At 58.0% G+C, this 57,671-nt stretch carries 55 protein-coding genes (2 of these 55 only partly in view); 30 read left to right on the forward strand and 25 right to left on the reverse strand.

Going from position 1 to position 57,671, the window contains the following annotated elements; all coding sequences use genetic code 11:
- From greB to FTW19_RS22850, 5 genes are all read right to left on the reverse strand, one after another.
- Positions 1-128 carry the 5' end (the start) of a transcription elongation factor GreB gene (greB, locus tag FTW19_RS22830; protein ID WP_147649883.1) on the reverse strand. The gene continues 475 nt to the left of window position 1, outside the view, so only the first 128 of its 603 coding nucleotides appear in the window; it begins with the start codon at positions 126-128; its stop codon lies beyond the left edge, outside the window.
- Positions 129-194: 66 nt separating this feature from the next.
- Positions 195-659 (reverse strand): GlcG/HbpS family heme-binding protein, encoded by a 465-nt coding sequence (locus FTW19_RS22835; RefSeq protein WP_147649884.1) that lies wholly within the window; start codon positions 657-659, stop codon positions 195-197.
- A 331-nt stretch (positions 660-990) separates the two neighbouring features.
- Positions 991-3,087, reverse strand: a complete 2,097-nt coding sequence (locus tag FTW19_RS22840; RefSeq protein ID WP_246153456.1) for a VWA domain-containing protein — start codon at positions 3,085-3,087, stop codon at positions 991-993.
- A gap of 151 nt (positions 3,088-3,238) precedes the next feature.
- Entirely contained in the window at positions 3,239-6,268 is a 3,030-nt protein-coding gene (locus FTW19_RS22845) for a carboxypeptidase regulatory-like domain-containing protein (protein ID WP_147649886.1), read from the reverse strand.
- Positions 6,268-7,161: a TIGR03435 family protein gene (locus tag FTW19_RS22850; RefSeq protein WP_147649887.1), complete on the reverse strand. Its 894-nt coding sequence runs from the start codon at positions 7,159-7,161 to the stop codon at positions 6,268-6,270. Before FTW19_RS22850 ends, FTW19_RS22845 begins: the two co-directional genes overlap by 1 nt.
- Positions 7,162-7,290: 129 nt before the next feature.
- Here FTW19_RS22850 and FTW19_RS26325 point away from each other — a divergent pair, with 129 nt between their 5' ends.
- Positions 7,291-7,425, forward strand: a complete 135-nt coding sequence (locus FTW19_RS26325; protein WP_281292403.1) for a hypothetical protein — start codon at positions 7,291-7,293, stop codon at positions 7,423-7,425.
- Positions 7,426-7,520: 95 nt separating this feature from the next.
- On the opposite strand, the gene FTW19_RS22855 is transcribed toward FTW19_RS26325, so the two are convergent.
- The 4 genes from FTW19_RS22855 to FTW19_RS22870 all read right to left on the reverse strand — a co-directional run bounded on the left by FTW19_RS22855 (position 7,521) and on the right by FTW19_RS22870 (position 12,860).
- Positions 7,521-8,201 (reverse strand): response regulator transcription factor, encoded by a 681-nt coding sequence (locus tag FTW19_RS22855; RefSeq protein ID WP_147649888.1) that lies wholly within the window; start codon positions 8,199-8,201, stop codon positions 7,521-7,523.
- Entirely contained in the window at positions 8,198-9,859 is a 1,662-nt protein-coding gene (locus FTW19_RS22860; protein WP_147649889.1) for a sensor histidine kinase, read from the reverse strand. The genes FTW19_RS22855 and FTW19_RS22860 overlap by 4 nt, the downstream gene beginning before the upstream one ends.
- A gap of 381 nt (positions 9,860-10,240) precedes the next feature.
- A complete protein-coding gene (locus FTW19_RS22865) occupies positions 10,241-11,458 on the reverse strand; it encodes an amidohydrolase family protein (protein WP_147649890.1) in 1,218 nt (405 codons plus the stop codon).
- Between the two features lie 460 nt (positions 11,459-11,918).
- On the reverse strand, positions 11,919-12,860 hold the full coding sequence (locus tag FTW19_RS22870) for a VWA domain-containing protein (RefSeq protein WP_187143134.1): 942 nt from the start codon (positions 12,858-12,860) through the stop codon (positions 11,919-11,921).
- On the opposite strand from FTW19_RS22870, the gene FTW19_RS22875 reads away from it, so the two are divergent.
- Positions 12,860-13,438, forward strand: coding sequence for a hypothetical protein (locus FTW19_RS22875; RefSeq protein WP_147649892.1), 579 nt, complete (start codon positions 12,860-12,862; stop codon positions 13,436-13,438). The two genes, FTW19_RS22870 and FTW19_RS22875, sit on opposite strands and share 1 nt — an antisense overlap.
- Positions 13,439-13,570: 132 nt before the next feature.
- Complete coding sequence (locus FTW19_RS22880) at positions 13,571-14,458, forward strand: alpha/beta fold hydrolase (RefSeq protein WP_187143135.1); 888 nt, start codon at positions 13,571-13,573, stop codon at positions 14,456-14,458.
- A 228-nt stretch (positions 14,459-14,686) separates the two neighbouring features.
- Here FTW19_RS22880 and FTW19_RS22885 read toward each other — a convergent pair whose 3' ends face one another.
- Positions 14,687-15,520, reverse strand: coding sequence for a TIGR03435 family protein (locus tag FTW19_RS22885; RefSeq protein ID WP_187143136.1), 834 nt, complete (start codon positions 15,518-15,520; stop codon positions 14,687-14,689).
- A 194-nt stretch (positions 15,521-15,714) separates the two neighbouring features.
- Here FTW19_RS22885 and FTW19_RS22890 point away from each other — a divergent pair, with 194 nt between their 5' ends.
- The 4 genes from FTW19_RS22890 to FTW19_RS22905 all read left to right on the forward strand — a co-directional run bounded on the left by FTW19_RS22890 (position 15,715) and on the right by FTW19_RS22905 (position 19,429).
- Positions 15,715-16,137, forward strand: coding sequence for an ester cyclase (locus FTW19_RS22890; protein ID WP_147649895.1), 423 nt, complete (start codon positions 15,715-15,717; stop codon positions 16,135-16,137).
- Between the two features lie 140 nt (positions 16,138-16,277).
- On the forward strand, positions 16,278-17,105 hold the full coding sequence (locus FTW19_RS22895; RefSeq protein ID WP_187143137.1) for a pyrroline-5-carboxylate reductase: 828 nt from the start codon (positions 16,278-16,280) through the stop codon (positions 17,103-17,105).
- 266 nt (positions 17,106-17,371) lie between these two features.
- Positions 17,372-18,523: an IS481 family transposase gene (locus FTW19_RS22900; protein WP_147649897.1), complete on the forward strand. Its 1,152-nt coding sequence runs from the start codon at positions 17,372-17,374 to the stop codon at positions 18,521-18,523.
- Positions 18,524-18,688: 165 nt separating this feature from the next.
- Positions 18,689-19,429 carry a hypothetical protein gene (locus FTW19_RS22905; protein ID WP_147649898.1) on the forward strand — a complete coding sequence of 247 codons (741 nt, stop codon included), beginning with the start codon at positions 18,689-18,691 and terminating at the stop codon, positions 19,427-19,429.
- A gap of 19 nt (positions 19,430-19,448) precedes the next feature.
- Here the strand turns inward: FTW19_RS22905 and FTW19_RS22910 are convergent, their stop codons facing one another.
- Together FTW19_RS22910 and FTW19_RS22915 are read right to left on the reverse strand one after the other, a co-directional pair.
- A complete protein-coding gene (locus FTW19_RS22910; protein ID WP_147649899.1) occupies positions 19,449-20,639 on the reverse strand; it encodes a hypothetical protein in 1,191 nt (396 codons plus the stop codon).
- A gap of 72 nt (positions 20,640-20,711) precedes the next feature.
- A complete protein-coding gene (locus tag FTW19_RS22915; protein WP_147649900.1) occupies positions 20,712-21,161 on the reverse strand; it encodes a DUF1569 domain-containing protein in 450 nt (149 codons plus the stop codon).
- 108 nt (positions 21,162-21,269) lie between these two features.
- Between FTW19_RS22915 and FTW19_RS22920 the strand changes: the two genes are divergently transcribed.
- Positions 21,270-21,947, forward strand: a complete 678-nt coding sequence (locus tag FTW19_RS22920) for a TetR/AcrR family transcriptional regulator (protein WP_147649901.1) — start codon at positions 21,270-21,272, stop codon at positions 21,945-21,947.
- A 507-nt stretch (positions 21,948-22,454) separates the two neighbouring features.
- Here FTW19_RS22920 and FTW19_RS22925 read toward each other — a convergent pair.
- Complete coding sequence (locus FTW19_RS22925) at positions 22,455-23,531, reverse strand: IS5 family transposase (RefSeq protein WP_147645881.1); 1,077 nt, start codon at positions 23,529-23,531, stop codon at positions 22,455-22,457.
- Between the two features lie 382 nt (positions 23,532-23,913).
- Here FTW19_RS22925 and FTW19_RS22930 point away from each other — a divergent pair, with 382 nt between their 5' ends.
- From FTW19_RS22930 to ccsA, 7 genes are all read left to right on the forward strand, one after another.
- Complete coding sequence (locus tag FTW19_RS22930) at positions 23,914-24,564, forward strand: CerR family C-terminal domain-containing protein (RefSeq protein WP_187143138.1); 651 nt, start codon at positions 23,914-23,916, stop codon at positions 24,562-24,564.
- Positions 24,565-24,566: 2 nt separating this feature from the next.
- A complete protein-coding gene (locus FTW19_RS22935; RefSeq protein ID WP_147649903.1) occupies positions 24,567-25,691 on the forward strand; it encodes an ABC transporter permease in 1,125 nt (374 codons plus the stop codon).
- Positions 25,684-26,430, forward strand: coding sequence for an ABC transporter ATP-binding protein (locus FTW19_RS22940; RefSeq protein WP_222705502.1), 747 nt, complete (start codon positions 25,684-25,686; stop codon positions 26,428-26,430). The genes FTW19_RS22935 and FTW19_RS22940 overlap by 8 nt, the downstream gene beginning before the upstream one ends.
- Positions 26,431-26,543: 113 nt before the next feature.
- A complete protein-coding gene (locus FTW19_RS22945; protein ID WP_147649904.1) occupies positions 26,544-27,608 on the forward strand; it encodes an HlyD family secretion protein in 1,065 nt (354 codons plus the stop codon).
- Between the two features lie 404 nt (positions 27,609-28,012).
- Positions 28,013-28,681 carry an alpha/beta hydrolase family protein gene (locus FTW19_RS22950; protein WP_147649905.1) on the forward strand — a complete coding sequence of 223 codons (669 nt, stop codon included), beginning with the start codon at positions 28,013-28,015 and terminating at the stop codon, positions 28,679-28,681.
- A 217-nt stretch (positions 28,682-28,898) separates the two neighbouring features.
- Positions 28,899-29,966, forward strand: a complete 1,068-nt coding sequence (locus tag FTW19_RS22955) for a TIGR03118 family protein (protein WP_222705503.1) — start codon at positions 28,899-28,901, stop codon at positions 29,964-29,966.
- A gap of 413 nt (positions 29,967-30,379) precedes the next feature.
- Entirely contained in the window at positions 30,380-31,042 is a 663-nt protein-coding gene (ccsA, locus tag FTW19_RS22960; protein WP_246153457.1) for a cytochrome c biogenesis protein CcsA, read from the forward strand.
- A gap of 750 nt (positions 31,043-31,792) precedes the next feature.
- Here ccsA and FTW19_RS22965 read toward each other — a convergent pair.
- Positions 31,793-32,719 (reverse strand): LysR family transcriptional regulator, encoded by a 927-nt coding sequence (locus FTW19_RS22965; protein ID WP_147649908.1) that lies wholly within the window; start codon positions 32,717-32,719, stop codon positions 31,793-31,795.
- A gap of 132 nt (positions 32,720-32,851) precedes the next feature.
- Between FTW19_RS22965 and FTW19_RS22970 the strand changes: the two genes are divergently transcribed.
- The 4 genes from FTW19_RS22970 (at position 32,852) to FTW19_RS22985 (ending at position 36,091) form a co-directional block, all read left to right on the forward strand.
- Complete coding sequence (locus tag FTW19_RS22970; protein ID WP_147649909.1) at positions 32,852-33,556, forward strand: alpha/beta hydrolase; 705 nt, start codon at positions 32,852-32,854, stop codon at positions 33,554-33,556.
- A 173-nt stretch (positions 33,557-33,729) separates the two neighbouring features.
- Positions 33,730-34,992 (forward strand): RNA polymerase sigma factor, encoded by a 1,263-nt coding sequence (locus tag FTW19_RS22975; RefSeq protein WP_147649910.1) that lies wholly within the window; start codon positions 33,730-33,732, stop codon positions 34,990-34,992.
- Between the two features lie 125 nt (positions 34,993-35,117).
- On the forward strand, positions 35,118-35,471 hold the full coding sequence (locus FTW19_RS22980) for a YciI family protein (protein WP_147649911.1): 354 nt from the start codon (positions 35,118-35,120) through the stop codon (positions 35,469-35,471).
- Positions 35,472-35,671: 200 nt separating this feature from the next.
- Positions 35,672-36,091 (forward strand): YciI family protein, encoded by a 420-nt coding sequence (locus FTW19_RS22985; protein WP_147649912.1) that lies wholly within the window; start codon positions 35,672-35,674, stop codon positions 36,089-36,091.
- 21 nt (positions 36,092-36,112) lie between these two features.
- On the opposite strand, the gene FTW19_RS22990 is transcribed toward FTW19_RS22985, so the two are convergent.
- The 7 genes from FTW19_RS22990 to FTW19_RS23020 form a co-directional block, all read right to left on the reverse strand.
- Positions 36,113-36,631 (reverse strand): nuclear transport factor 2 family protein, encoded by a 519-nt coding sequence (locus tag FTW19_RS22990; RefSeq protein WP_147649913.1) that lies wholly within the window; start codon positions 36,629-36,631, stop codon positions 36,113-36,115.
- Between the two features lie 258 nt (positions 36,632-36,889).
- Positions 36,890-37,597: a hypothetical protein gene (locus FTW19_RS22995; RefSeq protein ID WP_147649914.1), complete on the reverse strand. Its 708-nt coding sequence runs from the start codon at positions 37,595-37,597 to the stop codon at positions 36,890-36,892.
- Positions 37,598-37,800: 203 nt separating this feature from the next.
- Positions 37,801-40,683, reverse strand: coding sequence for a glycosyl hydrolase-related protein (locus FTW19_RS23000; RefSeq protein ID WP_187143139.1), 2,883 nt, complete (start codon positions 40,681-40,683; stop codon positions 37,801-37,803).
- A gap of 464 nt (positions 40,684-41,147) precedes the next feature.
- Entirely contained in the window at positions 41,148-41,687 is a 540-nt protein-coding gene (locus FTW19_RS23005) for a DinB family protein (protein ID WP_147649916.1), read from the reverse strand.
- A gap of 149 nt (positions 41,688-41,836) precedes the next feature.
- On the reverse strand, positions 41,837-42,757 hold the full coding sequence (locus FTW19_RS23010) for a LysR family transcriptional regulator (protein ID WP_147649917.1): 921 nt from the start codon (positions 42,755-42,757) through the stop codon (positions 41,837-41,839).
- A 47-nt stretch (positions 42,758-42,804) separates the two neighbouring features.
- Positions 42,805-44,100, reverse strand: a complete 1,296-nt coding sequence (locus FTW19_RS23015; protein WP_147649918.1) for a chloride channel protein — start codon at positions 44,098-44,100, stop codon at positions 42,805-42,807.
- Positions 44,097-45,557, reverse strand: a complete 1,461-nt coding sequence (locus FTW19_RS23020) for an FAD/NAD(P)-binding protein (protein WP_147649919.1) — start codon at positions 45,555-45,557, stop codon at positions 44,097-44,099. Before FTW19_RS23020 ends, FTW19_RS23015 begins: the two co-directional genes overlap by 4 nt.
- An 831-nt stretch (positions 45,558-46,388) precedes the next feature.
- Between FTW19_RS23020 and FTW19_RS23025 the strand changes: the two genes are divergently transcribed.
- A complete protein-coding gene (locus tag FTW19_RS23025; protein ID WP_147649920.1) occupies positions 46,389-46,724 on the forward strand; it encodes a PadR family transcriptional regulator in 336 nt (111 codons plus the stop codon).
- A 48-nt stretch (positions 46,725-46,772) separates the two neighbouring features.
- Here FTW19_RS23025 and FTW19_RS23030 read toward each other — a convergent pair whose 3' ends face one another.
- Positions 46,773-47,297 (reverse strand): hypothetical protein, encoded by a 525-nt coding sequence (locus tag FTW19_RS23030; RefSeq protein WP_147649921.1) that lies wholly within the window; start codon positions 47,295-47,297, stop codon positions 46,773-46,775.
- Positions 47,298-47,628: 331 nt separating this feature from the next.
- Positions 47,629-48,339, reverse strand: coding sequence for an XRE family transcriptional regulator (locus tag FTW19_RS23035; protein ID WP_187143140.1), 711 nt, complete (start codon positions 48,337-48,339; stop codon positions 47,629-47,631).
- Positions 48,340-48,420: 81 nt separating this feature from the next.
- Between FTW19_RS23035 and FTW19_RS23040 the strand changes: the two genes are divergently transcribed.
- The 3 genes from FTW19_RS23040 to FTW19_RS23050 are packed head-to-tail and all read left to right on the forward strand — an operon-like array spanning position 48,421 to position 50,076.
- Entirely contained in the window at positions 48,421-48,600 is a 180-nt protein-coding gene (locus FTW19_RS23040) for a hypothetical protein (RefSeq protein ID WP_147649922.1), read from the forward strand.
- A 3-nt stretch (positions 48,601-48,603) separates the two neighbouring features.
- The gene (locus tag FTW19_RS23045) at positions 48,604-48,993 is read left to right on the forward strand and encodes a helix-turn-helix domain-containing protein (RefSeq protein ID WP_147649923.1); all 390 of its coding nucleotides are present in this window, start codon (positions 48,604-48,606) and stop codon (positions 48,991-48,993) included.
- Complete coding sequence (locus FTW19_RS23050; protein WP_147649924.1) at positions 48,994-50,076, forward strand: DnaA N-terminal domain-containing protein; 1,083 nt, start codon at positions 48,994-48,996, stop codon at positions 50,074-50,076.
- Positions 50,077-50,200: 124 nt separating this feature from the next.
- Here the strand turns inward: FTW19_RS23050 and FTW19_RS23055 are convergent, their stop codons facing one another.
- A complete protein-coding gene (locus FTW19_RS23055; RefSeq protein WP_187143141.1) occupies positions 50,201-50,791 on the reverse strand; it encodes a heme NO-binding domain-containing protein in 591 nt (196 codons plus the stop codon).
- Positions 50,792-51,343: 552 nt separating this feature from the next.
- Between FTW19_RS23055 and FTW19_RS23060 the strand changes: the two genes are divergently transcribed.
- From FTW19_RS23060 to FTW19_RS26510, 7 genes are all read left to right on the forward strand, one after another.
- On the forward strand, positions 51,344-52,402 hold the full coding sequence (locus tag FTW19_RS23060) for a type III polyketide synthase (protein WP_147649926.1): 1,059 nt from the start codon (positions 51,344-51,346) through the stop codon (positions 52,400-52,402).
- On the forward strand, positions 52,392-53,102 hold the full coding sequence (locus tag FTW19_RS23065; protein ID WP_147649927.1) for a methyltransferase domain-containing protein: 711 nt from the start codon (positions 52,392-52,394) through the stop codon (positions 53,100-53,102). Before FTW19_RS23060 ends, FTW19_RS23065 begins: the two co-directional genes overlap by 11 nt.
- The gene (locus FTW19_RS23070) at positions 53,099-54,265 is read left to right on the forward strand and encodes an NAD(P)/FAD-dependent oxidoreductase (protein WP_147649928.1); all 1,167 of its coding nucleotides are present in this window, start codon (positions 53,099-53,101) and stop codon (positions 54,263-54,265) included. The genes FTW19_RS23065 and FTW19_RS23070 overlap by 4 nt, the downstream gene beginning before the upstream one ends.
- Entirely contained in the window at positions 54,265-54,561 is a 297-nt protein-coding gene (locus tag FTW19_RS23075) for an acyl carrier protein (protein ID WP_246153458.1), read from the forward strand. Before FTW19_RS23070 ends, FTW19_RS23075 begins: the two co-directional genes overlap by 1 nt.
- Positions 54,558-55,772: a beta-ketoacyl-[acyl-carrier-protein] synthase family protein gene (locus FTW19_RS23080; RefSeq protein ID WP_147649929.1), complete on the forward strand. Its 1,215-nt coding sequence runs from the start codon at positions 54,558-54,560 to the stop codon at positions 55,770-55,772. The genes FTW19_RS23075 and FTW19_RS23080 overlap by 4 nt, the downstream gene beginning before the upstream one ends.
- A 7-nt stretch (positions 55,773-55,779) precedes the next feature.
- The gene (locus FTW19_RS23085; protein ID WP_147649930.1) at positions 55,780-56,211 is read left to right on the forward strand and encodes a DUF2147 domain-containing protein; all 432 of its coding nucleotides are present in this window, start codon (positions 55,780-55,782) and stop codon (positions 56,209-56,211) included.
- Between the two features lie 390 nt (positions 56,212-56,601).
- Positions 56,602-57,042, forward strand: a complete 441-nt coding sequence (locus FTW19_RS26510; RefSeq protein ID WP_187143142.1) for an REP-associated tyrosine transposase — start codon at positions 56,602-56,604, stop codon at positions 57,040-57,042.
- Positions 57,043-57,180: 138 nt separating this feature from the next.
- Here FTW19_RS26510 and FTW19_RS23095 read toward each other — a convergent pair whose 3' ends face one another.
- Positions 57,181-57,671: the 3' portion of an IS5 family transposase gene (locus tag FTW19_RS23095; RefSeq protein ID WP_147645881.1), read on the reverse strand. The gene runs 586 nt beyond the window's last position; 491 of the gene's 1,077 nt are visible here — the last part of the coding sequence; its start codon lies beyond the right edge, outside the window; its stop codon occupies positions 57,181-57,183.

Below are 57,671 nucleotides of genomic sequence, written 5' to 3' on the forward strand. Positions count from 1 at the left end.
GGGCGCTCCTTGGTGAGCAAAAAATGGCGCTCATGTTTAAGGCGCTCGAGCCCACTGGGAGTAATGTAGTTTTTGCCGTGCGCCGCGGGCGCGTCTGCCTGCGGTCTTCTAGTAAATCCTTTCCGCATCCTGTCCTCTCCAGCGCGAATTCGTGGGTGCCTCGATCTGCTGACGAATCAACGCGGGGAAAACCGTCATTGTTTGAGAAGCGCGTCAAGACCGGACTGCGCAATGGCTTCGTCGATCTCCGATTTGGAGCCACTCGCGGAGATTCCACCCAGAATCTTTCCATCGATTTTAATCGGCAATCCTCCCTGGTTGGGGAAAAATTCAGGGAAGGCCATCGCTTCCGTATTGCCCTTTTTGATCGTGTCGGCTCCATCTTTGGACGGCCTGCCGTAGAAGGCGGCATGGCGCGCCTTTCTTTGGGCGAATTGAATGGTGTTCAGTGAGGCTGTTTCACCCTTCTCCAGAAAAAGCAGATTGCCACTCTCATCCACAATACAGATGGTTACGGAAACATTGAGTTCCTTCGCCTTTGCCTCCGCCGCAGAAACCATGATTTTGATGTGGGGAAGGTCCAGATACTTCTTGTTTGGAAGATCGTTGGCAAAAGCCGTCGCCGCTGAAAGAAGGATTGCCGCCAAAACTCGATACACGAATACCCCCTCTAGAATTGCGCTCCCAAGGTATCAGAGCCATCGGTCTAAGGTTGTTATCAAAAATGTTGTCACCCTGAACGTTCGGGGTCCTTTATCCATTGCATTGCAATGGGTAAGACATTCGAGCGAAGCTCGGACTGGTGGGAGCCGAGGGCTTTTAGCCCTCGGTTTACGGATGCAAAAGAAGCCGGGCTTTAGCCTTGGGCCTTTTTCCTGACGGACAGAGAAGGCCCGGGGCTAAAGCCCATTTATCTTTACGCCTTTATCAGCGGGCTGAAGCCCGCTGCTCCCACCCATCTTAGCCCCATGCACCCGCAGGGAAAACACCCTACCGCACCGCCATCGTAGTTCGCCAGAAGTTGACCTTCCCGCCGGTTGGATCGATAACTGTCACCTGGCACTCGTATTCGCCAGGTGCTCGCTCACTTAACGGAATTGCGAACTCAAGAGGGATCGTATTGAGTTGCCCCGACCCTTTCGCAACTTCTGCAGGTGCGCTCTCGAATACTCTCTTCCCATCTCGATAGAGGCTTACCTGTGCAACGACCGGTGAAGCACTCTTCGTCCGCGGCTTGTATGCCTGGAGATAGACAAACATGGTCTGGCTCGTTTGAAAGACGCGTGTGACACTTGGAACGAGCGTCAAGCCGTTTTCGACGAGCGGATGTTGTTCCGCAGCCTTTGCACTCCGCTTCTGCGCGTTGTAGATCGCGTCCTTCAGGGCAGTTCGCTGGCTGCTGAGCACCACAGAGCTGATGGGCAACCGCTGGTCTTCCTTATCGAGGTTGGGAATCACGAATGCCGTCTGATAGCTGCCGATCCGGCCCGTCTCATCGTCGCGTGCCAGGAACTTGATCGTGTAGCGGCCGGGCAGCAGCGTGAAGCCGGTGCTGTACACGATGGGATGATGGGCGATCTCCGCCGCATCGGTGTCGCTCAGTTTCGCGCTCACCTTGTCCCTCACGTTTGCGACCGTAGTGCCTGCTTCGTCTTTGATCTCGCCAATGAAGTCGATGGTGGTTCGCTCTGCTCCAAAACGCTTTGCCAGAGCCAGTTCGCGCCCTGGAATCTTTACAGTCAATGGAATGAAGTATTCAGCATGATTGATCTGGAAGTAGTCCAGCTCCATCGCGATCGCCAGATCCGTGATCGGGTCGGGCAGCATCAGCGCATCTTCAAGCTGACGTTCCTTGTCAGCAACGTTGAACTGGTTGAACTCTTTGTTCGCGTAGTAGCCCTGGCGATAGTCGAGATCGGCTTCAAGGTCGGAGCGGTTGAGCGCCACCTTCACGCGGCGATACTTGCCATCCTTCGCGGTATTGGTGGTGTAGTAGCCAACGATGTAGTAGCTGGAGATGGAGCGCTCCGCGTTGTGGATGCCGCGGCCGAGATCATTGGTGTCCAGCAGCGCCTTACCGCCGGTATCGCCGGCAAGCGCGTACAGCGTGTCCTGCGACTGCTGCATCCGGTTGGTCATGGCCAACGCCGAGGCCCCCGTGTACATCTGCGATCCGCCGGCGGAGCCCTGTGTCGCATCCCCGAGCGGTGCACTGGCGACGAGCCCGCGGGCATCAATCGGCCAGAACGAGACTCCGGCGCGAATGGCCGAGTTGATCGTCGCATGAAGCTGTGCCTGATTGTCCATGCTGTTGAGCCGTAATCCGCTCGCGAAATACACCAGGCACTTCTTCTCGCTGAGACGGCCGAGCATGTTTGCCGCGGTCTGGAGCGCAGAGAGCTGGCGATCCGTATTGAAGATGTTGAACTCTGTATCGTCCTGGCCAAAGGCTGAGCCGGAATCGGACGCAGCGGCGTCGCCACTCGTGGAGTTGTCGTATCCACGGTCCTCTCCTACGGTGAGCGTCGCAAGGATGCTGAGGAGACGCGTACGGTCAGCGGTGAAGTCCTGCAAGACCTCCACTGCTGCGCCCGAGTACCGGAGGATGGCGAACATGTCCTGCGGCTGCATCTCAGTGCGGACGAATTTCTCTGCCGCCGACAGCGCGCGATACTGGTCACCGGGATCCATTCCGGTCATGTCGAAGTAAAGCGCAAGAAGCCGCTTATCGCGATACTTGCCGCTGCCCTTCAGCTCCGGCTCGATCTCGAAGTGCGACAACTTGTTATATGGCTTTACGTACGCGGGCGCCGGAGGCATAGCGACGGCGGTTGGCTCTGCCAGCGCCTGATATTCCGGCTCTGCCAGTGCTTGATATTCAAAGACGCGGATATTCTGCGGCGCACCATTTTCCGTAATGGCGAAGTCCTTCTGCGTAAGGCCGGAGACCGGATTGCCCTTCTTGTCCTTGACCGAGATGGTTTCGATGACAAGTTGCGACGACACCTTCAGAATGGGCGTGCCGTCGCTGGTAGTAGTCGACGCATTTTGCCCTACCTGTTGAGCGACGGCGACAGCAGTCCACAAGAACAGCAATGCAGTGGCGATAGAGCATTTTTCCTGTAGGTGTAGTGCAGGGCTTTTGCATCTATGGGCGTTTTCCACAATGAAAACGCCGCTGCACGCCCCTCCCGGGATACCCAGCAACAGGAAAAATGCTCTAGCGAGTCTCATGGAACTAGTACCTCAGTCGTGCGGTCATCTGCAGAGTGCGCATGCTGTTGGGCGAAGTCGGCAGACCGAATTGTGTGCTTTGGAGATTGGCAACATACGATCCGAAGGCAACGTGGTTGAGTACGTTGTTCGCCTTGATCTGCAGATCGAGGTTCCAATGGTCGCGGAGACGGAAGGTACGGCTCATGAAGAAGTCCATGCTCAACTGCGATGGCCCGGTGATGGAGTTCCGCCGCGCGTTGCCAAACTGCCCCGATACCGGAGCTGCAAAGGCGGCAGGATTAAGCGCGAGGCCTACGGGCGCAGCATAGATAGACGCGCCGGTGAGGTCAGGCCGCACCGAGCCATGCGCTCCGGTGCCTCCCAGCAATGCCGCGGTATACGGCGTGACTGGCAAACCGCTGCCGGCGGAGATCGTAACCAGAGCTGTCCACTCTTTGTAGAGCGAACCACGCCAGCCATCGAGCAGCGACCCGCCGCCGATACCCATGCCTGTGGTGTACTGCGCCGACGCGCTGAGCAGGTGACGTTGATCGTTGGTGGAGAGGCCGCGTTCCGCTGCGAGGTCACGCCAGTTCTGGGCAGCGGGCAATGTCGCGCTGCCGCCGTTCTGGCCGCCGAGCACCGCGTCATTATCGATGGACTTCGCGAAGGTATACGCGACGCTTGCCGCAAAACCGCTACGCAGGCGGCGCCGGAGCTGGAACTTCCCTGCTTCACGCGTCGAGTTACCGCCGGAGCTGATATACGCAAATCCGACCGGACATGAAGGGCACGGATTGCCGGCGCCTGGAGCAAACGAGTTCGGGTAGGACTTCTGCATCCCATGCGTGCCCTTGTTCCCGAGATAGCTCGCGTTCCATTGCAGCGACCACGGCAGATCACGCTGCACCTCGAGTGTCCATGTCTGGATGCTGCCGATCTTCAGATTCGGATCAACGGCGAAAGTGTTCTGCGTTGTTGTGGCGCAGGGATTGAAGGCCGAAGCCAGCGTCAGCGGGCAGACGGTACTGTTCTGAACGTTGAGGCTTTTGGAGAGAGGCGACTGTTGTGCAAGCTGCAGATAGAGCGATGGATAAACAGAGGTGTCGTAGTTAATGCCATAACCACCGCGCACCACCAGCGAGCCGCCAGTGTTCGGATGCCAGGCAAAGCCGATTCTCGGCTCCAGACCAAGACGGTACGGGCGCAAGAGCGAATCGGGATAGTGCTGGCCCGTTACCGTTCCCAAAGGCGCACTTGCGAGAACGGGTGCGGCAGCGGAGAAACCATTTGAGAGATCAAGGTTGACGAGGCGATTTTTCAGCTCCGTCATGGGTGCACCGAACTCCCAGCGGATGCCGGCATTGACACTGAATTCCGGACTCAGCCGCCAGTCATCATTCACATAGGCGTTGTAAACCGATTGGCGCAGATACTTGTCGGCATTGCCAAACGAGATCGCGCTGGCGTCAGGAACACCAACCAGAAAGCCGGCCAGATCGGAACCGCTGCCGGGAACGTTGCTCTTGCTTGTCGCGGTTCCCGTGAAGGTAAGAGTGCCGCGTGGGTTTGCTTGCGCAAGATAGTTGAACTGCTGCCTACGGAAGTCAAAACCGAATGCAAGGTTGTGCCCTGAGTGATTCCAGGTGAGGCTCGCGGAGACTTTGTTCGTTTCGTTGCGATTGTGCGCACTGATGCCGTCTGTCAGCGCAGCGATGCCGCTGCCGCCAGAGAAACTGAGAGTGGGCGGTCCCCAATCAACCGGCGCACGGCTGTTGCCTTTGATCCCCGCGCTTCCGGAGATATCTGCGCGGTTCTGCCAGTAGGGGGTGTCTGTCGTTGCCAGACGGCTGAAGTCATATGCGAGATCGAGACGAAGACGTTGATTGAAGCTGTGCAGCCAGTCGATGTTGCCGTTGTGGCCCAGAATGCGCTCGGTATCGGTGAAACCAAAGAGATTGTTTCCGCTGGTGCGCGTGCTGGAGAAGTTGAAGTACCCCCTGAGCTGGTTCTTTGTGTTGAGATTTTTATCCATGTGCAGGTTTCCAGCATCAATGTGAGAACTGCTGAGAAGCGGAAGCTGGAAGTTGTACCGGCGATTGCCTGCAACATTCGGCAATGGATAGAGATTGAGAAGAGCCTGCGCCTGCGGCGTGACCGGCACCTTGTTGTTGAGGTACGGCTGTCCAGTCGCAGGGTCGTAGATAACAACTGGTTGCCCTGTAGCCGTTGTCTGGCCCGAAAGATCACCAGTACGCTCTGCGGCAGTCGGCACCAGCGCGGACGTAGTCGCAGCAGTGCTGACGCGATGCCACGTGTATTGCGCGAAGACGTATGGTCCATCGCGCAGCAGGTGCGGGATGCGCAAAGGACCGCCGGCGGTGACCGCGCCGGTGTAGTTGTTGTAGGTTGGCTTAGCGCCTTCGTTGCCGGCAAGCGAATACGAGCGTGCATCCAAAGCCGAGTTCTGTTCCTGGGCTACAAGGCTGAAGTTATACGGCCGGCGCCCGCCGGAGCGATTGTTCCCGAACGAACCCGGCAAGCGGAAGCTCGACGTTGCGCCATTGCTGACGCTGCCATTTACCAGCAACCCAGGCTCTGCACCAAAAGCAGCGGCGCCATCCGGGCGTAGCGAGTCTCCGCTTACGGAAGATACAGCAGTGACTCCTGCAGGCGGAGCGGGCTGCGTCGCGCGTTGTGGTGCGGGCGGTGCGATGGGCATGTGTTTCTCAAGCTCGCCGAGGGTAAGTAACGACAGCTCCCAGCGACGCGGTGCAATGTCAGAGCGGACATCCATCTGCTCGCGCACCGTCGTGAAGCCGAACATCTCCACGCTGACGGTCCACGGTCCATCGTTGAGATCTGTGAATGCATACGCACCCGAAGCATCCGTGACAACAGTGACCGTCTTGCCGTCATGCGATGCCGTGACCGACGCGCCCGGGACAGGCAGGCCTTTGAAGGTCACGGTTCCGCGAGTGTCAGCCGCATGAGCCTGCAGAACGAATGCCCCAAGCAGAGCGAGAACCAGCCAGAACCAATACGAGCGCATCAGTTCTCCGTCGGCGTCTTCTCAATGTGATCCACGACAAGCTGCATCAGAGGCGCCTTGCGGGATTCGAGCCTGAGACCGTACTGTTGCAGCGCGTCGAAGATGGTGAGGCGTGGCTCGGAGTGAGTGTCAGCACCGCCGTCAGGCCCCTGTCTTGGACCACCAGGACCGCCAGCCCCGCCAGGGCCACCAGGGCCACCAGGTCCACCCGGTCCTCCGCCCATGCGGAGCATCATGTTCTCCGGAAAGAAGGTGAGATCGATGTCGTACTCTCCCGGTAAACCTGTCTGGTCTACGATCGGCTTATCGGTAAAGCCGGAGAGCGTTTCGCTCAGTCTGCTCATGGTCACGGCGGGTCCGGTCAGGTGCAGGCCAGACGGGCCACCCAGCATCTGAATGTCACCGCGCACGGGCGTGCCCGGGCGACGGTTGGGACTGTCAGGGTAGTCTGACGGCGGGATTGTCGTCGTCTTGAGCTTCGGTCCGTTCTTGCCCACGACCAGCGCGTAGACTGCCTGCTCTTTCGTCTCGCGATGTAGCTCTAGTTTGAAGCGGTCTCTCAACAGAGACTGCAGCATCTCCGGTACCTGGTCTCTTGTGGCGCCCTCGGGATACTTCGCCTCGATGTCGAAGCGGTTGCGTATCGACTCAGGGCCACTGACCTGGAACTCCTTCACTCCGTAGGCCACACGAATGAGATCCCGCACGGAGACATTCACGTAGTGAATCATCGAGCGGTCAGCGTTCATTCTGATCGCGATCATCTCCGCCGTTGCGGATGCTCCCGGGCGAATGGACGCGACCTCGAACGAACGGCTGCTTTGTGGCTGCTGCGCAGTTGCGGCCGCAAAGGAAGCGGCCAGCACGACGGGAAGGATCGAGAGCGGTTTCATAAGCCTGATTCTGGCGCGGGGCGCACGTCAGGCGTGCAAATTGTATGTAAGGAATGTAAAGTCGCGGCTGGGCTGCCGAACCTATGCCCTCAGCGGCTAAAGCCGCGTCTCAATGGAGATCCTTATGGCATGGCTGAAGCCAATGCCCTTAAGCAAGGCATTCGCACCTTCGGCGCGAAATGGTTGCGCTACGCGCAACGGAAGGATGGCGCTGAACACGATCCGCCCTGTTATCCGGTCGCGCGCAGCGCGATGTCGTGTTAAGGGCACGGCTTTAGCCGTGCCGTACAGAGCTAGAAAGAGACCGCGGCTTTAGCCGCTGAGGGCCTCCACCATGATGCTCAGCAACAGGAAATGCTCTAGATCGTCAGTTTGTATCCAGCACCCTTGATGGTGAGCAGAAAGCGCGGATAGCGAGGATCGGCCTCGATCTTCTTGCGCAGGCCGGCTACATGCACATCGACCGTGCGGCTCAGCATGCCGCCATCGGCGGACCACACATTCTCCAGCAGCTCTTCGCGGGTGACGACGTTGCCACGACGTTCGAACAGATACTCAAGCAAGCGAAACTCTATCGGCGTAAGAACCACAGCAACGCCTGCGCGAGAGACTTCATGCTGGCGGAAATCAACGCGGATGTCGCCGAAAGACGCAACCTCCGGAGAAATCACCGACGATTGCGACCGGCGAAGCAGTGCTTCGATGCGCGCCATCAGTTCGATGGGTTCGCAGTTCTTCTGCACGTAATCGTCCGCGCCAAGCTTCAGGCCCAGCACACGATCGATCACCTCGCCGCGTGCAGTAAGCATCAGTACAGGGGCGGATACGCCCTCACGCCGCAGATCACGGCAGATATCGAATCCGTTCTTACCCGGCAGCGACACATCCAGCAGGATGAGGTCAAACGTATCCGCACATGCAGCCTGATACCCTGCACTTCCGTTGCTCTCCCATATGACGTCATAGCCGTCCGCACGCAGACGATCGATCACACCGATCGCAAAAGCGGGTTCGTCTTCAATAAACAGAATGCGGGTCATGCGGGTATTCTCAGCGTAAAGGTGCTGCCTCGTCCTGGTGCGCTTACGACTGTAACGGAACCGCCGTGCGCCTCGGCGGCGGAGCGCACGAGGCTAAGGCCGATACCCGAACCCGAAGCGCCCGTCTCTACGGCAGTTCGGCCGCGATAGAAGGGCTCGAACAGGCGTTCCTGATCCGAGTCCTCGATACCCGGACCGTGGTCAGAGACATGAACAAGAATCACGCGTTCCTTCACAGAGTGTTCGGCCCGGATGCCGATCCACCGGCCACTCTTTGCATACTTGATGGCATTCGAAAGCAGATTGTCGATGGCAATGCGGAGCAGGCCTGCATCGCCGTGAACTGCGGGAAGTCCGTGAGGAACGACCTGCTCTACATGAAACTGCTCACGAGCAAGCTCTTCCTTGTGGGCATCCAGGGCGGCAGCGATCACTGCGTCAACATCGACAGACGTGCGCATTCGTGTGCCGAGGTGGGAGTGTATGCCGGCATATTGAAGCGTCTGCTCGATCATTTCGCTCAGCCGGCGTGACTGCTGATGGATGAGCTCGCCGTACTGGGAGACCTTGTCCGCACCCGTCACCAGGCCGTCTGCCTGATTGCGCGAAAGCATGGAGATGGACGATACCGGCGTGCGCAGTTCATGCGAGATCGCGGCAACGAACTGCATTCTCTGCTCAGCAACCTGCTGCATCCGGTGCGCGCCAATCACAAGCAGAACGATGGCTGCGCCAAGCAGCAGTTCCGCCGCGACACCAATCAGGAGATCCCGCCGGCGCTCAAGTCTGAAAGCTGCAGGAAGCGACATACCGCGACGTGCGATCTGCAACTCCCAGATTCCATCTCCCAACTGAGGAGGCCCCGGCGCTCTGCGATTGATCGTTCCGATCTGATAGTGCTGGTAGAGGGAGATACCCCTGCCCGAAGTAGAGGGTGGGCCCTTTGGCGCCGGTAACAGACTCCGGAGCGGCACCGTGAAGAACGTTCGCCTGAGATCCGGCGTAACCCTCGGGCCATAGATCCGCTCGCCGTCACGATCCCGCGAGACGATCGCGAAATCATAGTCGTTCATGGAGGATTCGCCAAAGGTCTCCTGAAGCAGCGCCGGGACGAGCGTGTCCTTGATGAAGTCCTCGTTCAGCAACGCGACAAAGCAGCGGCCGCCACGTGATGTCCTGAGTACGATCTGACCTCGGCCGGGCGCGGCCTCTTCGCGGACAGAATCGAACAGGGGTGACGTGATTGCAAGCGGTTGCGTGGAAATCAAACTCATGCAGTCCACCGGCTTCATCCACTCGGGTATCGATACAGCAGCGAAAGCACCGGAAGCATCCGCGCGCCGAACCCGGGGCTGTGGACCAGAAGTATCCAGAAGATAGAGTTCCTTCAGAACCTTCGGCGAAGCGGGCAATGCCGCACCAGTTGACCATGCTGTTTGAGCGTCGTTCTGAAGGAATCCAACGACGTCGGCGATGTTCCGATTGAACCGCGTCACAAAAAGAGAAGCGGAAGCATTAAGGTGTTCGCGCTCACGCTGTATATCTGCAGCGGCCACACGTTTCGACCATCGATACTGCACAAACGCGACGACGCCAAGCAGTATCGCCAACGTAACGCAAATAGCGATCAGAGTTCGGAAGCCGAAGCGTAGGTGCATGGACGTGGATTCTAAAGCATTTTTCCAGTTGTTGGTATTCCGGAAGAGGAGTGCGGCGGGGTTTAACGGGTGGGAGCAGCGGGCTTTAGCCCGCTGATAAAGCACAAAAATAAATGGGCTTTAGCCCTGGGCCTTTTCCTGACGGATAGAAAAGACCCAGGGCTAAAGCCCGTCTCTCTTAGAGTCCGCAAAACGCGGGCTGAAGCCCGCGTCTCCCACCCATTTCGAGCTCCGCTCGAATAGTTCACAGCCGCGAACCAAGTTCGGCGGGTTCCGGTACGAATGGATGACGCCCAACGCATGGGTGCCCGAACGGCCCTTCATTTAGAGTAGCGAATTGCTACGGCTCGTATGAAATACAAGGCTCGTTCAGCGAATGAATCACTTCGTCGGTCGATCTGCCTGCCAGATTACAACGCCTCCGCGGATTGTATAGAGAACGTGGTTGAATGTCTCTGGACGGCCCGATGCCGGATCATCTGACAGAACCGTCAGATCGCCGCGCATTCCTGGCATCACTTTGCCTTCATGCTGTGAGAGATGAAACAGCGCAGCCGGAGCTGTCGTCAGCATGTCCAATACATCGCGAAAGGTAAATCCCGCAGCCATCAGCTGGCGAAATTCCTCGCTTTGATCGTAGTCGGCAAGAAATCCAGTGTCGGTACCATAAACCAGGCGCCCGCCAAGCTGGCGGAATTGATAATCCAGCCCGCGAATCTTCGCGATATCACTGTCCTGGGAAAATAGCTTCAGGGTCGGAATGATGGTCATTTGCTGCGCGACCATACGCTGCAAGACAACTCCATCAATTCCGTTCACAGACTCTGGCGTATGAGCCAGAACATCCACGCCGGCATCGATCGCCACTTTCGTTCCTTCCATGTTCGATGAATGCGAAAAAACCAGCCCTCCGCTCTTATGTTCCTCCTCGGTAGCTGCACGCGCGATCTCCACTTGCATGGGAGTGACTTGATTTGGACGAACGATTGAACCGGTGAAGAGCTTGAGGATGTCCGCTCCGGCGGCGTGGTTCTTGTCGACAAGCGCCTTTGCATCGGCGGCAGTCTCTGGTTGTCCCAGCTTTGCTTTCACGTCTGCGGGAACGTCCGCTAAATAGAAAGGCAGCGCATGGGCAGGATAGAGTGGAATGCCCGCGGTGAAGATGCGCGGACCGAAGACTTCACCACTTTCTATCCGCTTCCGCAGTGCAACGGTATTCTCTACCTCCGAACCCGTATCGACCACCGTCGTAAATCCTGAGTGGGTGAGCATCTCGCTCAACTGGCGTGTCAATCTCTCTGCGGGTAGATGTGCGGCATCGTTCCACTTTGGCTCCATAAAATGCACGTGCGCATTCCAGAACCCGGCGAGCACAACACACCCCTGGCAGGAAATCCTTTGCATCCCCTTAGGAATGCGCACATGCTCTCCTGCATCCGCAATCACACCCTGGTGGATCACGATAGTCATATGCCTGCGCAGTGGCGCCTCTGGCGACGTATAAACAGCCGCGTCTTCAATCGCCAACTCCTGTGCCACACCAACCGCGGACGGAATGAGCAGCAACAACCCAAGCACTCTATTGCACAGTCTTCCCACCGTCGGACTCCTCCTTACATGCGCGATCGAGCATTTTCCCTGCAGGTGTAGTCGCTGCGCATTTTTTCCGGGATACCCAGCAACAGGAAAACCCTCTAAGCGCGAAATGGTTACGCTACGCGCAACGGAAGGATGGAGCTGAGCACGATCCGCGCTGTCCCCGGTCGCGCGCAGCGCGATGTCGTGTTTAAGGGCATGGCTTTAGCCGTGCCGTACAGAGCTAGAAGAAGACCACGGCTTTAGCCGCTGAGGGCTTGCATCTAGTTAAGTGGTGAGTCATTAATTCGCCGGCAGCGATGGAATCGCTCTCTGGCAGACAACGACGGCAAAGAGATTTTATTCCTCGCTATGACTCTCCCCTCGAATGACTATGGGAGACCATAGTACTCCACTCGAACATCTATGCGAAAGATTTTTATCTGCGATTTTAAGGATGGAGAGACTGGATTGACGCAAATTGTTATCGGCTGGCGAAATAGCCGGAGCGGACCTCAACACGATCTACGCGATCGGGCATTTGAAGTTCAATCGCATGGAACGCGCCATCGTGCTTAAGATTAGCTGGCGTATAGATAAGCCGGTATTGGTTCCGCATCGCCGATTCAATCATTTTCAGGTCATTCCAGATTGCATCCGGTGTCTCGTCAGCTTGAAACACACGCCCACCGGTATTGGCGGCAAGGTCCGCCAGGGTCTTCGGTCCGGTTGAGTCTGGAGAAACGCTCGAGCGAACCCGAAAAGCGTAGATCACAGTGTTGCTATGCTGGCAGGCCCGCAGAGCTGACTCAAGCGATGTCAGCCCGGCATTATCCTCGCCATCGGAAAACAGGAGAATGAAGTTCCCTGTCGCTGACGGATCTGCATTCTTTAGATCGTAGGCACAGGCGCGAAAGATCGCGCTGAAGATCGCCGTTCCCCGGAGAGAGCTCATCGCTCCCAGGTGCACATTCTGGATCGTTTGCGATAAAGACGATGGATCGCCGGTCCACTGTGAGGCAGTGTTTGCCGCATAAGCGAAATCAATCGCAATAGCCTGGTCCGATCCCTGCCGGAAGATACGTTCCGCGAAGCGCTGTGCGATGCGCTTACTGACCGGCAAAGCTTGCTGCATCGATCCGCTCGTGTCGATCAGGATCGCAGCCCGAATGGGTCGATTGACCACGGAGTCGAAGCTGACGATCCTGCGCGGAAGCGAGCCGTTATCGAGAAGGCGCACTTCATTGCCTTTGAGGTCGTTTACCGGAAGTCCGTGGCTATCAAGTACGTGGAAGGTCAGCACAACCTCATCGACAGAGACCTTTAGCGTGTAAGGATTCTGAGATCGATCCTCCGAAGGCGCGGTCTGCGCGCACGTGTGCCATGTGCAGAGTAAGAGAACGTAGGCCGCTATGGACCAGGTCAATGAACAACTACGCATGCTTACCTGAATATCGCAGCAGCCGTGGGAAGGTCGTAGCGATGATGAATAGACGCAAGCCTGCGCATTTCGTCATACCTTACTTTCATTCTTGTCTCCCAAGCATCACCCAGCATACGATGCTGCTCATGAGAAGACTTGCTCCGTTCCTTTCCGCCGTCTTGCTTGCAAATCCGTTTGCCGGCCCGCTGCAGGCTCAAACCTCCACGACACAAAGCGCACAGCAGTTATACGGGCCAAGGGTGACTCTCGATGTATTGAGCGACGTGAAGGGCGCTCAACTCGATGCATATCGCAAGGAACTAGTTTTAGAACTTGAGCATGATCTCTCCGAGAAGCTAACCGCACTCGGAGTTCAATCGAGGGATCAGCAAGAGGTGGAGTTGGTCCTGACGATTGAGTCCGCTGGAAATCTCTCATCATTGCGATTGGGCGCAGGCACGCAGGGTACACCTATGGCAAAAGCCGTTTGGGCGGCAGTAAGGGACGCCAAATACGCGGCGCTTCCACGTGGCCTCAATAATTCGAGCCTCAGAATCAGTGTCCACGTTGTGGCTTCCTGATCGCGCTTGCCGAACTTTATGAGCTTTCAGCTACTCGTCCGCATTGTCGTCGCGACGCTGTTGTGCAGTCGCGTTTGGGCTCAAACATCCCAACCGAAAAGTGACGCCGATTTCTCTCCTCATGAGGTGAGGATGATCCAGGTCGAGCCTGGGCTCAGGCTTGAGGTTCTCGATTGGGGTGGGACAGGCCGGTCTCTTATTCTTCTCGCAGGCATGGGAGACACCGCTCATGCGTTCGATACTTTCGCCCGGAAGCTCAGAACCAACTATCACGTCTACGGAATCACCCGGCGCGGGTTCGGAGCATCGGGCAAACCTGAGTTCGTGACCGCCAACTACAGCGCTACCCGCCTGGGAGATGACGTGATCGCCGTGATCTCGGCGCTTCATATCAATCGGCCGATTTTGGCGGGTCACTCTCTCGCAGGAGAAGAACTCAGCGACATCGGCTTCCATCATCCTGATGTCGTCGCTGGCTTGATCTATCTGGACGCGGGCTACACCTACGCTCTCTACGATCAGGCCCACGGTCAAGTTCTGCTCGACGGCCTGAAGCTGCGAGAGATGTTATCGCAGCTTGTACCGGGCAATATTCCCACAGATGTCCCTAAATCCCTGAATGAAATAGAAGAGCAGCTCAAACTGCTGGAGAGGGAAATTGCGGAGTACCGATCCGAGCTTCCACCTACACCTACCGGTTCAGGTCAGAGGGCGGCGCCACCACCGTATCTGTATGCCATCTTCTCCGGCTTCGAGAATTTCCCCACCATTCACTGCCCGGCGCTTGTGATCTTTGCAGAACCGCATGATTTCGGACCAACACAGGACTACTCAGCATCGAGGGCGGCCTTCGAAGCACGCGACTTGCGTATAACGGAGTACCAGGCCAAAGCATTCGAGTCTCAAGTACCCTCCGCCCACGTCATTCGTATCCCACATGCGAGTCATTACGTATATCGATCACATGAGCAGCGGGTTCTACAAGAGATCGATGCGTTCATCTCTTCCCTTCCAAACTGATCACATTTCAGGTAAACGCTAAATGAAGAGTGCCCCGAATCGGGTGGGAGACGCGGGCTTCAGCCCGCGTTTATTGGCTCTATAAGAAACGGGCTTTAGCCCTGGGCCTTTTTTCTTTATCAGGAAGGAGGCCCAGGGCTAAAGCCCATTTACTTTTACGTCTTTATCAGCGGGCTGAAGCCCGCTGATCCCACCGAGCTCAGCACGCTCTGGTCTACGTTTCCTCGGCTAGTTCGGCGTTGGAGCCTCGACATGCTCTACAACCAGGAACTCCTGAGGCGATTTGCCACGCTCGAGCTTCAGACCAAGCTGTTCCGCTAAGGCAGCCTCAACGGGAAGATAATCCTGTCCTGTCGAAGTGTCGTAGGAGGAGCTCCACTGAAGTTCAAAGTCCCAAAGGCCAGATAAATTGGTGCGGTCAACGACCGGTCCTGGTAGCTGGCCTCCAATCATCTCCGCGAGCCGCTCGATTGTCTGGCCGCGGGCGGCCAAGGCACAGCCGTGCGCAGAACAGGTCTCTCTGATGGCGGGCTGTGTAAGATCGTCTGGATTGTAGCGGCGCTCGTCGCCATCGACGAGTGGTTTCGCCGTCGACCGCCTGAGTTTGGGCTGCTTACCGGTAACGAGTAGAAAGCTGGGCGCCTCGCGCGTTTCGACATGATAACGAAGATGGAATCTGTCCCTGAGGATCTCCTGCATCATCGCTAGTTTGGCCTTTGCCGCCTCGTCATCCGTCATGGATTTGAGCGCTGCGTTTGTTTCTTCGCCGGGCTGTGCATGAATGACATAGATGGCGTGGCGTAGCGAGTCGGGAACGCCCTCGATGTGATCGTACTGAAGGTGAAAAGCCCTGGACAGAAAGCCCTGCAGGCCCCAGTTTGTAAGCTCAAGGCGGCCGTTGTGGACGCCTTCCACGCCGCCATTCACCGTCAAAGACCCATCTCGAGCAACCTGGCCTTCGTGAATTGAAACGACCTCGTAGCGGAACGTAGTTATAGGTTGCTGTGAATATACGTACGCCGACGACAATATCAAAAAGATAGGAAGGATTACTCTGCTCATCAATGCCTCTTCTTCCTGATCGTTCCTGCTAGGAAGCATACAAGACGCCGAAGCATCAGCCCGGCGCAGCAACGCCAGGTATCCGGCACATTGAAGGCCCAAGGGCTCTATAGGTTTCCATGAAGGCCCAGACGAATCACCGCGAATTCCCTCAACTGGACTAATATGCTCAGGGTGCTGAAAGGAGAACCGCATTGACACAGGAGAACTCGGCTATCGTTCGTCGCTTTGCAGAGGAAGTGATCACCCAGGGTCAGATCGATCGAACCGTGGAGTTCGTCTGGGAGGATGTCGTTGAGCAGGTTCCCCTCCCTGGTCAAGGTCCAGGGCTTGAGGGTGTGAAGGACATTATTCAAGCCTTCCGCACTGGCTTCCCCGATCTCGTCTTCTCCGTTTTAGAGCAGATTGCGGAGGGAGAGAAGGTGGTGAGCCGGTTCGAATGGACCGGGACACATCAAGGTGAATTCTTTGGAGTGCCTCCAACGGGAAGGCAGGTCCGGGTATGGGGCATCGTCATCGATCGCCTGGAAAAGGCCCGGATCAAGGACACCCGCATCCTCATGGACACGATGGGATTGATGACGCAACTGGGCGTGATTCCGAGTCGCGCAGCATGAACACGCAATCAGAGAGCCTTCCGCTATGAGTATTTTTCCTGTAGGTGTAGTGCAGGGCTTGTACATCTATGGGCGTTTTCCGCAATGAAAACGCCGCTGCATGCTCCTCCCGGGATACCCAGCAACAGGAAAAATGCTCTATGAGTGAATTGCCAAAGGTCGGCATCATCGGTGTGGGTACCATCGCGGAGGCCCTGACGAACGGCCTGTGCGGGTTCGGTGAACGGCGTGCGGAGATTCTGCTGTCTCCTCGCAACGAAGTCATTTCGGCGCGGCTTGCGCTGCGGTATCCCGACGTCACGGTCGCTACCGATAACCAGGCCGTCGTGGATGGAAGCGAGATCGTCATCCTCGCGGTCAGGCCGCAGGTGACAGAGCAGATCGTCGGAGCGTTGCGTTTCCGGCCGGATCAGAAGATTGTCAGCCTGATCGCAACCTTCAGCGTCGAACGGTTGTCCCCGCTGGTGGCGCCGGCGAATGAGATCTCCCGCCTGATCCCGCTGCCTCCGGTTGCAGAGCGGCAGGGACCGCTGACGCTCTACACACAGTCGGAGGAGATCGCACGGCTGCTCGATGGGCTGGGCCGCCTGATCCGTGTTGACGAGGAAGCACACCTCGACCTGGTCAGCGCGGTCACCTCACTGATGGGCACGTACTTCGGCATGATGGGAGCGGTAGACGGCTGGCTGATCGAAGGTGGTTTCAAACCAGAGGCATCGCGCGCCCTCGTGGGTGAGTTGTTCTTCCTCCTCGCCCAGGCCGCGGAGAAGCGGTCCGAAGAATCGTTCAGCCGACTCAGCCGGGAGTACTCGACGCCGGGCGGGCTCAACGAGCAGGCCTGGCGCGAGTTGCAGGCCGCCGGATGGGCCGATCAGATCCAGGCCGCACTGGACCTGGTTCTGGACCGCATCTACGGCCGGGCGACCTTTGACACCCGCCTTCCCCAGAACCGCGTCACCGGTGACTGATTGGCAAACCGGCTTTAGGGGCCCTAGCCGAAGCGCCAAAGGCGCTTTGTTTTGCTTAAGGGCACGGCTTTTAGCCGTGCCGTATGGCCCTCCACTAAGACGCGGCTTTAGCCGCTGAGGGCGTAGCCTCGGTGCCTCAGCGGCTAAAGCCGCAGGTTTTCCTACGCTGTTTCGGCACGGCTAAAGCTGTTCAGTTCCATGACATCCTTTACACCTTGTCTCCAGACATCCTTTACAGGTTTATGCCTGTTTAGGGGTGTTTTTGGATGGCATGGAGGAAGGTGGAAGTGGAAGCGCAGCGATTGCGGTTTGTGGAGGCGGCGATGATTGGAGAGCGATCGTTTTCGTCTCTGTGTATGGAGTACGAGATTAGCCGTCCGACGGGTTATCTGTGGCTGAAGCGATACCGTGAGCATGGAGCGGCCGGCATGCAGGAAGCCAGCCGCAGGCCTCTGCTGAGTCCCCGTCAGAGCCCTGCCGAGTTGGAAGAGCAGATCGTGTCTTTACGGCGCCAGCATCCTGACTGGGGTGCACGTAAGCTTCGCGTTCTGCTCGGCCGATCTGGGGTGAAGGTGCCATCGTCGACCGTACATCGAGTGTTGCGTCGGCACGGTCTGATCCACCGGCTGGACAGCCATCCACAGGCCACTGGCAGCTTCTGTCGCGAGGCGCCTAATCAGCTCTGGCAGATGGATTTCAAAAGCCCTAAGGGATGGAACGCGCATCTTGGCCCCTTATCCGTGTTGGATGACCACAGCCGCTATGCCTTGGTGTTGGAGCAACTGTCCTCGGGTGAAGGTCTCGTCGTCCAACAGAGGCTGGATAAGGCGTTCTCTGACTGTGGGTTGCCCGAGGCCATGCTGATGGATCACGGCCAGCCCTGGTGGAACGCGCAGTCACCAGGAGGATGGACGCAGCTATCCGTGTGGCTGATGCGGCTGGGCATCCGGCTGTACTTCTCCGGAGTCCGCCACCCGCAGACCCAGGGTAAGGTGGAACGCTTCCACGGTGCCCTGGAGCGGGCACGGAGAAGGTGCGGGCCGATGGATACGCCGCCTGGCCAGTCATGGCTGGACCGCTTCCGGGAAGAGTACAACCATGTTCGTCCCCATGAAGCGCTGGACATGGAAACGCCAGCAGACCACTGGCACCCCAGCCAGCGAGAGTACACCGAACCACGTAACCCCGCGTATGCCCCGGATGCCGAAGTGCGCGAGCTCAACAGCAACGGAGCGCTCTGGCTGGACGGACGCAGCTGGCAGGTAGCCGGAGCCCTGGCTCATCAGCCTGTCCGTCTCGCTCGCATCGATCAACGCATCCTGATCTTCTACGGTGACACGCCCATCCGGGAACTCGACCTCACGGGGCAGGGTTCCACGATCGTGGAACCCTGCCCCGCAAACTCACTCAATCTGTAAAGGATGTGTGGAGACAAACTGTAAACCATCTCTGGAGACTAGACAGCTAAAGCCGTGCCCTTAAGCAAGGCATTCGGACCTAGGGTTGCGGAGGGTCGGCATCCAAGCTCTATAAACAAAATTCCGGCTTGACAATATATCCGTAACGGACATATTGTCGATCGCATGGCGAAGGTCCTGAACCAGCATTACCGAACGTGGTATGCGATGCTGCTGCGGCTGTATCCGCGGCGTTTCCGTGAACGGTTCAGCGAGGAGATGGCGCAGACCTTCGACGACATGTGCCTGGAGCGCCAAAACGCCAACCGTGGACTGTTCGGATTCGTATTGTGGATCTTTTTCGAGACATCCGTAGGAGCCATTCGGGAGAACACAACTCATATGACACAACTGAGCAAGACGATGCTGCGTGTGGCGCTGGTGGCGCTGTGCCTTTTGATGGTGCCGTTGGTGGCATCGCGTGTGGTGGAAGGATGGAACTGGCCCCCGCGTGCCTTTGTGCTGGTATATGTCCTGTTCTTCGGAACGGGGATGGCCTATGCACTGATCGCGCGAAGGATGGGCTCGTGGGCGTACAAGGCTGGCGTCGGTTTGGCGCTGGCGGCTGGGTTTGTCCTGGGATGGTCCAACATGGTCCATGTCGCGGACTCGGAAAATCCGGCGAACCTCGCGTACTTCAGCGTGCTCGTGGTGGGGATTGTTGGAGCCTCGCTGGCGCGCCTGCAGCCGCGAGGGTTGGCTCGCACATTGTTCGCGATGGCGGTGACACTTGCAGTGATTGCCGCCTTGCTGCCTTCGGGCGCGCCTCCCTACATGGCGCGGAATATGGTGATCGGGCATGTCATCCTGGTGGTGCTGTTCACCACCTCAGGCCTGCTGTTTCGGCGCGCGAGCTTGGCGGATTAAAGCGCTGAAGGCCGAGGTCCTAAGGCAGTGTGTCATTCTGCGCAAACCCCTTTTCAAGTTCACCTCGTACTTCGGGAGTGTCTTCCCGCACACCGCATGGTTCGAACCTGAGCGGCGAATCCGTTGTCACAACTTGATCCTTTTGATCATTCCCAACGGGAAATACGATATATCGTCTTCCGGGAACCAGATGTTCCGCCTGCGGCGGTGAGTTGCTGAGGTATGCACTTACGATAGCGTCAGACGGCCAGGGGGCAGGCTCCTTGATCGAACCAAGAACCCGGACTTCTGCGATCTCGCCATCGTACCCGCCCTCCCTCACGACCTTCGTAGAGAGAGCCTCGATGGCCAGAACATAGCGAGCGTCCCGCGCCAATGCCCAGACAGGAATGTCGCAGGTTTTTTCCGGCAAAGCGCGTTGCTTCAGTTCATCTGCTTTATAGAGATGCCAATCTTTGGCCGCGGGTAATAAATCTTCAAGCTCTTCACATGGCGCAAACCGGGTAAAGCAGGAAAAGTTATACGACGTCAGACGCTCGATCTCGGCTGGTGGAGTATGGGTGGAGTAGTAAACAACTCCTATCTGGCAGTTGATCATGCAACCACCAGGCCTTCCCACTTTGTAGTACGGATGTTGGGCAAGATCCTCTGCGCCGCCCATAAAAACGAACGGGTTCTCCAATGTCCGGTGAAGCCGCTGGTAGCTCTCCGCGCCAACAGAGAGAGTCCGGTCGAAATCGTGTTCCCTTCGCATCCTGCGTCTGGGGACGCTGACACCGATCGCGGTGCTTTCCCTCCAGATGGTCCCGTTGTGAACCGTGAAGGAGGCATTGAAGGCTGCTCCGCGGCCGCCTAACCACTGGTAGACATTGAAGCGATCATGCACGAGGAGCCAGTCCAGCCAGGCATGGCGTGGAACACGCGGGTTATAAAAGACGAGGCTGTCCATTTCGATGCTGTACTTGCAGCTTTCAGCCGTGCAGCTTCCATCGTAATGGCCCCACGCGCCCCAGCGGCGCATCAACCGCTGCGCATCTGTCCAGGTGCTCTGGTAGAGGCGAATCTGGTGCATATCTGTGGACAGCCGCTCTGCACGCCAGCGCAAAGTTCGCTGCTGAATCTGCACAACCAAAATCGCGATCAGCACCAGCGACAGAGCCACCCCGCCCGCCAAGCGGACAATACGTACAGCCCACTCTCTAAGAGTCATATGTGAGTTAGACACCAAAGACAGTAAAAATGCTCCGGGCTCTTGTGAGGGCCCGTCGAACTCGGGATCACTTCAAACGCCGAATTGATTCAGATGATGATCGAGATGTTTATACCCCATGGCCGCCCATTCGGCAGGGGTCATGGGTCCGAAAAAACAGTGCGGGTGCTTCGTACATCCGGCCGGTCCACCTGCCGAAAAGCGATCGACCCAACCGAGCAGACGCCGCTGCTCCGCACCGAAATCCTTATCACCCCGCATCATCAGGCTCTTCTCCGTGGGCATGTTCCGGCGAATCGGCGCGTCGCTTAAAACAGACTTCTTCGCCATCTTTCCGACGATCCGCCCAATGAAACTTCGTGGCGGGTTATTCAGCCCTGTGGCCTGTTCGAACCAGCCGGAACAGTGCGCCAGCATCTGCGCCGGCGTCATTACGCCCCATTGCCTCTCGCTGCTCGGCTCTAGACTCTCGATTCGTTGCTTGATCTCCATCACCGAAGAAGGTTCAAACAGGTTTTTCATGAATGCCTCGCTAAATTATTAGTACTAGACTGTCCAGTACTACTCTTGGCGCAAGACTAGACCGTGCAGTACTGTATGTCAAGATGACAAGGTTTCAGCGAGGTGAAAATGGCGCGTGCTGAGTTGGCGAGGCGTGGCCGGTCGGCAAATAAAGCCGAGGTAGCGGAGGAGACCGGCAGCTCCGAAAAGAAGCGCAAAGCGATTCTTGAAGCTGCGATGAGTGTCTTTTTGAAGAGCGGATATCTTGGCGCCAGCATGGATGAGATTGCCGCAATCGCACAGGTATCCAAGCAGACCGTGTACAAACAGTTCTCCAGCAAAGAAGCCTTATTTGTTGGGATTGTTACCACCATGACCGGTACTGCGGGAGACACAGTTCACAACAATGTGCCTGAACTCGCGGAGGGCGGTGACCTTTCGGAATACCTTCAGAGGTACGCCCTTCGGCAGTTGAACGTGGTGCTTACACCGCCCATCATGCAGCTGCGCCGCCTGGTGATCGGAGAAGTGAGCCGCTTTCCCGAGCTGGCGCGCATCCTTTATGAGCGCGGACCGCAGCGCGCCATGGCGATCTTTGCCGCGATCCTCGAGGATCTCGCCTCACGCGGTCTGCTGAAGATTGACGATCCCAAGACCGCGGCCTCGCATTTCAATTGGCTGGTGATGTCTGAGCCTCTGAACCGGGCGATGCTTCTGGGCGATGACGCCATCCCGAAGCCCGCGGCGCTCCGTCGTCATGTGGCGGAGAGTGTGCGTGTCTTTCTCGCCGCGTACGGGGTGAAGTGATGTTTTGTGGATCCGATTGATGAGTGAACGCGCTTAGGATAGGTGTTGTCGATTTGGCGGCTTTTGGGCGAAGTGATGTTATGTGGATGCGATTGATGCCTTCAGCGCTTAGGACCACGACACTCCTTTTGTTTCGTCATTTCGGAGCGCTGCGGAGAAGTCTGCTTGGTTATCGATTCTTCGCAGCCTCACCGCGAAGAATCGAATATCGCGCTATGCGCGATTGTCTTGCTTAAGGGCACGGCTTCAGCCGTGCCGAACCAGGGTTTGAAAGATTTGCGGCTTTAGCCGCTGAGGTACCTGGTCTGAGTGACTGACCTCAGCGGCTAAAGCCGCGTCTCTTTCCTGATGTCACTGCGGGACGGCTGAACAGTTTGCGGAAAAACGCGTCTTTTCGCCTGCGGGTCAGTCTGTTGTGAGGGATCGGTGAGTTGTTTTGGTTCTCTATGGCACGTTGTTATGCGGTTTGGGTGGGTTTAGAGGGTGTTTAGACACACTACGGCCGTGTCATGACTGTGCTGGGATGGGAGGTATCAGCTTCACCAGCCGCAGGAGATTATGGGCTGCGGCCATGAGCTGTACCATCCAGTCCACCTTGCGTAGCCCACGCAGCTTGGTCTGTCGCATCGAACGGTCCAGCTTCATCCAACCGAAGACCTTCTCAACCAGTTTGCGTTTCCTCTGACTGATCGCATATCCCGGCTCGCTGCGTTCCTTGCTGTTGAGCCAGTTGGGCCATTTGGGGTTCGGCTCATACTCGGCCACGTGCGGCCTGACCTTGCGACGGCGCAGGGCCTTGATGAACTTCTCGTACTGATAGCCCTTGTCGGCTCCCAGCGTGATCCGCTTTTTACGCTTGATCCGCTTCAACATCTTCAGAGCCGCTGCACGTTCCTCTGTCGTCCCGGCCTGTGTGGCCATGGCCGCCACCACCAGACCGTTGCGGTTCTCGGTGATCACATGGCCCAGATAGCTGGGAACCGATGCTCCGCTGGAGCTCTTGCGATACAGCCGCGCTTCCGGATCGGTAGAGGACTCATGAGTATCACGCAGTAGCTTCTTACCACCCGCTCCCGTCCCACGGTCCGGAGGATCGGCCTTCTCATGGAAGCTGCGCCGGTTGGCCCATGCCTGGATCAGCGTGCCGTCCACCGTGAAGTGTTCTTCGCTGAGCAGCTTGTGCTGGCTAGCTTCCTCCAGCACCGCCAGCAGAAGCTTCTGGCTGGCTTCGCCGGCGATCAGACGCTCCCGGTTCTTGGTAAATACCGTCACGTCCCACACCGGATCGTCAATCTCCATGCCCACGAACCAGCGGAACAACAGGTTATAGTTCAGCTGCTCCATCAACTGCCGTTCCGAGCGAATCGAGTACAGCACCATCAGCAACTGCGCACGCAGCAGACGTTCCGGCGCGATCGATGGTCGCCCTGTCGCCGCGTAAAGCTGCGACAACTCACCATCCATCCGCTTCAGTGCCGCATCCACCATAGTCCGGATCCTCCGCACCGGATGATCCGATGCGATCCGCTGCTCCATCGTTACGTAACTGAACATCCCGCTCTGCTTCGCTTCTTCTCCCCGCATACCTCTCTCTTACGACAATCCCCGAAAAACGAAAAGAGTTTTTCCGCAAACTGTGAAGCCGTCCCCTTAACTGCCCCAACCAGCAAAGCTGGCCGGGGACCCCGTCGCAAGGCATTCGCACCCTTGGTACGAACTGGCTGCACTACGTGCAGCGGGAAAAGCAGGTCCTTCACTATGTTCAGGATGACAACTCTTATTACACGAACTTCTGAGACACGCCCCTAACTCATTGAGATAGTCTGTCCCCTCTAGTCGCTCTTGCGAGCAGGAATAAACGCGAGTACTATTCAAACAATTGTTTTAAACGATTGTTTAACTCACGATGGTCATCAAGAAAAGGGCAAAAAAGACAGTGCGGGCCAGGGTGGTCCGCCAAAACGAAGTGACAGAACGAGACGACGCGCGGTCACGTCTGATCGAGGCTGCGATGGAACTCTTTGCGGAGAAAGGCTACGAGGGAACGAGCGTGCGCGATCTCGCAACGGCGGCGGGTGTGAACGTAGCCGCAGTCAGCTATCACTTCGGCAGCAAGGATGCGCTCTACACCGAGACTCTGCGGGCGTGCCTGGCTCCCTGTGCCGAGATGCGAACGCGGATGCAGGCGCACCTCAATCTGGCGAAGCAGAAGAAAGGACGCAAAGCGGCGGAAGATGCGCTGCGCGGGTGTATCCGCGATTTTCTGGAACTGCTGGTGTCGCCCGCAGCCAAGCACAGCCATCTGGTCATGCGCGAGCAGTCGGAAGCCAAACCTCGTTTCGAGCCGGTCATACGAGAGTTCTTTGAGCCCGTAGGAACCATCCTGCACGAGGTGATTTTGATGCTGGCGCCAGGGCTTCCGCAGCCGACCGTGTTCATGACGATCTCGGGAATCATCGGGCAGTGCCTGCACATCTTCAAGGCACGCGCGACCTACCGCGTGCTCGCGGGAGTTGATTCGCACAGCCCCGAGTACATCGAGATGGTGTCAAAACACATGGCACATTTCACCGCACTTGGACTGCTCGGACTCGAGCGCGAGAAAGGGACTAGCTAACGATGTGGCGGATTGCAATCAAGATGCTGATGGGCGACCGCAGCAAATATTTCACGCTGGTGAGCAGCCTGGTTGTCGTATCGTTTCTGTTTCTACAGCAGGGCTCGATCTTCTGTGGGTTGATCCTGCGCACGGCCCGGCCGGTTGAAGTTGTCGGCGCGCCAATCTGGGTAAGCGATCCGCAACTACGCAGCGTGGACGAGAGCAAACCGCTGCTCGATACCGACCTGCAGCGGATACGCAGCGTACCGGGCGTGAAGTGGGCGGTGCCTCTGCTGTTGCAACTCGTCTCGGCACATCTGCCGGATGGGAACTATCAAACGGTGCGGCTCTACGGCCTGGACAACGATACTTTTTTCGGCCGGCCCAGAATGATCTCAGGCAACGGACAACTGCTGACGCAGGATCAGGCGGTAATTATCGGGCGGGCGGAGTCGGAGAAGCTGAATAATCCCAAGCCTGGGCAGGTCTTCGAGATGAATGACAACCAGGCGCGCGTAGTCGGGATTGCCGATGTGCCGCGTGATTTCTTTTCGTATCCGTTTGTCTATGCCTCGTACGACCGCGCGCTGCAGTATGCGCCGCAGCAGCGCAAGCAGTTGAACTATGTGCTGGCTGCTCCGGCGGACGGATTACCAGTGAGCGAGGTAACCCGGCGCATTCGCCAGACAACAGGCCTGGCCGCTTACTCCGAGCAGGAGTTCCGCTGGCTGACGATGGATTACTACATGAAGAACACCGGCATTCCGGCCAGTATCGGGATCTCGCTCGCGATGGTCTTTCTTGTGGGCATGTCGATTGTGGGGCAGACCTTTTATCAGTTCGCTCTGCAGAACGAGCGCTATTTCGGCGCCCTGAAAGCGATGGGCACCAGCTCCATGACACTGACGAAGATGATTCTGCTGCAGGCGCTCCTGGTGGGCCTGGTGGGTTATGGCGCGGGAGCAGGACTGGGCGGCATCTTCGGACTGATTGCGGGCGGGCAGGACAGCAAGATCGCCTTTGCTACACCCTGGCCAATGGTGGCGATCAGCTTTGTGGCGGTGATCGCAATCTGTCTGCTGTCGGCGCTGATCAGCATTCGCAAAGTAGTGAAACTTGAACCGGCGGTGGTGTTCCGTGGCTAATGGATGCGACACAGAAAACGGCACGCACGCAGCCTGCCTGCGAGGAGTAACCAGGCTGTTCGGCGTAGGGACGACGGAAGTGCATGCACTGGATAACGTCGATTTCAACGTGCACACCGGAGAGCTGCTGCTGTTAGTAGGCCCATCGGGATGCGGCAAGACAACGCTGCTGAGTGTGCTGGCCGGGATTCTGGATGCAACGTCGGGTGACGTCGACGTCTTCGGGACACGCATCGATCAGCTTAGCCAGCAGGAGAAAACCCAGTTTCGGCGCGACAACATCGGGTTCATCTTTCAGCAGTACAACCTTCTGCCTACCTTAACAGCGGCGGAGAACGTCGCGATTCCGCTGCTGATTCACAAGGTGGACTTCGAGGAAGCTGTAGCGAAGGCTCGGGTGTATCTCGAAAAAGTGGGGCTGGCAGAGCGTGCGGACTTTCTCCCCTCGCAGCTTTCAGGCGGACAACAACAGCGCGTGGCCATTGCGCGCGCTCTGATTACCGAGCCGCGCCTGATTGTGTGCGACGAACCGACGGCGGCACTCGATGGTGAGACGGGAAAGATGATTCTCGAGATGTTTCGCTCAACCGCGCTGACAAGCGACCGGGCCATCGTGGTGGTAACCCATGACAGCCGTATCTTTCCCTACGGCGATCGAATCGCCGAGATGCTGGATGGGCGGATTCTCTCGATTCACCAGAATGAATTTACGCCCGCTCATAGAGCATTTCTCCTGTAGGTGTAGCGCAGGGCTTTTGCATCTATGGGCGTTTTCCTCAATGAAAACGCCGCTGCACTCCCCTTCCGGGATACCCAGCGACAGGAGAAATGCTCTAGTAAGGAGAACATTCAATGACGAAGTGGCTAAGCATAGTCGGTCCGCTGTTGGGATTGGTTTTGATTGCCGCGTGGGTCACGGCTTCGGCACGCCGCGTACCGCATGAGAAGGCTCTGGCTGCACCGCCCACGGCTCCGTATGAGAACTCGATTGCGGCAACGGGAATCGTCGAAGCCTCAGACCGCAACTACAATCTGGCGCCGCCGGTATCGGGCCAGTTGAGCATGTTGTACGTAAAGGAGAACGACATCGTCCACCGTGACGACAAGCTCTACACCATCGATGACCGCGAGCAGCGCACCGTTGTTGAGCAGGCAGACGCAAATGTCCTCAAGGCGCGTGCAACGGTGCAGACAGCGCAAGCCGATATCCTGACGCAACAGGCAAACGTGAACAGCGCCACAGCTGCCGTGGATACCGCAAAAGCTACGTATGAGGATGCGGCCCAGATCGCCGAGCGCAATGAAGGGCTGCATCAGGGCGGGGTTATCTCCGACCAGGCAAACATGACCAGTGCCAAGACGCGTGATGCCGATCGAGCCCGGTGGCAGCAGACCGCGGCCCAGTTGAAGCAAGCCGAAGCGCAGTTGCATAATGCCGAGGCTGCACTGTCGGAACAACAGGCAAATCTGCAGACGATGATTGCCACCCGCAACCAGCAGAAAGTTCTGCTCGACAAGATGACAGTACGCGCTCCCGCAGACGGAAAGATCCTGCAGATCAACAATCGCGTGGGGGAATATCTCTCCAGCACCTCCGGCACATCACCGGTACTGTTTGGCGACACAGATTCTCTGATGGTGCGAGTCGATGTCGATGAGATCAACGCCTCGCATGTGCTTCCTGGATCGCTCGCAACCGCCATGCTGAAAGGCGATTCGACGCGGCAGTTCCCCATGCAGTTCGTACGGATCGTGCCTTACATGGTGCCCAAGCAAAACCTGACCGGCTCTAATTCCGAGCGCGTCGATGTGCGCGTACTGCAGTTGGAGTTTCGCTTTGAGCCGCCGCAATTCCCCGTCTATGTAGGACAGCAGGTGGATGTGTTCATCCACGCGCAGGAGCGGGCTTCGAGATGATCGCCAGGTGGTGTTCAGAAGTTCTTGTTATAAAGTTGTCATCCTGAACGTTCGGGGTCCCCAGCGGACTTGTTCGCTGGGGTGATTCGTGAAGGACCTGCTTTTCCAGGGTGTATCCCCTTCATTGAGAACTATAGAGCCGAAAACCTGGGCGTTGCCCCAGGCTGGTATAGAGCGCGCCTTCAGCGCTTAGAACTGTGGCTTCCTTTGTTTGTCATTTCCTAGCGTTCGGGGCCCCAGCCAGCTTTGCTGGCTGGGGTGAAGCGTTGCGGAGAAATCTGCTTTTGATACTTTGTCCCTATCCCGGGTGCCCCACCCTCGGGGTCCCCAACGAACTTTGTTCGTTGGGGTGAACGCTCGCAACGCTAGGGTGGGCGGAGAACACCGGTGCATAATTTTTGGATATGAACAGTCGAGAGTTTCTTGACGCTCCGCCGAATGAAATACCCGTTCGAGGGTACCTGCACCTGCCCACTCATCCTGGTGGCGATTGCCTCGTGCTGACGCACGGTGCGGGAGCGAATTGCAACGCTCCACTTCTCGTCGCACTGGCGGATGCGTTCTGCGCCTCGGGGATGACTGTCCTCCGCTGTGATCTCCCCTTCCGTCAGTTGCGGCCGCATGGGCCGCCACCCCGTGGCAGCGCGGAGCGTGACCAGCAGGGACTGCAAGCCGCAGTGGCCTCCATGCGGCGACAGGGTGCGGGCCGTATCTTTCTGGGCGGCCATTCGTATGGAGGAAGGCAAGCGTCGATGCTCGCGGCGGCTGAATCCGATCTTGTAGAGAAGCTCCTGCTGCTCTCATACCCGCTCCACCCTCCACAACGACCCAGTGAGTTACGCACCGGGCATTTCCCGGATCTCAAAACTCCTGCGCTCTTCGTTCACGGCGTGCGGGACGGGTTCGCCTCCAGCGACGAGATGGCAGTGGCGCTAAAGCTTATTCCGGCACAAACCGAACTACTTTCGATCGCCAGCGCGGGGCATGAACTCCTGACCAAGAAGAATCATGATGAGCTGCCCAAGAAGGTAGTCGAAGTGTTCCGGTCCTTTGCTTACGACGTAGTTGCTTGATCAATCCCATTGCTCTGTCGTCGCGATGGCAGAGCCCTCGCCGATTTCCTGCGAAAAGTGACAATGCCTTGACAATCCGCAGAACTGCCGCGGACTAGCATTAGCCGCTCGACAAACCCATCGATAACGTGTGGCGATTTCACTTGAGGAGGACATGAATATGTCAAGTGGAGAGAAGACGCATTTTAGGCGGATTGCAGCGGCAGTAGGATTCCTGGTGATCCTCTTGGCCACTACTCAAGTGGCTGCTCAAACATCCTACAAGCGCACGAATCTGGTCTCGGATATCCCTGGCGTCGCTAACTTTGCCGACCCAAACCTGGTCAACGCATGGGGGATTGTCAATGCCGGCAGCGCCGGGCCCATCTGGATCGTCGACAATGGCACCGGACTCTCTCCGGTGTACAACGGGGAGGGCGTGGCATTTCCGACGAGCTCTCCGCTTGTGGTGACTATTCCCACGCCGCCCAATAGCCCGGCCGGTGCGGTCGCCGCGCCAACGGGCATCGTGTTCAACAGTACGGGCAGTTTTGTTGTTTCCGCCGGCGGAAACTCCGGCGCGAGCCGTTTCATCTTCGCTACGGAAGAAGGCACCATAAGCGGATGGAACTCCACGGTGGACCGCACTCACGCGATCCTGGCGGTGAACAATTCGGGCCCGGGCGTCAGCGCGGGTCGCACCGGGCTCGGGGCCGTCTACAAGGGTCTGGCAAACGGCAACAACGGCTCCGGAGACTTTCTTTATGCGACCAACTTCCGTGATGGCGTGGTCGAAATGTACGACGCGCACTTTCAGCTTGTGAAATCGTTCACGGACAGCGAGATTCCCAGCGGATTCGCGCCGTTCGGCATTCGCAACATCGACGGTAAGTTATTCGTGACCTATGCAAAACAGGACGCGAAACGCCATGACGACGTGAAAGGGCCAGGCAATGGGTTCATCGACATCTTCGACCTGAATGGCAATCTGCAGAGCAGGTTTACCTCCAATGGAACACTGAACTCACCGTGGGGGTTGGCGGTCGCTCCCGTGAATTTCGGCGCGTTCAGCGGCTTATTGCTGGTCGGCAACTTCGGAGACGGCAGGATCAACGCCTTCAGTCTGAGCACGGGCAATCTTCTCGGCCAGTTGCAGGACACATTCGGAAACCCCATGACGATCGATGGCCTGTGGGGATTGAACTTCGGGAACGGCGCCTTTCAGGCCCCGACGACGACGCTCTTCTTTACTGCCGGTATCGCTGATGAAAGTCACGGCTTGTTCGGAGCCATTACTACGCCGTGAGACGTGGGCATATACGCGCCAACTCGCAGTAGGCTCAAGTGTCCACTTTCTTCGGCAAGTGGACACTTGAGTAGTTAGAGCATTTTTCCTGTAGGTGCGCTGGCCGGGGACCCCGCTGATCACCCCAGCCAGCAAAGCTGGCCGGGGACCCCGCTGACAAAGCGTAAAAGTAGATGGGCGTTAGCCCTGGGCTTTTTCCTGATGGAGGAAAAAGGACCCAGGGCTAAAGCCCGTTTCTTTTAGAGCCAACAAACGCGGGCTGAAGCCCGCGTCTCCCACCCGATTCGAGCTTTGCTCGAATCGTTCACTCCTGAAAATCCGCTTTCGCCGTCATACACCAGCCACACAAATATCGTTTTGCACGGTTTAGACTGGTTGGCACAATGAGACGACCGTTCTGGATATTGCTGAGCTTGAGTTCAGTTCTGCTCATCGCCGGCTTCTATGAGGCTGTGTTTGTCGCTCCAGTCGAAGCTACGATGGGATCGATCTATCGGATCTTCTATTGGCATGTACCTATTAATGTTGCCGCTGAAATCTTTCCGTATGTAAACATGCTCGCGTCCATCGCTTTACTGTTGATGAAAGACAAGAAGCCGGATTTCGCGGGAAAGCTGGACGCACTTGCCCTCGCCACGGCAGAAGTAACCGTGCTGTACTCGTTTCTCGGGCTGGCTACCGGAATGTTATGGGGGCGTCCGGTCTGGGGAATCTGGTGGGCATGGGACGCTCGAATGACGAGCTTCCTGGCCCTCTTTTTGCTCTATGTCAGCTACCTGATCCTTCGTCATTTCTCATCGAGTGAGCAGGTGACCCTGGTTGCGGCAGTACTAAGCATCTTTGCTGGTATCGATGTTCCAATCGTTTTCATGAGCATTCGCTGGTGGCGGACACAGCATCCTTCGCCCGTCCTAAGTGGTGATGGATCGCTCGATCGCAGCATGTGGCCCGCAATCCTGATCAATCTGGCGGCGTGGTTTTTGTGGGGATGCACCCTGGTCTACGCGCGCTATGTCATCGTGAGACATGAACAGCGCGCTGTCGAGTGCGAAGCCATGGAAGGGATAACGGTTTGACCATGGGGTATACGATCAACAATCTCCACTTCCTGTGGGCCGCTTATCTTCTCGTCGTGATTGCGAATGCCGGTTATGTTTTGTGGCTCAGGAAGCGTTGGGCAATCGCAAAACGTCAAACGAATGGCAGATCGCCTATCGACCGTTGAAGTTTAATGGGTGAGCCCATTGTCCAGAGACTATTCGAGCGCAGCTCCCGTTCGCGCACAGCGCGAATGTCTTGCTTAAGGGCACGGCTTTAGCCGTGCTGCACAGATGTCCCACCGAAATGCGGCTTTAGCCGCTGAGGTCAATGTGTGTGGGGACGCAGATTCTCCGCTTGCCACGAAATGATAGACAGAGGTATTGAGCGAGCCGTCGTACCTCTCATGAAGAGATCTTGACCTCAGCGGCTAAAGCCGCGCCTCTTACATTTCCTTTACGGCACGGCTAAAGCCATGCCCTTAAGCAAGGCATTCGCACCTGCGGCGCGAAGTAGATGTGTCCTGATTTGTTAGACCGATCTACTCGCCGCAATATAAGCGCTGATGGCCGGGCCCCCGATGCTCCCGTTCGCGTACGGAGAGCATCGATAGGGCCCCTATTACGGCCGTATCGATGCCACATACCAAATGCGTTAGTTGACAGTAATCGCTCGGGAAGCATCGTAGACATCCCCAGCCGTGTCCCACACTTTGAACACCAGCAGATGTGAACCAGAGGTGAGCCGCTGCGATGTGATCAGTGCAGAGCTTCCTTCGGACTTCGGTCTCAGGCCTTTGATTGTGCGGATCGAATTCCGTGTAGCCGAGGTCCATGGGCGGCCAACTCGTCTGCTCGAAGCAGAAATTTCTTGAGCAATGGAGAGGTATTCGACTTGTTGTACCCCATCACAAGATCGATGGTCGGAACCTCACCATACAGAGGCCGCGCGACGACTGAAGGAATCAGCGCATTTTGCACATAGCTTGGCAATAATGTGAAACCTCCTGTCGAGGCCACCAGCGACATTCCGCCGGAAAGAGTTTCGGCGTCATAAATCTGCTTCAATTTGATGCCAATCTTCGCCGCGTACTCCTCGATCACGGTCTTAAGCACGGGCGCTGCACGCGCTGTACTGATAAAGTCCTCGCGACAGATGTCCTCCGGCCGTATTGTCTTGTGCCGCGCCAGCCGGTGGCGAGAAGGCAGGATCGCGACCAGAGGCTCCTTAACGAGAAGCTTGAAGTCCAGGCCGGCGGTGCGCTTCTCGCGCCTTAGCAGGGCTATGTCGATCTCTCCCTGCATCAATGCATTCGCGAGTTCGGGTGAGGATTTCGTTGTGATCGTGACGTCGACATCAGACGCCTCCTCGCGCAGGATTCGCAGCGCCTCTGCCAACCAGATAACTTCCTGTCCCGGCAGGAAGCCAAGTCCAAAACCCGGTTTGTGTGGCCGTTCCGTGTTCCGTGCAGCTTCGCATGCTACCTCTATCTGCATCAGAGCCAGCCGTGCGTGATCGAGGAATACCCGTCCGGCCGCAGTGAGCTCAATGCCTCGCGCTTTTCGCTCCAGCAGCTTTACCCCTAGCTCCAGCTCGAGATCGCGAATCTGGCGACTCAGCGATGGCTGGGACGTATGAAGTCGCCGCTCAGCAGCGTGCAAAAGGCTGCCCTCCTCGGCAACCGCAATAAAGTACCTCAGGTGACGAAGTTCCATCTGGCCTCCATCTATGCCTGATAAGCATAACTCAAACATTCAAAGTATTTGTGCTGCTCCCTGCCGCGGCGGAATCTATAGCCAATGGATAACACTCGCGGGTTGTCCAAAATCAAATCTAAGGAGTATCCGATGTCATTCCAACGCAAACCAACCATCGTCTTCTGTCATGGAATCTGGGCCGACGGTTCGTGCTTCAGCAAGGTCATCCCCGCACTGCAGACGGATGGCTATGAGGTGATCGCGGTTCAATACAGTCTGGAATCGTTTGAGGAAGATGTAGCCATGGTGAAGCGGACCCTCAACCGCGTTGCTAGTCCCGTTCTACTCGTCGGCCACTCCTATGGCGGCGCCACCATCACGGCTTCGGGAATCGACGATCGCGTGGCAGGCCTCGTCTACATCGGAGCGGTTGCTCCGGACGTCGGTGAAACCGTGCAACAGCAACTCGACAAGTATCCGTCGGATATTTTTTCTCGCGTCGAGATTGCGGACGGATACGCGTGGATGCTTCCGAACGGGACCGAGTTTTTCTGCGGAGATCTCTCCAAGGAAGAACAGAAGCTCGTCTGGGCGACACATTTCCCGCCTCACGCCGACCTCTTCACGCAGCAGAATCTCCAGAGCACCCCGTGGAAGTCGAAGCCCAGCTGGTACATCTTGTGTCTGCAGGATCATACCGTCCATCCCGATCTTCAGCGGTGGGTCTCGAAGCGTATGGGAGCCACCGTGGTCGAGGTGGAAAGTAGCCACGTTCCCATGCTCTCCAAACCTGACGTTGTCATCGATGTAATCCGCAAAGCCGCCAGATCAATCCAAGGGAACACGACAGCCTAGTCAGGCTGCGATTTTTGACAGACCGTCGTCGGGCGGTCTGTCATTTTATGAGCGGTCATATAGATTTCAAATTTGTCTTGATATTCATATCCCGCGACACACTCATGTTCACTCTCAACTGTTGCGAGCAGGCCCAGTTGTATCCAACTCCTTCGTTTGTTAGGTTGGCGTACATGCCGTCGCCTGTGCCCGAACAGCTCAGCAAGACCATTGAGACGCTTTACCGCTCGGAATCGGGCTGGGTTCTGGCGACGCTGGTGCGCCTGCTCGGTGACCTGGATCTGGCCGAAGAGTCGATGCACGAGGCCTTTGCTGCCGCATTGGACGCATGGCCGAAGACCGGCATTCCGGACAACCCGCGTCCCTGGCTGATTTCAACGGCACGCTTCAAAGCCATCGATGCCATACGCCGGCGCACGCGCTTCGATGGAGCACAGCGGGATCTTGTCGCCCACATGGAATCGCGCGTCAACAACGAGCCGGGCGGAAGCGAAAAGATAGAGGATGAAGAGATAGACGACGATCGCCTCCGACTGATCTTCACCTGCTGCCATCCCGCTCTGGCTCCGGAAGGACAGGTTGCGCTCACCTTGCGGGAGATCTGCGGCCTGACCACGGAGGAGATTGCCCGCGCCTTTCTGGTGACGCCGGCAACGTTGGCCCAACGCATCGTGCGCGCCAAGACAAAGATTCGCGAGGCGCGGATTCCCTACGAGGTGCCGGCGCCGCAGGAGTTGCCTGGGCGTCTGAACGCGGTGCTTCAGGTCATCTACCTCGTCTTTAATGAGGGCTACTCGGCTGCGGCGGGAGCGGAGGTCACGCGGGCCCAACTCACCGGCGAAGCCATTCGATTGGGGCGGCTGCTGATGGAGCTCCAGCCGGAGCCGGAGAGTATGGGGCTGCTTGCCCTGATGTTGCTGCAGGAATCCCGCCGCGCCGCGAGGACCTCTCCGACCGGAGAGCTGATCCTGCTGGAACATCAAGACCGCTCGCTCTGGAACCGCGCGCAGATCGACGCGGGAGTGGCATTGGTGGAGCGCGCCCTGAGCTCTCGCCGCTTCGGCGTTTACACCCTGCAGGCTGCAATTGCAGCCGTTCATGCGGAAGCGGAATCGATCGCCGTGACCGACTGGCGGCAGATTGTCGCGCTTTATAACCAACTGGTACGCATTCAGCCTTCGCCGGTTGTGTATCTCAACCGAGCCGTAGCCATTGCCGAGTGCGACGGTCCGGAGGCCGGCCTGACGCAGATCGACGCGGTGTTACAGCAGGGCGAATTAGCGAATTATTACCTGGCACACTCCGCCCGTGCAGAGCTGTACCGCAGGCTAGGCAGGACCGCCGAGGCTCTGGCTTCTTACGAGAAGGCCCTGTCGCTGACCCAACAGGAACCGGAGCGGCAATTCCTGCAGGAGCGGATCCGACAGTTGAAATAAAAACTGAAATAAAAATCGGAGCGGCTGTCGAATTTCCGCCTCCCCCACGACTATAGGCAAAAGAACGATGCGCTACGGTTCCTGAGTGAACAGGAAACGAACCGCAGAACCCAAGGAGAAAAGTCATGCCGCAATATATGGTTTGCAACTACCTTCCCGACAACTTCGACCCCTCCACCGTCACCGAACCGATGATGGAAGAGATCCACGCGCTCAACCGCGAAATGATCGCTGCCGGCGCCAGGAAGTTCGCCTGCGGCATTGCTCCGGCCGCCAACGCGAAGACGCTGCGGAAGCAGTCCGACGGCCAGGTGTTCATCACCGACGGGCCGTACATCGAGACCAAAGAGCACATGGGCGGATTCTGGATCCTGGAAGCCGCCAATCTGGACGAGGCACTTGCATGGGCGAAGAAGGCTGCCATCGTCTGCGATGTGCCCGGCGAGGTCCGCGAGCTTCTTTTCTTCCCTGCTCCGTAGGGAGCATAAAGATGGTCTTCCTACGTGGCAGTCTCGTAAGAGCTTTTGCCAACCGAAGCATCGAAAAGCAGGTCCTTCACTAATCACCCCAGCGAACAAGTTCGCTGGGGACCCCGAACGTTCAGGATGACAACATTTATGACCAGGGAAGGCCCGCTCTATAGTCCCTCATTGAGGGTGGAAGGAAAAGGAGAAGAACAGTGAAATACCTCTGTTTTGGCTACTACGACAAAGGCAAATTCGATGGCCTGACTGATGCCGAGCGAAACACCATGTTCGACACATGCTTTGAATACGACGACCATCTTCGCGCCAACGGGCACTGGGCCGGTGGCGAAGCGCTTCAGGGTCCGGAGACCGCATTGACCTTGTCCTGGAAGAACGGCAAGGTAGCAACGACTGACGGTCCCTATACTGAAACCAAAGAACACCTCGGCGGCATCCTCATCCTCGAGGCGAGGGACATGAATCATGCTGTACAGCTTATGTCGCAGCATCCGGCGCTGACATACGGCAACAGCTTCGAGATTCGGCCGGCCGGGGATATGAGCGAAATCATCAAGGCAAGTGAAGTGCGACGGCGACAGAACGTTGCGCGAAACGAGAGACAAGCGACGTAGCGTCTTTGGCCTTCACACACTCTAGTGGGCATAGCTAACGACACGTGTCAGCTTCCAGGTTCCATCTTTCAGTTGCCAGATATGCAGGAACTTGGCTTCTCCTACCTGCCACTCATCCGCGCCTGGATCCAAAAAGCGAGTCATGCCTAATTGCTTTGCTGCGGGAAACTCTTTCTCGTGACCGGGGTGATGAAAGCGATGCGTTCCCATCTCGATCGCTCCATAGCCTTTGACCGGGTAGACCTGCAGAGTTCCGGGCACGAGTTCACGAACCATCACGCCGCAGGTGTTGCGCTTGATGGACTCCAGAAAGGCTTGCCTGCCCAGCATCAGGCCGCCCTGGTCGTGATAGAACTCGAGGTTCTCGTCCACCAGCGCGGTCAGCTTCTCGTAGTCGCAATGATTCGCCGCATCGAACAACTGCGTATCGAGGCCCTGCATCGTTTCGAACAGCTTGGACGGCTCGGTCTGAGAGAAAGCTGCGGTGGAACCTAGCAGCAGCAGAAGGCAAAGGAATGACTTCGGTAGTGCAAGCTGCATGGATGGTCCTCCCTGTTCCTTGCGACGAATGGAAGGCAGTACGCAATTGAAGCCAAAAAGGTTCAATGCGTGTATCGACATACTAGCGATAACCGATGCACCGGGTGCCCCAGGTCCCTTAAGGGACCTGGGCCCGGCTTTTCCTGTCCCGGCCAAGAATTCTTCGGCCACATCGCATGAGAGTTATAGAGCGTGCCTTCAGCCCTTTATTATTGGGCCGGAGACCTGGGCTGCCCTGGACTCGTATAGAACGCGCCTTCAGCGCTTAGCGCTGATTCCCAGCAGTCTCCGTACGCCCAGAATCAAGGCTCCCTCGCCAAGAATAATCAACACTGCAAGAACATAGTTAGGCCAGTGGTGGCGGTACCTGTCATAAAGAGCCCAGAAGCCATCCGTATCGAAACGTGCATGCGTCTGAGCATCGCCCCATACTTCTCCAGCCTCATCGCCCCTGGCGCCAAAAGTTTTGTTTTGAGTAGATGCGCACTCGGGCGCCTCAAATCTCATCGTCTTCATGTCGAATCGAAAGGGCCGGATCGAATCGGTCTCAAAGCAATACTGATCGCCGACAAACTCGTCTCCATCAATTTTGAGATGGATGATTGACCTCACATAACCGGGGCCGGCTATTGGAACATCGCTGTGGAAACCAGGAGCCACCAGCGTGTCGTCATATGTATTTCCGCTTTCCAGCCGGTATCCGTTGGGCAGCGTGACATAGGGATCGCCGCTCATTCCCGAATCCTGATGAGCCCATTTATTCGAAATCTTCACGTGGACGAACAGGACAATGAACGCCAACCACAATAGGCCAATGAATGGCACTGCTCCGCAGGAGACCACAGTCCAGAAGCTCTTTTGGAGTCTAGACGCCGATTTGACGAGAAGAACCGAGGAAATGCCAGCAATGAGCAGCCCCACAGCGCCCCAAAACACCACCTCCACCAAATAGGACAAGGCAGACATTCCGGAAGTTTAGCAGTCCAGGTAAACCGCGATGAAGACACATCTCATAGGCCTTCGGTGCTACAAATAACACCAGAGGCGTTTTGTTTTGCTTAAGGGCACGGCTTCAGCGCCCTTAAGCAAGATAATCGCACCTGCGGTGCGAAGAGGGATGCACTATTCGAACGCTCGAACCGAGCGGGAGCTCTGGACCATACATCGAGCTACATCCCATTCTCGTTCTCGATGCGCAGGGTCACCAGTTCCCATCCGCCAACAGGAATCTCCCCTTCCAGGACATCGAGCTTATCCTCTGCCAGATTGCTCTTCCAGCACTTGCCGGTAACAGCGGATGGCCACACCAGCTTCGCTTTGCTCTCCTGGCCCGAAGCTCCGAATAAGCGCAGGATCCATGCCTTTCCATCTTCACTCGGCTTTGAAGTGAGCACCAGAACATCGGAAGGTTCAATACGTGGTAGCGGTTGGGGTTTCGTTACGGCTGCACTTCCCTGGCGAACAACAAGAGGCTCAGACAAGCCGATGGCGAGCCTGCTTGCAGCGGCGAAATCGCGTTTGCGATGCGGCCGCAGCGCGTAGCGGAAGGTCACTGGCCCTTCCTGGTAGGCGCGATAGTTGGTTCCCCAATGGTTGTTCATCACCCAGGAGAAGAAGGTCTGCGACGGTTCAATCTGCTTTCGCCAGACGGTTGGATCGCGTTGCGAACCGAGCATGGTTGCGCTGATCTCACCCACTTCAATCAGCGGGGCATCCTGCGTCACCCACGTCACTCCGGATTCCTCGTTGGAGACATCGACCCAACGTCCGACCGGCAGCCAGTTCTTACACGAACCCGGCAGTTGATCCTTCTCCGGCTGCATCGCGCCGAGAGGAATATCAACCATCATCGTGCCGTTGGGAACAGCAAAGGGAAAGGCAAACTGAACGCTTTCCTTGGAGCCGCGCTGCGCGAACTCATCGCCGGGTCCGCCCACTCCGGGATGAGGATTCAGGGGAGCCTGCAGCTTGTCGACTGTATTGGCAATTTCCACGTAATCCATACCGGCCACGAGACGAAGACGGCGAGTCAGGCTCTTACAACCTGGGGCCGATGCCTCGATGCGGAGAGAAACGAGTAACGAGCCACTCTCTTCCATGACGACCTTGGCCGAACCGCTGGACTGTAGGTGATCGATATCTTTCCCGTTGAGAAGGAGAAACTGATTGACCGCGTGCTTCCCCGTTTTGGCGGCGAGGTTCTGCGGTGTTCCATGCAGACGAAGATCGACGATGTCTCCGCTGGCGGGATCAACTGCAACATCAATCACCCCATTCGACAGCCGATGATTCGCATACGTGACAGGGCTGCGATGACTGTACGGCTTCTGATGCGAGACCTTGTAGCGGCGCGAGCCAAATGCCGGAAGATCGGTAACCAGCACGGCAAGCTCACCCGAGCTTAGCCGTTGCGAGGCAACCGGCCTTCCCTGCTCGTCTGCAACGTGGTCTCCTGCCGCGGAGAGCTCGCGCGAAAGATAGATGACTTCGGTGCGATTCCAGGAGCTGGCATTCCAGACTTCGATCGTGCCGGTTACAGAGCCGTCACCAGACGCCTTCCGCAGCAGCTCTTCCGAATGCTTCTCCGCATCGACAGCAAACGCGCGTTTCACCTCCCACTGTTTCCTGACGAAGCTGTTCTCCGAGTCGGAGACGCTGTTCCACGCTCCCCAGGTGTGTTCGGAGTAGAGCAGGACATTGCGCCATGCCTCGGCATAGTCTGCAGCGTTATAGGCCTTTGGATTAAGAAGCGCAGTAAGTGCTGCAGCCTCGCTGATACGGTCGGCGGCATTCCTGCTCATCGCTGTCTCCAGCGCCGAGGAACCCGCTCCGTCCTCCCAATAAGGCGTCAGATCGCCGCGATGCTGCGGTAGCTGGCTGCCATAACGTCGCTCCATCGCAGCAAAGGCGGTGCTGGTGGAAGCGATGGAGAAGCGCGGCCACTCATAGGTTGTATTCCAGTTCCTGATCCAGTCGCTGAGCTCAGGGTCGGGCTCGGCGTTATCGCCATGTCCGGACCAGCGGATATAGGAGAGGTCATAGGGATACTGCACCTCATCCATGCGATCCTGGTACTTGGCCACCAGGTCATCGCCAAGCTTCATCACGTGCGATAGGGCATATCCCGTCCACGGCACCCAGAAGAGAACCTTTTCTTTTCCTGAGGGCGAGATCCACCAGAAGGGCTTATCCTGCCAGGCCATCATGAAGGCGCCAATGCGATCGAAGAAGTTAGGTGCAGCGGAGAAGTAGCGGATCCCCGCATGCGCCATCGCCGTCACGGTTCCCCACGAGAAGCCGGGAACATCGCTCATCATGGCGGAGTCGACCTTCACGCCGCACGTCCTGCCCAGCTCTCCGGAATAACGGAAGAGCTGCAACAGCTCTTCCGGCCGGCACAGCCCGGTCAGCTCGTTGGCATACGAGCCGTTGATTGCAATCCAGCCCTTTTGCACCGCTTCAATCAGCGCGCGGCGATCTGCCTCGGGACGGCGCTTCCTATAGAGATCGGTTCCCCACAGCGCTTCGAGATTCCAGACGAACCGCGCGCCCTCCGGATAGGCTGCAGACTTCCGCGCAAGCTCAATCCCCTTCAGGATGTTCTGGATTTGTTTCTCTTCGACATCTGCCTGCAGATCCGTATAGCCAAGATCGTGATGTGAGTGCGGCAGCACATAGATCAGCATCTTGCGCACCGGCTTGATCTCGACCGCTTCCGAGAACTGCCTGCCGTCAAGCTCAACCGTGACGGTGGCGTGCCGCGTCTCATCCACGGCGGGTAGATGAAGATCGAAGCCATTCGGGCCGCTCTGAAGCGTGCGCCGGTCGATCTCCTTCGCATCGAGACGGGTAATAGCGACGCCTGGCTGGCCAGGATTCTCGATGTTAATACGCAGCGGCTGCATCAATGCGCCACCATCGCGAACCAGCGCGCGGATAGGCGTTGCCAGCGGCGTCTTGCCCTTCTGCTTCTCCTGCGCAAGCAAGGTGTATGGATGCAGCATCGCACCCGCAGCTATGGGCAAGCTCTTCAGTAGATCTCTGCGTTTCATCGCGCGCATACCTCGTTACGCATGGTAAATGGCGATGAGGGTGCAGCGGCACGGTCTTCGGCGCTTTAGAGTGTCTTCGTCGTCATCTCATAAGCGTGCGGGAAGCGCCAAAAGCGCTTTGTTTTGCTTAAGGGCACGGCTTCAGCCGTGCCGTAAAAGAACTACGTGGGAACGCGGCTTTAGCCGCTGAGGGCATAGCCTTTGGTACCTCAGCAATAAAGCCGCCGCCGTAGTAATGTCTGGAACGGGACGGCTGAAGCCGTCCCCTTAAGCAAGACATTCGCACCTACGGTGCGAAGCTGAGAAGCGCTCTGCACACGCAGTTTCTCTGCAGTACGGCGTGCTCGATCACACGCCCTAAGCCTGACTCGCGGCCTAGATAAGTAGGCTCGCTTTTCGGATACCAATCCTCAGCACCAACCATCTCTGCGCCGTTTACTCACGGCGCAGAGAAAGCCCATCCATTACTTCGACCACGGCGGCACAACATTGTTCATGCGAGCGTAAGCAATCGACTGGCCGAGATGCTCATGCTGATCCGACAGCAATATCATGATCGCGCTCTGCTTGGTCATATCCCTGCCGAACAGCTTGACCGGTGCGCTCAGATCGCTATCGGAGAGGCCGCTGATGGCCTTCTGCAGATCTGCATAAGAGCTCTTCAACGCGGCCTGCAGTTTGGCCGGGTCGGTGATCGGCTCCGGTCTGGGGCCTGACGGAGCCGCGGCGCCTGTGATCACGCGGGTCAGCATTCCGTTTTCCATCACGATCAGATTGAAGACCTCGCCAACCGACCGCACACCTTGACCCGGCTTCCAGTCATACTTACCGGTCATTGCTCCGGCAAGGCCAACGAACTTTCCGGAGAGCCGATCTGCGTCCGATGCATATGCGCTCTGGAAACCTGGCTGTGACGCAGCGGTCTGGGCACGGAGACCCGAGGCGGCGAAAACGACTAGAAGTAAGAGCCCACACGCAAGCGAAGCGATTCTGTTCTGTCTCATGAATTTGTCCTCTTTCTACCTGCGGCGGTGCAGGCGGTTCGGATTTAACGGCAGATGTGCTCGTACGTTGACCGAGAATCATCGGATAAGCGTGAATCCGAATTGTACTCGTAGCGAATGAATTCCCGGAACCGCGCGGCTCGCCCCGCTTACTTCTTCGTACGTCTCGGCGCAATGTCGTTTGCCTGCCGCATGAGGAAGTTCCGAAATGCTCCGACGCTTCCTACGGGCTCAGGCCCGGCTGGGTATGCCATCGCAAACCGGCGCGATAGCTTCACGCCTTGAATGCGAGCAAGTTTGACCGTTCCCAGGGACAGTTGATTGCGCACCGCCCATCGCGAGACGATCGTTACACCCAGCCCGGCCTCAACCGCGTTGAGCAGACCCTCCGTCGAGTCGAGCTCCATCGAGATCCTCAGATCCTTCAGCTTCAGTCCGGCTGTCGCGAAGGCATGCTCGATCACCCGCCTCGACCCGGAGCCATACTCCCGCGTGAGCAGCGGCTGGCCTTTCAGGTCGTCCAGCGAGATCTCATGATCGGCCCACTCGTGCGACGCGGGAACCACCAGGACCATGTGGTCCTCCATAAAGGGTTCAATGTGGATGTCTTTGCGCTGTTCCGGACCTTCGATCAGGGCGATCTGTATCTCACGCGCCAGCAGAGCTTCCAGCATCTGATCCGTGTTTCCGCTGCGAGCGCATACCTTGACCTTGGGATTCATGGCGGTAAATCCCGCGATGAACCTGGGGAGAAGATATTGGCCGATGGTTTGCGAGGCGCCGATGATGAGCTCACCCGCCTGCTGGCCGTAGGCTTCGGCGACCGCGGCGATCGCCTCGTCGCTCAGCGCCCTCATCCTCTCGGCGAATGGCAGCAGCGCCTGCCCACCCGGTGTCAGCGAGATGCGACCGCCGCCACGGTCGAACAGCGGAACTCCCAGTTCTTCCTCCAGCAGCTTGACCTGTTGTGTGACCGCGGGTTGCGTCAGCAGCAGCTCTTCGGCGGCTCGCGTGAAACTCAGGTGCTGGGCTACCGCCCGGAAGACACGGATGCGAAAGTTATCAATCACACTCTCTCCTCAACGCAAGATAGCGCATGCATCATGCAGCAACTGCGTCATGCAGCAACACCTTCTGGTTCCAGCGGATCTGGCGTCGCAATCGCGTACAGCGAACGCGACGAGAGCCGTCGTGCGATCTCGCAGGCCAGCAAATTGTAGAGCAGCAGCAGTGGAAGCAGATGCCATTGGTCCGTCAGCTCAACCGCCATCATGGTTGCCATGAAGGGCGCGTGGGTCACCGCCGCAAGAAATGCCGCCAGGCCAATCACCGCAAAGAGGCTCGGCTGGGTAACGCCAAACATCTGTCCGGCGATCAGACCGAGGGCAGCGCCCGTGAATAAGGTCGGTGTAAACACTCCGCCGGCGGTACCCGCACCGACGCACACGCCGGTCGCGATCGTTCTCGCAAGCAGGAGCGTGATGCTCGCCCCCACCAGACCGGAGCCGCTTAGAACCTGAACCAGGGCCATGTCGCCGTTACCCCACACCAGTGGTGTCATCAGGCTTAGAAGGCCCACCACAAGACCGGCCCACGCCATGGCGAAAGGCCGGTGGCACAGAAAGCAAAGCCCCCGGAAGAACCGGTGGTAGAGCGGCGCCAGGCATCCCAGTGCAATGGCGAGAAGGACTCCCCACCCAACCTGGCGATCGAGCGTGAAATGGCTGTGAACCGCGAAGATGGGTCCCCCTCCAAGCAGGGCTCGGCTCACAAGCCAGCCGGAAACGGAGGAGACTGCCAGAGGAGCCGCATCCTCCCATGACCATTCGCCAAGAACCACCTCGAAGGCGAAGAACATCCCAGCAATCGGCGCAGAGTAGGCGGCGGCAATGGCTGCCGCAGCGCCGTAGCTGACCTGACGACCGAGCGACGCCCGCCGGACTCCCGATCGTTTCCCAACCCAGGATGCCGCCGCGGCAGCGAACTGAATCATTGAGCCTTCACGGCCGATCGCAGCGCCTGTGGCCACCGAGAACGCGGAAGAGAGGGTGCGCCAGAAGGTTGAGGGGAACGGAATCTCTCCATCGCCGAAGCGGACCGCTTCCACGTACTCGTGGAATGGCGCCAGGCGAAGACGCCGCTTCACGAACCACGCGATTGCTGTTGCCAGCAGCGCTCCCAGAATGGGTGTGACCAGGCGGCGTCCAAACGGAAGTGCCGCGGCAGCCGCCGGCAAAGAGCCTGCATGCTGAGTGAAGAGCCACTGCAAGCCACGCATCAGCAGACGGACAAGAACGCACGCCAGTCCGCTCACGACACCCAGCACAGCTGCCCATCCCGCTGCGCCCAGAATCCCCGCAAAGGTGCGGGAGGTGCGTGGTGGGGGTAAACAACAATCGTTCTCTGCGATCATGCGACTGCTCCGCGAGACACAAGGACCATCGACTCTGCATTGACCATCGACTCTGCGTTGTAGAGGGCAGCCGCCTTATGCGGCTCCGCTTCCGGCTGCTGCGTGGCCGTTTGCAGCGTGCAGGCCAGCTCCGCCGCCTGGGTACGAATCTCGGGAATGGCAATCGACTCCAGCAAGGTTCCCTGGCGGCCGGGCCCCAGACTAAACAGAATAGACGACTCCTGCCCAGCGGCATCGATCACGGCTCCTGTCTGCGAAGTGCGAAGGCCACCACCCAGTGGGCCGGCGGCGATGAGCCCCTGCGCGAACAGACTGGTGAGTAGCGGCGAGCCTACCCTCCTGTAGTTCATGCTGGGGCCGGTGCAGTTGATCACGCGTGCAGTCTCGAAACGCTGATTCCCTTTCGGTGTTCGAATCGTGACGATGGCGCGCTCTCCGTCCAGCTCGACAGCCTGCAGCCCGCCTTCCCGAACCTGCAGCGTGCCGGCGCGTAACTCGGCCTCGATGATGTCGGCGATCGCCGGAGCCATGCGGTGCCGCACCACATCCCACCGCCGCTGCAGATGGCGACGGAAGCGGCGCTGCTCCTCAACCGGAAGAGCGAGCCAGAGTTCATTGGTCGTCTCTCTCAGGCTGTCGACCGCTGCGCGCCACTCCGCGCCATTGCGCAAAGCCTGGCGAAATGTACGTAGATAAGACAGGCAGGTGGCCGGAGTACCCCGCGGAATCGCACTTCGCTGCGTGGCTGCATATGCAGCGTGGCGCTTGGGAAAGATGCCGTGACGTGAGACCGCCGTGATGGTTCCGGTGTGCCCCAGCTCCCGAAGCCGCAACAGCACATCCACACCGGTCAATCCGGTTCCGATGAGCGTGATGGGGGCCTGCGGGTCGAGCCCGTCGAAGGTGTCAGCAGCCCATGCATTGTGCCGATAGACACCGGCCGTCCGCGCCTGCTGCGCGATGCCGGGAAGTGGGGCAGGATCGAAATTGCCCAACGCCAGCACGACGGCTCTCGCTTCCAGGGTTCGGCCATCGTGGCAGGTCAGTACCGCCCTGTTTCGCGCAAGTTTCAAATCGACCACCCTGGCGCTGAGATGTTCGATTCCAGAGACAGAGGCCAGCAGCGACTGAATGTATCGCCCAAAGACGGCGCGCGGCGCGAAGGTCATGGGCTCCGCCGTCATGGGCTCCGCCTGCGGATCATGGTTCGCTCGCAGCCAGGTCAGGAAGTGATCGGGCTCGCTGGGCAACGCGCTGATCTTGCCTGCCGGCACGTTCAACAGATGTCTGTAGCTTGGGGTCGCATAGGCCAGGCCCAGTCCAGGCGACGGGCTGGGATCCACCACAACGACGCGAACCTTCGGGTTCTGGCGGATGAGGTGATAGGCCGTGAGAGCTCCACTCACGCCACCACCAATGATTGCGATCGGTGCTGTTGCTGTCTCGTGCGTATCCATAACTCGACACTAGGCCGAGATCGACGGCATTGGAATTCGCAAATTCTTATGCGGTATAAGCGGGCCGTGATGCCTTGTCGATCTCTCGGTTGGGAGAGCCTCAGCGGCAGTTGTCCATGTTCCGGAGATGGACCTGCCCTCAGCGGCTAAAGCCGCCGTTTTTTCTGCGCTGGTACGGCATGGCTAAAGCCATGCCCTTAAGCAAAACCATCGCGCAGGCGCGATAGATCACTCGAATGAACAAGTTCATTCGAGTAATTGAAGAGTCTGCCTCACATCCAGGGGAATCGCTTCTCTGTTCGCGCAACGCGCGAATGCCTTGCTTAAGGGGACGGCTTCACAGGCTGCGGAAAAACTCGATTTTCGAGAAGCGCAAAAAAACGATCGCGTCAGAATGACCTATAAGCGATCCGGGGACATTGGGTGATGATTTTCTATCCCCAAATTTGACCCGATTATCCCCTCATATAGAGTTTTTCCGCAGCCTGTTTAGCCACGCTTCTTTCTGCGTCGGTACGGCATGGCTGAAGCCATGCCCTTAAGCAAGACATTCGCGCCTTGCGCGAACAGAAAAGCGATTCCGTTGGGTGTGAGGGAGACTTCCTAATAGCCGTCTCTAATCAGCTGAACGGACTTGTTCGTTCGGATGATCTATCGCGCACCGCGCGATTGTCTTGCTTAAGGGCACGGCTTTCAGCCGTGCCGTATACGGCGCGAAAAGGAATGCGGCTTTAGCCGCTGAGGTCAAATCTATCCCCTGACACGATAGACAACTTCCCTATGACCATCACATCTTGACAATCAAAATGTAAAGCTGCCAAGCTTGGTTCTATGACTGAGCAGAATACCGATGTCATCCAGGGCACGCTCGACCTTCTGATCCTGAAGACACTGAGTCTGGAACCGATGCACGGCTTTGGCATCGCTCGCCGGGTCGAACAGGTTTCGCGCGGAGTCTTCAAGGTGAACCCCGGTTCCCTGCTCACGGCGCTACAGCGGCTGGAACGCGCCGGCTGGCTCGATGCGGAGTGGAAGAACACGGAGAACTCGCGCCGCGCCAAGTTCTATACGCTTACGCGCGCGGGCAGGAAACAGTTGGAGATCGAAGAAGAGGACTGGAACCGGCGATCCTCTGCGGTAGCCAGGCTTCTCCGTCAGGAGGCCTAACCCATACTCTGGGTGCCCAACTAGCAACCAGCAACTAGCAACCGGCAACTAGCTGGCGTCCACCAACTGGATCCGATACGTCCTGCCAACTCGCAGGCTGCGGAACTCCTCTTCCGGGACGGAGAGGTTAGGGCCGTTCAGTAGTTCGTGGGAGGGAGCGTCCGAGGCGTCGCTGTCGCGCACGATGCGGGTTGAGGCGATGTACTCCTGTGGCTCCCATGATTCCAGGCCGACGACGCGTAGACCGATGACTGGCATAAAGACTCTGCACCCCTTGGAAGAAGATCTTGGAAGCCGCAGACTGGGCCGGTTGCGTTGTGCGAGGACGCGGCGGGCGCGGTCCAGTCTGCGGCAGTACACGATGCGGCGTGCCAGCACATCCTTCGCTTCGGCGTCCAGAGCGCTTACTGCCTCCTTCTCCTCGGCGGTTCCGAAGAGCTGCAGATCGCAGTGGCAGTAGCGCTCGCGCTCGCAACAGGTGGAGCGGTAGCGGGCCAGGATCACCGCCCGGCGACGGTCGGCTTCCAGATAGCTGCTCCATAAGCAGCCGGCTTCAGCCTCCCAGTCAGCCATTCGCTGCTCCAACGCGTCGAGATGTGACGGCACAGGCATCGTGTGTACGTCGCGCTTATCGGCTTAGCGATAAACGCGATAAACAAATGATAACCATACTAATCAAATTTAGCAAGAACGCTAAGCAGAATTTCCCTCGGGGATGGTTTTCCTACCAGCCAGGGTGGGGCACCCGGTAGGGAGGAATATCGAAAAGCAGGTCCTTCGCGATGCTCAGGATGACAAGCCTGGAAGACCGTTCAAGGCCGTTATTCAATCATTCAATTCTTCAATCATTCAATCGGGCGGAGGCCTATTCAACCATTCAACCATTCAACCATTCAACAGGCGGCTAGAGGCCGCCCTCCCCCATCTTGTGCATCACCTGGCCGATGATGACGACGCGGTCGATCTCTTCGCTGTTGACGATCTCTTCGGCATAGGCCTTGTTGTCGCTGACGATGCGCAGGCGGCCGTCTGCCAGCCAGAAGAGGCGTTTGATGCGCAGGTCGTTGCCGTAAGCAAGCGCAAAGACGCGGCCGTCGACGACGTTACGCTGGTTGATGTTGACTGCGACCTTATCGCCTCCCCACAGCGTGGGAACCATGCTGTCGCCTTCCACCGTAACGATGCGCAGATCGGCCTCGCGCAGGCGCTTCTTGCGCAGCCATGAGCTCTTGAAGGTGAGCCGTTCCAGCGTCTCGATAAACTCCGGCGGCTGTGCTCCGGGGCCGGCCTGCAGGCGGACGTCGTAGACCGGGATGCGGACCTCACCCTCGTCGTCATCCTGGTATTCGCTTTCGTCCACGGCCCGGACGCGCTGCATGGAGAACGGTTCATTCGGATGAGCGTCGCCCTTGCCCGAGATCAGGTAGTCGACCGTAGTGTTCAGCGCCTCTGCCGCCGACTCCAGCAGGGAGCGGCGAATGCGGTCGGGCTGCGTCGTATCCGACTCCCAGTTGAAGATCGTCGGCCCGGTGGCGCCGATCAGCGTTCCCAGCTTGCGCTGCGAATAGCCCAGTTCTCGCCGCAACGCCTGAATCCGATGTCCGAAGGTTTGCATGTTAATCAAACTTAGCACGAAATTGCACAAGTTTCGATTAGAGTTATTGACTAATTTGGTTAGTACGCTTATCGTCTCTCTATGACGAAACAAGAGGCGCTTACCCTGCTGAGAATCAACCAAGCGCAGATGGCCCGGATCTTCGGTGTGAGCCGAGCCGCGGTCTCCCAGTGGCCCAGCGATGCGCCGCTGCCCCCCAAGCGCCTGATGCAGTTGAAATACGAGCTTCATCCGGAGCTCTTCGACCAAGAGGAGGCCTGAACCGTGGAAACATCCTCCCGCGAGATCATCCGCTGCACCCGCTGCCGCCTGCAGCAATATATGACCCAGACCCAGCGCTGCCGCCGCTGCAGCGGAGACCTTCTGCCGCCTCCGCCGCCACCCGAACCCACAGGGCCTGAAACAGTCACCGCATCGAACCTGATGGCCAGCCGCCTCCGCTTAGTCCGGCGCTGCCGCCACTTCAGCCAGCCCGAACTCGCAGAACGCGCCCAGGTCTCGCAGCAGTTCATCTCCGTGATGGAGAGGGGCCGCTCGCGGGTCACGCTTGAAACCCTGGAACGTTATGCCAGGGCGCTGAATCTTCCGCTCCATGTTCTGTTCGCACCGGCACCGCAGTTCGAGCGCTACCTGCAAAAACAAGGGATGGTGTAAATGGCGCGCATCCGCACCATCAAACCCGACTTCTTCAAGCATGAGGACCTCTTCGACCTGGAGCAGGAGACCGGCCTTCCCGTCCGCATCGCCTTCGCCGGGTTGTGGACCGTGGCCGACCGCGACGGACGCTTCGAATGGAAGCCGCGAACGCTGAAGACGGATGTCTTACCGCATGACCCGGTGGACTTTGCCAAGGTGCTCGACGCGTTGGAGACGCGTGGCTTCCTCAACACCTATGAGGTCGAGGGCAGACGCTACGGCGTCATCCCCTCGTGGGAGCGGCACCAGGTCATCAACAACCGCGAGTCGCAGAGCGTGCTTCCGCCTCCTCCACAGTTAGGCAACGCGTCCGCTACGCGTGAGCCACGGGTGCAGGACGCGGAGAAAGATTCCCTTACGTCTGCACCAGCGGAAGGGAAAGGAAGGGAAGGGGAAAGGAAAGGAAGGGAGCAACGCGGACGGGCACGCGTTGACGCCGCCGGCCTGGCACGTAGCGTTCTCGAAGAGCTGCGACTCACCGGAGACGATCTGCTGCGCACACTCACCGATGTCTGCAAGCTAGAGCTTCAGGCAGGCACGACGCCGGAGAAGCTACGCGAAAAACTCATCGAGAGCTTCCGCCACTTCAACCAGGCACGGCCGCGATTGCAGATCACCTGGGGACCGGCACGCTTCTTCGGCGAAGGACACTGGCGCGATGCAACGCTGTGGCCGTGGAAAGACGGAGCCTCCAGCCAAGTCACGGTTGGTCTTTACCGGCAGTCTGAGGTTGCTGAAGAGGAAGCCAGGGCAAAGGCTGAGCGACGAAAGGCGGAGTTTGAGTTCCTTCAGGGCGCGAACGCGGATGCCGGATATTCCGTCTGGCAGTCGATGCGGACACGACTGCAGGAGTCGCTTGACAGCCAGAGCTTCGATACCTGGATCAAGCCGCTGGGAACGGCCGGGATCAAAGACGCCCAGTTGATTCTGGTGGCTCCGAACGAGGCATTTGGACAGGTGCCCGAGCGGTTTCAGTTCAACCGCTTCCTTCCCCACACTGTGCCGTCCATACGGATGATCTTTGGGGATAGTGGCGGGTAGCTCGAACCGCCTTTTTGTTTGTCATTTCGTAGCGACCAACGGGAGCGGAGAAATCTGCTTCTCCGATGCTTCTTACTCAGATAAGACCTGAGAAAAGCAGATCCCTACGGGATGACAAAAAAGCCTACAGAAAGAGAACGAACTTTGAGTCGTCCATATCGAGAGGCTGGTCATCTGAGCCCAGGAAGCGCACGCGATAGAGGCATGTGTCATCTTCCTGGATCGTGCATTTCAGCTGGTCGATCTCAATGGCATCGCCGAAGTACTCGGCAGCACCGTCAGCCAGCCCTTCGGCCAGTCCGCAGAGATTGATCGGCGCGCGATATCCCACCAGCAACGCCTCGTTCTCTCCCTCGCAAACCGTGAACTCAGAAAAAATGTCTGTTGTATTGCTCATTCTTGACTCCGGATCCATCGTGTAGGGCAGGCTCAACAACAGATCTCGCAGCGTATTTGTCGCTGCAAACGACATGGGATAGTGAATGGCCATCAAGGGCACGGCCCGCCGACCAAGCCAGCGCCAGGTCTCCACTAAGGTCTTACCGAGCATACCGGCAGTGATCTCTACCAGCCGTGTCATCTCTTCGTCCGGATAGCTCCCGAACGAGGCATAGATGCCATCACTACCGGCCTGATCCAGCAGCTCCTCCCACGTCTCCGGGTCGAACTCTGCGGTGACGATCTCTTCAAGCCAGTTAAATACGATGCCCTTCACAGCTACTTCCCTCAAAGCTTTCGGAGGATACTTCTTCGCCTCATCGGCGGTGGCGGGCATTGGATGAGAGAGGTTTGTGTAAATCGAACCATGGGCACGGTACGAAAGATTTTGGGGTGTGATTGCGTAAGTGGTTGAGATCTGTACGGACTTGAAGACAAGCCCCCAGCGGCTAGAGCCGCGTGTTCCCTGAACTGGTACGGGACGGCTGAAGCCGTCCCCTTAAGCAAGACATTCGCACCTTTGGTGCGAAATGGTTGCGCTACGCGCACCAGAATGAATGCAGCTAAGTCCGATCCGCCGGTGACAAAGTATGCCTTTCCGTTCGCGCGTAGCGCGAATGCATTGCTTAAGGGCATGGCTTCAGCCATGCCGTAATAGCGCTCTCAAAAGAGACGCGGCTTTAGCCGCTGAGGTACCAAACCTCAGCCGCTGAAGCCGTGCCCTTAGGCTCGGGAAACTTGTTGCCTCCCCAGGTCACCTCAATGACAAGAGAGTTACATCCAAATTCTTCAACCACTAAAAGGCCTGCGTCTAAGATACTGAGACATCGTGACCCAGGCTTATATTCATCGCATTGCAACAGCGGCTCCGGAGCATGAGGTTCATGGGGCCTTCGTCGCCTTTGCCGGCAAACTTCTGCAGGATGACCGTGCGCGGTCACTCTTTCATCGCATGGCGGCGAAGGCGGAGATCGATCGCCGCTACTCCGTACTGCAGGTCGTGCCGCCCTTTGCGGACGATGCGGTGAATGCGCATGAGTTCTACCAGCTGAACGGCTTTCCCGGCACCGAGGAGCGTATGCGTGTCTATGAACGATGGGCTCCTCGGCTGCTCTACAAAGCGCTTGACCGGCTGAAGTTGACGCCTGCGGAACGTGGCCGCATCCGCCATGTGATTGTGACTTCGTGTACCGGCCACTATGCGCCGGGCCTGGACTTCGCGATCATCGACTATCTTGGCCTGTCGCGCGAGGTCTCGCGGACGATGGTTGGATTCATGGGCTGCTATGCCGCGATCAACGGTCTGCGTCAGGCACAGCACATTGTCCGTTCCGCGCCGGATGAGAGCGTTCTTCTGGTCAACCTGGAGCTGTGCACGCTGCATCTGCAGGAGTCACAGGACCTGGCTGAGGTGTTGTCGTTCCTGATCTTCGGCGATGGCTGCGCGGTCAGCCTGATCTCGGGTGAACCCGGAGGCCTGGCCATCGATGCGTTCCGCACCGTGATGGTCGAAGGCACCCGCGATCTGATCACGTGGCGTATCGGCGATGGAGGTTTCCTGATGCATCTCTCAGGACAGGTGCCGGGTGAGATTGAGAAGTGGCTTCGCCAGGCCGGGGGAGAACTTGCAAACAACGGCACCTCACTCTGGGCGATTCATCCCGGCGGCAACTCGGTGCTGGATGCGGTGGAGCGCGGCCTCGATCTGCCGGACAAGTCGCTGGCTGCATCGCGGAACGTATTGCGGAGTTATGGCAATATGTCTTCCGCGACGGTGATGTTCGTTCTGGAGGAGCTGATGCGTTCGGCACAGGCGGGAGAGAAAGGTCTGGCGATGTCGTTCGGTCCGGGGCTCACGGCGGAGACGATGGAGTTCCATGCCGTCTGAACGGAAGGACTTTACCCAGCGGGCCCACCTTTCGGAGTGGATGGATGAACCGTGTTCCTATCCAACCTTTCGTGAATGCCTGCGCGATCTGGAAGAGGTGAACCGTGTGCTGGGCGGATACACGCCTTCGCTTGCATGGATTGAGGAGTCGCTGCAGCACTGCGAGGGGCCAGTTCATCTGCTGGATGTGGGCAGCGGCGGTGGAGGTCTGCTGCGCGCCGTAGAAGCTTCGGAGATAGCCCGCCAGCGTGGTGTGCACCTGACAGGCATTGATCTGAATCCGCATGCGGCCCAGGCGGCGAAGGAGTTCACGCCGAAGGGCTCTGCCATTGCGTGGATCTCCGGAGATGTCTTTTCATACAAAGGCCCCACAACCCTGATCGTCAGCTCGCTGCTGACGCATCATCTGACCGAAGAACACATCGTACGTTTCCTGGCATGGATGGAGGAGACGGCCACCGGTGGATGGTTCATCAACGATCTTCGCCGCAGCGCCAAGGCATACTACAGCTTCAAGGTGCTGGCATGGGCCTTACGCTGGCATCGCTTCGTGCGTCACGACGGGCCGGTATCGGTCCGCAGAGCATTTCTCGCGGAGGACTGGCAACGCATGTGTTCCGCGGCAGGGCTTCCCATGAACGAGATCCGCATTGAAGAGAAGCCGTTTGCCCGGCTGTGTGTTTCGAGGCGGAAGTCATGAGCACGACGCTCGATGTGATCGTCGCCGGTGGCGGACCTGCTGGCGCGGCGATTGGCACGTTGCTTGCCGGACAGGGCCGTAGCGTGATGCTGTTTGAGAAGACAACCGCGGCGCAGGACAAGATGTGCGGCGAGTTCTTCAGCGAAGAAGGAGCTCGTTATCTTGCAGCTCTGGGTGTGGATCTTCGCGCGCTGGGAGCGGTCACTATCGATCGAGTCCGGCTGGCGGCGAGGGATGTTCTGGCCGAGTGTGCACTTCCCTTCCCCGGGCTTTCTCTTCCTCGCCGCGTCGTCGACGAACACCTGCTGCACCGCGCATCTGAAAGCGGAGTTGCTGTCGTGCGAGGAACGAGTGTGGAGCAGTTGACAGGCGCGCTGGGCGAATGGCGCGTACGTCTTAGCGATGGCGCTGAACAAACATCTAACGATGCCTTCGTCGCTACAGGCAAGTACGATCTTCGCGGACGGAGACGTAATGGCGGCTCACAGAATGACCTTGTGGCCTTCAAGATGTACTTCCAGCTGTCAGCAGAACAAGAAGAGCGCCTGCGAGGCTGGGTGGAGCTGATTCTCTTCCCCGGCGGCTATGCCGGGTTGCAGCTGGTTGGCCCGGGTTGCGCCAACCTCAGCCTGTTGCTCACAAAGTTCGAGCTGAAACGCTGTGCAGCCGAGTGGTGCCGCGTGCTTGGACACGCCGTCGCATCGTCAGCCCATTTAGCAAGCAGACTTGCGGGTGCGGTACAGTTACGTTCCAGGCCGATTACGCTCTCCGCGATTCCATATGGATATCGTCGGACCGCAACGGAGGATGCTCCCTGGTATCTAGGCGATCAGAGCGCGGTGATGCCGTCGTTCACAGGCGATGGTATGTCGATCGCGTTGCACTCCGCATTTCTGGCGGCAGATGCGTATCGGCGCGGCGTACCGGCTCATGCGTATCAAACGCTGCTGGCGCGGCAATTGAAGCGGCCCGTGCAGTTTGCGACGACGCTCTCGCGATGCATGGTCTCCACACCGGCGCTGGCGCATGCGCTTCGTCTTTATCCTGGCGCGATGGCGTGGATTGCCTCATGGACCCGCGTTCCATCACACTTTGTGAAGATTAGTGACGTTCACCGCACTTCACCTTACGCCTCATTTCACCGCTGTGCAGGAGATATCTGATGGAGATGGAAACGATCCAGCAACTGGAAAAAATCCGGCAACACTGCATTGAACTGATCGCTGCGGCCAAGAAAGTTCCGCCGGAGACGCTTTCCCCTGCTTCGACCTTCGAGGAGATAGGACTGGACTCGCTGGATAAGGTGACGCTGGCCTTCGATGTGGAAGAGGCTTACGACATCGCCATTCCGGAGAGCGCGCTGGCCACGATCCAGAGCATCAGCGACATGGCGGCGGCTATTCAACAGGCGGTCGCGGCAAAGCCTGTCACCACTGATTCCCAAACGAGCCCGGCATGAGACGTGTCGCCATTACGGGCATGGGCTGTGTCACCCCCATCGGCATCGGCACGGAGAGATTCTTACGCTCGCTGCGTGAAGGGAGAGACGGCTTTGTTCCTCTCTCAGACCAGGAGCGCGTGGGGTTGAACTTCAGCTACACGGCGCGGGTGGATGACTTCCAGCCGGACAAGCTGCTCACGCCGGACCAGATGCTGCTCTCTGAGCGATCGTCGCAGTTTGCCCTGGTGGCGGCGCATGAGGCGATCACGCAGTCGGGCTTGCCGGCTACGCTCGACGGCAGCCGAATTGCTGTTGTCTTTGGCTGCTCTGCCGGCGGCAGGCTGGCGGAAGAGCCGGCGCTGGAGAAGCTCTATACGCAGGGCGCTCGCGTTCATCCCCTGACCGTACCGCGTGCGATGGCCAATGCAGGCACGAGCCTGGTCTCGATGGAGCATGGCATTACCGGACCTGCGTATACCGTCTCCACCGCCTGCGCTTCGGCGACGCACGCGATTGGCCAGGCCTTTCACATGGTGCGCTCGGGCATGGTGGATGCTGCGATCACCGGAGGCCATGATGCAACGCTGACCTTTGGCTTTCTGCGGGCATGGAACAGCCTGCGTGTGGTGTCGCCGACCTTCTGCCGTCCTTTTGCCAAAGATCGCGACGGTATGACCCTGGGCGAAGGCTCCGCGGTGCTGGTTCTGGAAGAGATGGAGAGCGCCGTGCGCCGAGGAGCGCAGGTGCTGGGAGAGATCGCCGGCTTCGGCATGTCTTCCGATGCGCGGCACATCACACAGCCTTCCCCCGGCGGACCCGCAGCCGCCATGCGCAGTGCGCTGCTGGACTGCGGCGAGCTGCGCGCGCCGGTACGCTATATCAATGCGCACGGTACTGGGACCATTGCCAACGATGGGACAGAGGCGGAGGCGATCCATATGGTCTTCGCGGAGGAGACCGGCAGAATTCCGGTGAGCTCGACGAAGTCGATGCATGGCCATGCGATGGGCGCCTCTGGAGCACTGGAGGCAGTGGCGACCGTGCTTGCGTTACAGTATGGCGAGCTGCCGCACACAGCGCATGCCAGCGAGATCGATCCAGAGCTTGGGCTCGATGTGATTACGGGCGAACCACGACGGATCGAGCGAACCAGTGAGCCGGTGCTCGCACTCTCTAACTCCTTTGCCTTTGGCGGGCTTAATGCTGTCCTGGCCTTTCGCTCGGTTTGAGGTGTCTATGTTGAAGCTGATTGCCGGTCTTTTCCTGGTGATTGCGGCCACAGCGCAGGCCGAGGAGCCCGGTGTTCTGGGTAACTGGGTGGAGCCTACGGGCTCAGTGATTCGCATTGCGCCGTGCGGACAGGAGCTGTGTGCGCGGCTGATTGCGATCAGCAAACAGGCTCCGACACGTTTCGACAGCAACAATCCGGATAAGGCGAAACGCAACCAGCCGCTGTGTGGGCTGACGATCGGCCATGGATTCCACCTCTCTGACCAGAACCATGCGGATGGTGGCTATCTCTATGACCCGAAGTCGGGTAGAACGTACCACGGCTCGATGGCGCGCAATGGCGATCGGCTGGAGTTGCGTGGGTATGTGGGGATCAAGTTGTTTGGAAGGACTGAGGTGTGGAGCAGAGTGGGGAATGTGAGTGAGTGTATCGCTTAGGCTTCAGAACAGTACCTCAGCGGCTAAAGCCGCGTGTTTTGCGGCTTTTTTACGGCACGGCTGAAGCCGTGCCCGTAACCACCCCAGCCAGCAGTGCTGGCCGGGGACCCCGGAGCAAGGCATTCGCGCCTGCAGTGCGAAATGGTTGTGCTGCGCGCAACGGTTGGTTTGGCCAATGCTGAAGATCATTCGGAGGTTGAGTACCGCAAAGCTTCAAACAAGATGCGACGTCAGAATGTTGAGAATTATTATCGAGAGGCATTTCTCCGTTCGCGCGATGCGCGAATGTTTTGCTTAAGGGCATGGCTTCAGCCATGCCGTACAGAGCCTGAATGAGGATGCGGCTTTAGCCGCTGAGGTCCGCTGTTCACGTCAAATAGAATGCTCGCTATGGCTATCCCGGCACGTACGGCGAGACCTGGAACCTATTTCGTCACATCCTTAGTTACGAATCGACGAAGAATCTTTCAAGTTGCGCGGAATGCCGAGCTGTTCCTTGACACTCTGGATCACTACCGCGAGAACTACTTTCTGCATGCCTATGTCGTAATGCCCGATCATATTCATCTGTTGCTGACTCCGACGCAGATCACCCTTGAACGGACGATGCAATTGATCAAGGGTGGGTTCTCTCATCGTTTCCATTCATCTCAGCCTGTCTGGCAGCGAGGATTTACAGATCATCGGATTCGGAACGAGGAAGAGTATGCAATGCGGCTCCAGTACATTGCTCAAAACCCTGTGCGAGCGAGACTGTGCCCAACGGCTGAAGAGTATCTGTATTCCTCTGTAAAGCCAACGATTCGGTTGGACGAGTACCTCAGCGGCTAAACAGTTTGCGGAAAAACGCGTCTTTTCGCCTGCGGGTCAGTCTGTTGTGAGGGATCGGTGAGTTGTTTTGGTTCTCTATGGCACGTTGTTATGCGGTTTGGGTGGGTTTAGAGGGTGTTTAGACACACTACGGCCGTGTCATGACTGTGCTGGGATGGGAGGTATCAGCTTCACCAGCCGCAGCAGATTATGGGCTGCGGCCATGAGCTGTACCATCCAGTCCACCTTGCGTAGCCCACGCAGCTTGGTCTGTCGCATCGAACGGTCCAGCTTCATCCAACCGAAGACCTTCTCAACCAGTTTGCGTTTCCTCTGACTGATCGCATATCCCGGCTCGCTGCGTTCCTTGCTGTTGAGCCAGTTGGGCCATTTGGGGTTCGGCTCATACTCGGCCACGTGCGGCCTGACCTTGCGACGGCGCAGGGCCTTGATGAACTTCTCGTACTGATAGCCCTTGTCGGCTCCCAGCGTGATCCGCTTTTTACGCTTGATCCGCTTCAACATCTTCAGAGCCGCTGCACGTTCCTCTGTCGTCCCGGCCTGTGTGGCCATGGCCGCCACCACCAGACCGTTGCGGTTCTCGGTGATCACATGGCCCAGATAGCTGGGAACCGATGCTCCGCTGGAGC

The sequence above is a fragment of the Terriglobus albidus genome (assembly GCF_008000815.1).
GTDB classification, from domain to species: Bacteria; Acidobacteriota; Terriglobia; order Terriglobales; family Acidobacteriaceae; genus Terriglobus; species Terriglobus albidus_A.

Coding starts and splice junctions, on each gene's coding strand:
- FTW19_RS22845 (WP_147649886.1), bottom strand. CDS start 6,268: ATGCGCTCGTATTGGTTCTGGCTGGTTCTCGCTCTGCTTGGGGCATTC.
- FTW19_RS22850 (WP_147649887.1), bottom strand. CDS start 7,161: ATGAAACCGCTCTCGATCCTTCCCGTCGTGCTGGCCGCTTCCTTTGCG.
- FTW19_RS26325 (WP_281292403.1), top strand. CDS start 7,291: ATGGCTGAAGCCAATGCCCTTAAGCAAGGCATTCGCACCTTCGGCGCG.
- FTW19_RS22855 (WP_147649888.1), bottom strand. CDS start 8,201: ATGACCCGCATTCTGTTTATTGAAGACGAACCCGCTTTTGCGATCGGT.
- FTW19_RS22860 (WP_147649889.1), bottom strand. CDS start 9,859: ATGCACCTACGCTTCGGCTTCCGAACTCTGATCGCTATTTGCGTTACG.
- FTW19_RS22875 (WP_147649892.1), top strand. CDS start 12,860: ATGAACAACTACGCATGCTTACCTGAATATCGCAGCAGCCGTGGGAAG.
- FTW19_RS22880 (WP_187143135.1), top strand. CDS start 13,571: ATGATCCAGGTCGAGCCTGGGCTCAGGCTTGAGGTTCTCGATTGGGGT.
- FTW19_RS22885 (WP_187143136.1), bottom strand. CDS start 15,520: ATGAGCAGAGTAATCCTTCCTATCTTTTTGATATTGTCGTCGGCGTAC.
- FTW19_RS22895 (WP_187143137.1), top strand. CDS start 16,278: ATGAGTGAATTGCCAAAGGTCGGCATCATCGGTGTGGGTACCATCGCG.
- FTW19_RS22900 (WP_147649897.1), top strand. CDS start 17,372: ATGGCATGGAGGAAGGTGGAAGTGGAAGCGCAGCGATTGCGGTTTGTG.
- FTW19_RS22905 (WP_147649898.1), top strand. CDS start 18,689: ATGGCGAAGGTCCTGAACCAGCATTACCGAACGTGGTATGCGATGCTG.
- FTW19_RS22910 (WP_147649899.1), bottom strand. CDS start 20,639: ATGACTCTTAGAGAGTGGGCTGTACGTATTGTCCGCTTGGCGGGCGGG.
- FTW19_RS22915 (WP_147649900.1), bottom strand. CDS start 21,161: ATGAAAAACCTGTTTGAACCTTCTTCGGTGATGGAGATCAAGCAACGA.
- FTW19_RS22920 (WP_147649901.1), top strand. CDS start 21,270: ATGGCGCGTGCTGAGTTGGCGAGGCGTGGCCGGTCGGCAAATAAAGCC.
- FTW19_RS22925 (WP_147645881.1), bottom strand. CDS start 23,531: ATGCGGGGAGAAGAAGCGAAGCAGAGCGGGATGTTCAGTTACGTAACG.
- FTW19_RS22935 (WP_147649903.1), top strand. CDS start 24,567: ATGTGGCGGATTGCAATCAAGATGCTGATGGGCGACCGCAGCAAATAT.
- FTW19_RS22945 (WP_147649904.1), top strand. CDS start 26,544: ATGACGAAGTGGCTAAGCATAGTCGGTCCGCTGTTGGGATTGGTTTTG.
- FTW19_RS22950 (WP_147649905.1), top strand. CDS start 28,013: ATGAACAGTCGAGAGTTTCTTGACGCTCCGCCGAATGAAATACCCGTT.
- FTW19_RS22965 (WP_147649908.1), bottom strand. CDS start 32,719: ATGGAACTTCGTCACCTGAGGTACTTTATTGCGGTTGCCGAGGAGGGC.
- FTW19_RS22970 (WP_147649909.1), top strand. CDS start 32,852: ATGTCATTCCAACGCAAACCAACCATCGTCTTCTGTCATGGAATCTGG.
- FTW19_RS22975 (WP_147649910.1), top strand. CDS start 33,730: ATGCCGTCGCCTGTGCCCGAACAGCTCAGCAAGACCATTGAGACGCTT.
- FTW19_RS22980 (WP_147649911.1), top strand. CDS start 35,118: ATGCCGCAATATATGGTTTGCAACTACCTTCCCGACAACTTCGACCCC.
- FTW19_RS22990 (WP_147649913.1), bottom strand. CDS start 36,631: ATGCAGCTTGCACTACCGAAGTCATTCCTTTGCCTTCTGCTGCTGCTA.
- FTW19_RS22995 (WP_147649914.1), bottom strand. CDS start 37,597: ATGTCTGCCTTGTCCTATTTGGTGGAGGTGGTGTTTTGGGGCGCTGTG.
- FTW19_RS23000 (WP_187143139.1), bottom strand. CDS start 40,683: ATGAAACGCAGAGATCTACTGAAGAGCTTGCCCATAGCTGCGGGTGCG.
- FTW19_RS23005 (WP_147649916.1), bottom strand. CDS start 41,687: ATGAGACAGAACAGAATCGCTTCGCTTGCGTGTGGGCTCTTACTTCTA.
- FTW19_RS23015 (WP_147649918.1), bottom strand. CDS start 44,100: ATGATCGCAGAGAACGATTGTTGTTTACCCCCACCACGCACCTCCCGC.
- FTW19_RS23020 (WP_147649919.1), bottom strand. CDS start 45,557: ATGGATACGCACGAGACAGCAACAGCACCGATCGCAATCATTGGTGGT.
- FTW19_RS23025 (WP_147649920.1), top strand. CDS start 46,389: ATGACTGAGCAGAATACCGATGTCATCCAGGGCACGCTCGACCTTCTG.
- FTW19_RS23030 (WP_147649921.1), bottom strand. CDS start 47,297: ATGGCTGACTGGGAGGCTGAAGCCGGCTGCTTATGGAGCAGCTATCTG.
- FTW19_RS23035 (WP_187143140.1), bottom strand. CDS start 48,339: ATGCAAACCTTCGGACATCGGATTCAGGCGTTGCGGCGAGAACTGGGC.
- FTW19_RS23040 (WP_147649922.1), top strand. CDS start 48,421: ATGACGAAACAAGAGGCGCTTACCCTGCTGAGAATCAACCAAGCGCAG.
- FTW19_RS23050 (WP_147649924.1), top strand. CDS start 48,994: ATGGCGCGCATCCGCACCATCAAACCCGACTTCTTCAAGCATGAGGAC.
- FTW19_RS23065 (WP_147649927.1), top strand. CDS start 52,392: ATGCCGTCTGAACGGAAGGACTTTACCCAGCGGGCCCACCTTTCGGAG.
- FTW19_RS23070 (WP_147649928.1), top strand. CDS start 53,099: ATGAGCACGACGCTCGATGTGATCGTCGCCGGTGGCGGACCTGCTGGC.
- FTW19_RS23075 (WP_246153458.1), top strand. CDS start 54,265: ATGGAGATGGAAACGATCCAGCAACTGGAAAAAATCCGGCAACACTGC.
- FTW19_RS23080 (WP_147649929.1), top strand. CDS start 54,558: ATGAGACGTGTCGCCATTACGGGCATGGGCTGTGTCACCCCCATCGGC.
- FTW19_RS23085 (WP_147649930.1), top strand. CDS start 55,780: ATGTTGAAGCTGATTGCCGGTCTTTTCCTGGTGATTGCGGCCACAGCG.
- FTW19_RS26510 (WP_187143142.1), top strand. CDS start 56,602: ATGGCTATCCCGGCACGTACGGCGAGACCTGGAACCTATTTCGTCACA.